This is a genomic window from Rhodococcus sp. OK519 (genome assembly GCF_003051005.1).
In the GTDB taxonomy this organism is placed as follows: Bacteria; Actinomycetota; Actinomycetes; order Mycobacteriales; family Mycobacteriaceae; genus Prescottella.
In genome coordinates, this window is the sequence record NZ_QAOW01000001.1 from 282,533 (window position 1) to 338,435 (window position 55,903).

At 67.4% G+C, this 55,903-nt stretch carries 59 protein-coding genes, 4 tRNA genes and 1 pseudogene (2 of these 64 cut by a window edge); 43 read left to right on the forward strand and 21 right to left on the reverse strand.

The window, feature by feature from the left end; translation table 11 throughout:
- The 3 genes from C8K36_RS01450 to C8K36_RS01460 form a co-directional block, all read left to right on the forward strand.
- A protein-coding gene (locus tag C8K36_RS01450) for an SDR family NAD(P)-dependent oxidoreductase (protein WP_107982680.1) crosses the window boundary here: on the forward strand, positions 1-775 show its 3' portion. 68 nt of this gene lie to the left of the window's left edge; 775 of the gene's 843 nt are visible here — the last part of the coding sequence; its start codon lies off the left edge, out of view; its stop codon occupies positions 773-775.
- Positions 776-812: 37 nt separating this feature from the next.
- Positions 813-1,736 (forward strand): TIGR03619 family F420-dependent LLM class oxidoreductase, encoded by a 924-nt coding sequence (locus C8K36_RS01455; RefSeq protein ID WP_107982681.1) that lies wholly within the window; start codon positions 813-815, stop codon positions 1,734-1,736.
- 89 nt (positions 1,737-1,825) lie between these two features.
- Positions 1,826-2,578, forward strand: a complete 753-nt coding sequence (locus C8K36_RS01460; RefSeq protein ID WP_107982682.1) for a lysophospholipid acyltransferase family protein — start codon at positions 1,826-1,828, stop codon at positions 2,576-2,578.
- Here the strand turns inward: C8K36_RS01460 and C8K36_RS01465 are convergent.
- Entirely contained in the window at positions 2,557-2,886 is a 330-nt protein-coding gene (locus C8K36_RS01465) for a succinate dehydrogenase (RefSeq protein ID WP_107982683.1), read from the reverse strand. The two genes, C8K36_RS01460 and C8K36_RS01465, sit on opposite strands and share 22 nt — an antisense overlap.
- Before the next feature lie 162 nt (positions 2,887-3,048).
- On the opposite strand from C8K36_RS01465, the gene C8K36_RS01470 reads away from it, so the two are divergent.
- Genes C8K36_RS01470 through C8K36_RS01480 form a run of 3 tightly spaced genes read left to right on the forward strand, consistent with a single transcriptional unit; the run spans position 3,049 to position 4,201 of the window.
- Complete coding sequence (locus C8K36_RS01470; protein WP_258194583.1) at positions 3,049-3,390, forward strand: inorganic pyrophosphatase; 342 nt, start codon at positions 3,049-3,051, stop codon at positions 3,388-3,390.
- Positions 3,391-3,441: 51 nt separating this feature from the next.
- A complete protein-coding gene (locus C8K36_RS01475) occupies positions 3,442-3,822 on the forward strand; it encodes a phage holin family protein (protein ID WP_107982684.1) in 381 nt (126 codons plus the stop codon).
- 1 nt (position 3,823) lies between these two features.
- Complete coding sequence (locus tag C8K36_RS01480; RefSeq protein WP_107982685.1) at positions 3,824-4,201, forward strand: VOC family protein; 378 nt, start codon at positions 3,824-3,826, stop codon at positions 4,199-4,201.
- Here C8K36_RS01480 and C8K36_RS01485 read toward each other — a convergent pair.
- Positions 4,187-5,056, reverse strand: a complete 870-nt coding sequence (locus C8K36_RS01485) for a 1,4-dihydroxy-2-naphthoate polyprenyltransferase (protein ID WP_107982686.1) — start codon at positions 5,054-5,056, stop codon at positions 4,187-4,189. The genes C8K36_RS01480 and C8K36_RS01485 overlap by 15 nt on opposite strands.
- Before the next feature lie 79 nt (positions 5,057-5,135).
- Between C8K36_RS01485 and C8K36_RS01490 the strand changes: the two genes are divergently transcribed.
- On the forward strand, positions 5,136-8,447 hold the full coding sequence (locus C8K36_RS01490; RefSeq protein ID WP_258194590.1) for a BTAD domain-containing putative transcriptional regulator: 3,312 nt from the start codon (positions 5,136-5,138) through the stop codon (positions 8,445-8,447).
- Positions 8,448-8,451: 4 nt separating this feature from the next.
- Here C8K36_RS01490 and C8K36_RS01495 read toward each other — a convergent pair whose 3' ends face one another.
- From C8K36_RS01495 to C8K36_RS01535, 9 genes and pseudogenes are all read right to left on the reverse strand, one after another.
- Positions 8,452-9,282, reverse strand: coding sequence for an ABC transporter permease (locus C8K36_RS01495; protein WP_107982688.1), 831 nt, complete (start codon positions 9,280-9,282; stop codon positions 8,452-8,454).
- Positions 9,279-10,253, reverse strand: a complete 975-nt coding sequence (locus C8K36_RS01500) for an ATP-binding cassette domain-containing protein (protein ID WP_107983683.1) — start codon at positions 10,251-10,253, stop codon at positions 9,279-9,281. Before C8K36_RS01500 ends, C8K36_RS01495 begins: the two co-directional genes overlap by 4 nt.
- A gap of 107 nt (positions 10,254-10,360) precedes the next feature.
- Complete coding sequence (locus C8K36_RS01505; RefSeq protein WP_107982689.1) at positions 10,361-10,888, reverse strand: hypothetical protein; 528 nt, start codon at positions 10,886-10,888, stop codon at positions 10,361-10,363.
- 243 nt (positions 10,889-11,131) lie between these two features.
- Positions 11,132-11,692, reverse strand: coding sequence for a hypothetical protein (locus C8K36_RS01510; RefSeq protein WP_107982690.1), 561 nt, complete (start codon positions 11,690-11,692; stop codon positions 11,132-11,134).
- Between the two features lie 284 nt (positions 11,693-11,976).
- Positions 11,977-13,188, reverse strand: coding sequence for an o-succinylbenzoate--CoA ligase (gene menE / locus C8K36_RS01515; protein ID WP_107982691.1), 1,212 nt, complete (start codon positions 13,186-13,188; stop codon positions 11,977-11,979).
- 41 nt (positions 13,189-13,229) lie between these two features.
- Positions 13,230-13,532: a DUF3349 domain-containing protein gene (locus C8K36_RS01520; protein WP_107982692.1), complete on the reverse strand. Its 303-nt coding sequence runs from the start codon at positions 13,530-13,532 to the stop codon at positions 13,230-13,232.
- A 164-nt stretch (positions 13,533-13,696) separates the two neighbouring features.
- Positions 13,697-13,999 (reverse strand): annotated as a pseudogene (locus C8K36_RS01525) (DUF3349 domain-containing protein); the annotation flags it as partial.
- 52 nt (positions 14,000-14,051) lie between these two features.
- Positions 14,052-14,324 (reverse strand): hypothetical protein, encoded by a 273-nt coding sequence (locus C8K36_RS01530; protein ID WP_107982693.1) that lies wholly within the window; start codon positions 14,322-14,324, stop codon positions 14,052-14,054.
- Positions 14,325-14,337: 13 nt separating this feature from the next.
- Positions 14,338-15,546 (reverse strand): inorganic phosphate transporter, encoded by a 1,209-nt coding sequence (locus C8K36_RS01535; protein ID WP_107982694.1) that lies wholly within the window; start codon positions 15,544-15,546, stop codon positions 14,338-14,340.
- Positions 15,547-16,002: 456 nt separating this feature from the next.
- Between C8K36_RS01535 and C8K36_RS01540 the strand changes: the two genes are divergently transcribed.
- The 5 genes from C8K36_RS01540 (at position 16,003) to C8K36_RS01560 (ending at position 21,699) form a co-directional block, all read left to right on the forward strand.
- Positions 16,003-17,418, forward strand: a complete 1,416-nt coding sequence (locus tag C8K36_RS01540) for an ABC transporter substrate-binding protein (RefSeq protein ID WP_107982695.1) — start codon at positions 16,003-16,005, stop codon at positions 17,416-17,418.
- A 136-nt stretch (positions 17,419-17,554) separates the two neighbouring features.
- A complete protein-coding gene (locus C8K36_RS01545; RefSeq protein WP_107982696.1) occupies positions 17,555-19,855 on the forward strand; it encodes an ABC transporter permease in 2,301 nt (766 codons plus the stop codon).
- The gene (locus tag C8K36_RS01550; protein ID WP_107982697.1) at positions 19,848-20,591 is read left to right on the forward strand and encodes an ABC transporter ATP-binding protein; all 744 of its coding nucleotides are present in this window, start codon (positions 19,848-19,850) and stop codon (positions 20,589-20,591) included. Before C8K36_RS01545 ends, C8K36_RS01550 begins: the two co-directional genes overlap by 8 nt.
- Positions 20,591-21,343 (forward strand): ABC transporter ATP-binding protein, encoded by a 753-nt coding sequence (locus C8K36_RS01555; RefSeq protein WP_107982698.1) that lies wholly within the window; start codon positions 20,591-20,593, stop codon positions 21,341-21,343. The genes C8K36_RS01550 and C8K36_RS01555 overlap by 1 nt, the downstream gene beginning before the upstream one ends.
- 2 nt (positions 21,344-21,345) lie before the next feature.
- Positions 21,346-21,699, forward strand: coding sequence for a hypothetical protein (locus C8K36_RS01560; RefSeq protein ID WP_107983684.1), 354 nt, complete (start codon positions 21,346-21,348; stop codon positions 21,697-21,699).
- A gap of 85 nt (positions 21,700-21,784) precedes the next feature.
- On the opposite strand, the gene C8K36_RS01565 is transcribed toward C8K36_RS01560, so the two are convergent.
- From C8K36_RS01565 to C8K36_RS01585, 5 genes are all read right to left on the reverse strand, one after another.
- Positions 21,785-22,165 (reverse strand): VOC family protein, encoded by a 381-nt coding sequence (locus C8K36_RS01565; protein ID WP_107982699.1) that lies wholly within the window; start codon positions 22,163-22,165, stop codon positions 21,785-21,787.
- Between the two features lie 92 nt (positions 22,166-22,257).
- Positions 22,258-22,707: a hypothetical protein gene (locus C8K36_RS01570; RefSeq protein WP_107982700.1), complete on the reverse strand. Its 450-nt coding sequence runs from the start codon at positions 22,705-22,707 to the stop codon at positions 22,258-22,260.
- A 53-nt stretch (positions 22,708-22,760) separates the two neighbouring features.
- Positions 22,761-23,384: a dienelactone hydrolase family protein gene (locus tag C8K36_RS01575; RefSeq protein ID WP_107983685.1), complete on the reverse strand. Its 624-nt coding sequence runs from the start codon at positions 23,382-23,384 to the stop codon at positions 22,761-22,763.
- A 61-nt stretch (positions 23,385-23,445) separates the two neighbouring features.
- Positions 23,446-25,635, reverse strand: a complete 2,190-nt coding sequence (locus C8K36_RS01580) for an acyltransferase family protein (RefSeq protein WP_107982701.1) — start codon at positions 25,633-25,635, stop codon at positions 23,446-23,448.
- A gap of 117 nt (positions 25,636-25,752) precedes the next feature.
- Complete coding sequence (locus tag C8K36_RS01585; RefSeq protein WP_107982702.1) at positions 25,753-26,646, reverse strand: 1,4-dihydroxy-2-naphthoyl-CoA synthase; 894 nt, start codon at positions 26,644-26,646, stop codon at positions 25,753-25,755.
- An 84-nt stretch (positions 26,647-26,730) separates the two neighbouring features.
- On the opposite strand from C8K36_RS01585, the gene C8K36_RS01590 reads away from it, so the two are divergent.
- From C8K36_RS01590 to C8K36_RS01600, 3 genes are read left to right on the forward strand one after another with little or no spacing between them, the layout of a single operon-like run.
- Positions 26,731-27,378: a PaaI family thioesterase gene (locus C8K36_RS01590; protein WP_107982703.1), complete on the forward strand. Its 648-nt coding sequence runs from the start codon at positions 26,731-26,733 to the stop codon at positions 27,376-27,378.
- A complete protein-coding gene (locus C8K36_RS01595) occupies positions 27,375-28,400 on the forward strand; it encodes an o-succinylbenzoate synthase (protein ID WP_107982704.1) in 1,026 nt (341 codons plus the stop codon). Before C8K36_RS01590 ends, C8K36_RS01595 begins: the two co-directional genes overlap by 4 nt.
- 45 nt (positions 28,401-28,445) lie before the next feature.
- A complete protein-coding gene (locus tag C8K36_RS01600) occupies positions 28,446-28,892 on the forward strand; it encodes a DUF6918 family protein (RefSeq protein ID WP_107982705.1) in 447 nt (148 codons plus the stop codon).
- A 60-nt stretch (positions 28,893-28,952) separates the two neighbouring features.
- Here C8K36_RS01600 and C8K36_RS01605 read toward each other — a convergent pair whose 3' ends face one another.
- Entirely contained in the window at positions 28,953-29,777 is an 825-nt protein-coding gene (locus tag C8K36_RS01605; protein ID WP_107982706.1) for a siderophore-interacting protein, read from the reverse strand.
- A 64-nt stretch (positions 29,778-29,841) separates the two neighbouring features.
- The gene (locus C8K36_RS01610) at positions 29,842-30,438 is read right to left on the reverse strand and encodes a flavin reductase family protein (protein ID WP_107983686.1); all 597 of its coding nucleotides are present in this window, start codon (positions 30,436-30,438) and stop codon (positions 29,842-29,844) included.
- 65 nt (positions 30,439-30,503) lie between these two features.
- On the opposite strand from C8K36_RS01610, the gene menD reads away from it, so the two are divergent.
- The 4 genes from menD to C8K36_RS01630 are packed head-to-tail and all read left to right on the forward strand — an operon-like array spanning position 30,504 to position 34,011.
- On the forward strand, positions 30,504-32,159 hold the full coding sequence (menD, locus tag C8K36_RS01615) for a 2-succinyl-5-enolpyruvyl-6-hydroxy-3-cyclohexene-1-carboxylic-acid synthase (protein ID WP_107982707.1): 1,656 nt from the start codon (positions 30,504-30,506) through the stop codon (positions 32,157-32,159).
- Positions 32,156-32,578 (forward strand): DUF3592 domain-containing protein, encoded by a 423-nt coding sequence (locus C8K36_RS01620; protein WP_107982708.1) that lies wholly within the window; start codon positions 32,156-32,158, stop codon positions 32,576-32,578. Before menD ends, C8K36_RS01620 begins: the two co-directional genes overlap by 4 nt.
- A 36-nt stretch (positions 32,579-32,614) precedes the next feature.
- On the forward strand, positions 32,615-33,289 hold the full coding sequence (locus C8K36_RS01625) for a phosphatase PAP2 family protein (RefSeq protein ID WP_258194601.1): 675 nt from the start codon (positions 32,615-32,617) through the stop codon (positions 33,287-33,289).
- Positions 33,290-33,312: 23 nt separating this feature from the next.
- Positions 33,313-34,011 (forward strand): demethylmenaquinone methyltransferase, encoded by a 699-nt coding sequence (locus C8K36_RS01630; RefSeq protein ID WP_107982710.1) that lies wholly within the window; start codon positions 33,313-33,315, stop codon positions 34,009-34,011.
- A gap of 6 nt (positions 34,012-34,017) precedes the next feature.
- Here C8K36_RS01630 and C8K36_RS01635 read toward each other — a convergent pair whose 3' ends face one another.
- Complete coding sequence (locus C8K36_RS01635) at positions 34,018-35,292, reverse strand: geranylgeranyl reductase family protein (RefSeq protein WP_181319315.1); 1,275 nt, start codon at positions 35,290-35,292, stop codon at positions 34,018-34,020.
- Between the two features lie 131 nt (positions 35,293-35,423).
- On the opposite strand from C8K36_RS01635, the gene C8K36_RS01640 reads away from it, so the two are divergent.
- Both C8K36_RS01640 and htpX read left to right on the forward strand, forming a co-directional pair.
- Positions 35,424-36,452 carry a polyprenyl synthetase family protein gene (locus C8K36_RS01640; protein ID WP_107982711.1) on the forward strand — a complete coding sequence of 343 codons (1,029 nt, stop codon included), beginning with the start codon at positions 35,424-35,426 and terminating at the stop codon, positions 36,450-36,452.
- 114 nt (positions 36,453-36,566) lie between these two features.
- The gene (gene htpX / locus C8K36_RS01645; protein WP_107982712.1) at positions 36,567-37,469 is read left to right on the forward strand and encodes a zinc metalloprotease HtpX; all 903 of its coding nucleotides are present in this window, start codon (positions 36,567-36,569) and stop codon (positions 37,467-37,469) included.
- A gap of 65 nt (positions 37,470-37,534) precedes the next feature.
- Here htpX and C8K36_RS01650 read toward each other — a convergent pair whose 3' ends face one another.
- Positions 37,535-38,026: a YajQ family cyclic di-GMP-binding protein gene (locus C8K36_RS01650; RefSeq protein WP_107982713.1), complete on the reverse strand. Its 492-nt coding sequence runs from the start codon at positions 38,024-38,026 to the stop codon at positions 37,535-37,537.
- Positions 38,027-38,192: 166 nt separating this feature from the next.
- Between C8K36_RS01650 and C8K36_RS01655 the strand changes: the two genes are divergently transcribed.
- From C8K36_RS01655 to rplA, 13 genes are all read left to right on the forward strand, one after another.
- Positions 38,193-38,275 (forward strand) — tRNA-Tyr (locus C8K36_RS01655).
- Positions 38,276-38,483: 208 nt separating this feature from the next.
- Entirely contained in the window at positions 38,484-39,980 is a 1,497-nt protein-coding gene (locus C8K36_RS01660; protein WP_107982714.1) for an aldehyde dehydrogenase, read from the forward strand.
- Positions 39,981-40,067: 87 nt separating this feature from the next.
- Positions 40,068-41,549, forward strand: coding sequence for an MmgE/PrpD family protein (locus C8K36_RS01665; RefSeq protein ID WP_181319317.1), 1,482 nt, complete (start codon positions 40,068-40,070; stop codon positions 41,547-41,549).
- Between the two features lie 101 nt (positions 41,550-41,650).
- A tRNA-Thr gene (locus C8K36_RS01670) sits at positions 41,651-41,723 on the forward strand.
- 45 nt (positions 41,724-41,768) lie between these two features.
- Positions 41,769-41,841: transfer RNA gene (locus C8K36_RS01675), tRNA-Met, on the forward strand.
- A 63-nt stretch (positions 41,842-41,904) separates the two neighbouring features.
- Positions 41,905-42,072: a 50S ribosomal protein L33 gene (gene rpmG / locus C8K36_RS01680; protein ID WP_031937658.1), complete on the forward strand. Its 168-nt coding sequence runs from the start codon at positions 41,905-41,907 to the stop codon at positions 42,070-42,072.
- Between the two features lie 148 nt (positions 42,073-42,220).
- Positions 42,221-42,706, forward strand: a complete 486-nt coding sequence (gene hadA / locus C8K36_RS01685) for a (3R)-hydroxyacyl-ACP dehydratase subunit HadA (protein WP_181319434.1) — start codon at positions 42,221-42,223, stop codon at positions 42,704-42,706.
- Positions 42,693-43,118 (forward strand): (3R)-hydroxyacyl-ACP dehydratase subunit HadB, encoded by a 426-nt coding sequence (gene hadB / locus C8K36_RS01690; RefSeq protein WP_107982717.1) that lies wholly within the window; start codon positions 42,693-42,695, stop codon positions 43,116-43,118. The genes hadA and hadB overlap by 14 nt, the downstream gene beginning before the upstream one ends.
- Positions 43,119-43,283: 165 nt before the next feature.
- Positions 43,284-43,356 (forward strand) — tRNA-Trp (locus C8K36_RS01695).
- Between the two features lie 30 nt (positions 43,357-43,386).
- Entirely contained in the window at positions 43,387-43,869 is a 483-nt protein-coding gene (secE, locus tag C8K36_RS01700; protein WP_181319319.1) for a preprotein translocase subunit SecE, read from the forward strand.
- 59 nt (positions 43,870-43,928) lie between these two features.
- Positions 43,929-44,780 (forward strand): transcription termination/antitermination protein NusG, encoded by an 852-nt coding sequence (gene nusG, locus C8K36_RS01705; protein WP_107982718.1) that lies wholly within the window; start codon positions 43,929-43,931, stop codon positions 44,778-44,780.
- A 77-nt stretch (positions 44,781-44,857) separates the two neighbouring features.
- A complete protein-coding gene (rplK, locus tag C8K36_RS01710) occupies positions 44,858-45,292 on the forward strand; it encodes a 50S ribosomal protein L11 (protein ID WP_031937663.1) in 435 nt (144 codons plus the stop codon).
- A 93-nt stretch (positions 45,293-45,385) separates the two neighbouring features.
- A complete protein-coding gene (gene rplA / locus C8K36_RS01715; protein ID WP_107982719.1) occupies positions 45,386-46,099 on the forward strand; it encodes a 50S ribosomal protein L1 in 714 nt (237 codons plus the stop codon).
- Between the two features lie 81 nt (positions 46,100-46,180).
- Here the strand turns inward: rplA and C8K36_RS01720 are convergent, their stop codons facing one another.
- Entirely contained in the window at positions 46,181-47,782 is a 1,602-nt protein-coding gene (locus tag C8K36_RS01720; protein WP_107982720.1) for an MFS transporter, read from the reverse strand.
- Between the two features lie 416 nt (positions 47,783-48,198).
- Here C8K36_RS01720 and rplJ point away from each other — a divergent pair, with 416 nt between their 5' ends.
- From rplJ to C8K36_RS01765, 9 genes are all read left to right on the forward strand, one after another.
- Positions 48,199-48,756: a 50S ribosomal protein L10 gene (gene rplJ, locus C8K36_RS01725; RefSeq protein ID WP_107982721.1), complete on the forward strand. Its 558-nt coding sequence runs from the start codon at positions 48,199-48,201 to the stop codon at positions 48,754-48,756.
- Positions 48,757-48,840: 84 nt separating this feature from the next.
- Positions 48,841-49,224 (forward strand): 50S ribosomal protein L7/L12, encoded by a 384-nt coding sequence (gene rplL / locus C8K36_RS01730; protein WP_107982722.1) that lies wholly within the window; start codon positions 48,841-48,843, stop codon positions 49,222-49,224.
- Positions 49,225-49,456: 232 nt separating this feature from the next.
- Positions 49,457-50,503 carry an ATP-binding cassette domain-containing protein gene (locus tag C8K36_RS01735; protein WP_107982723.1) on the forward strand — a complete coding sequence of 349 codons (1,047 nt, stop codon included), beginning with the start codon at positions 49,457-49,459 and terminating at the stop codon, positions 50,501-50,503.
- Positions 50,504-50,514: 11 nt separating this feature from the next.
- Complete coding sequence (locus C8K36_RS01740; RefSeq protein WP_107982724.1) at positions 50,515-51,309, forward strand: ABC transporter permease; 795 nt, start codon at positions 50,515-50,517, stop codon at positions 51,307-51,309.
- A 4-nt stretch (positions 51,310-51,313) separates the two neighbouring features.
- Positions 51,314-52,174, forward strand: a complete 861-nt coding sequence (locus C8K36_RS01745; protein ID WP_107982725.1) for an MlaE family ABC transporter permease — start codon at positions 51,314-51,316, stop codon at positions 52,172-52,174.
- On the forward strand, positions 52,171-53,502 hold the full coding sequence (locus C8K36_RS01750; protein ID WP_107982726.1) for an MCE family protein: 1,332 nt from the start codon (positions 52,171-52,173) through the stop codon (positions 53,500-53,502). Before C8K36_RS01745 ends, C8K36_RS01750 begins: the two co-directional genes overlap by 4 nt.
- A gap of 8 nt (positions 53,503-53,510) precedes the next feature.
- On the forward strand, positions 53,511-54,578 hold the full coding sequence (locus tag C8K36_RS01755) for an MlaD family protein (RefSeq protein ID WP_107983689.1): 1,068 nt from the start codon (positions 53,511-53,513) through the stop codon (positions 54,576-54,578).
- Positions 54,575-55,570 carry an MCE family protein gene (locus C8K36_RS01760; protein ID WP_107982727.1) on the forward strand — a complete coding sequence of 332 codons (996 nt, stop codon included), beginning with the start codon at positions 54,575-54,577 and terminating at the stop codon, positions 55,568-55,570. Before C8K36_RS01755 ends, C8K36_RS01760 begins: the two co-directional genes overlap by 4 nt.
- Positions 55,570-55,903: the start of an MCE family protein gene (locus tag C8K36_RS01765; protein WP_107982728.1), read on the forward strand. The gene runs 911 nt beyond the window's last position; 334 of the gene's 1,245 nt are visible here — the first part of the coding sequence; the start codon lies at positions 55,570-55,572; its stop codon lies beyond the right edge, outside the window. The genes C8K36_RS01760 and C8K36_RS01765 overlap by 1 nt, the downstream gene beginning before the upstream one ends.

Consider the following 55,903-nt stretch of genomic DNA (forward strand, 5'->3'; position numbering starts at 1 on the left):
GGCGATCGTCACCGGCGGTGCGCACGGCATCGGCGCCGCGATCGCGCGTTCGTTCGCCGCACACGGGGCCGAGGTCCTGGTCGCCGACATCGACGTCGACGCGGTGCGCGCGCTCGAGTTCGACCCGGCCGCCGGTGGAGCGATCGAGGCCCTGTCCTACGACGTCCTCGCCCCCGTGGTGCCCGCGCGGATCGTCGAGTTCGCTCCCGACGTCCTGGTGAACAATGTCGGACACTTCCTGCGCCCTCCGCGCCCGTTCGCGGAGACGGACCCGGAGTTCTGGGCGGAGATCGGTGGGATCAACCTCGATCACGTCCTGCGCGTCACACACGCGGTGTTGCCGGGGATGGCCGAGCGCGGACGCGGCGGCTCGATCGTGAACCTCACGACGGTCGAGGCGCATCGGGCGATCCCGGGACACTCGGTGTACGCGGCGTACAAGGCGGCGGTCACCCACTTCAGCCGCAGCCTCGCGGTCGAGGTGGGGCGCATCGGCGTCCGGGTGAACGCGATCGCGCCCGATCTCATCGAGTCCGTCCAGGTGCCCTACACGGAGTGGCTGTCGGAGGAGGAGTGGGCGAAGTGGCCCATGTGGGCACCGCTGGGCGGACCCGGCCAGCCCGACGACGTCGCCGGCGCCGCGCTGTTCCTGGCCTCGGATCTCGGCCGCTACACGACGGGCACCACGGTGCACGTCGACGGCGGCACGTTCGCTGCCGGTGGATGGTTCCCGAAGCCCGAGGGCGGCTGGACCAACCGTCCCCGCAATCCGTGATCGAGAACCCTTGCCCTACTGCGCCGAAAGGTCGATCGTGTCTGTCGACAAGCCGACTCTGAGTATCAATGTCCCCAACTTCGGTTCCCTACTCGCACAAGATGATTACGGCCGGTTCGTAAGTTTTTGTGTCGCCGCGGACCGGGCCGGCGTCGACCGTGTCATGGTCACCGACCATGTGGTGATGGGCTCGGACACGTCGGGCTACACGTGGTCGGCGTTCCCTACCGAACCCGACGCGGTCTGGCTCGAGCCGCTGACGATGCTGGCGCTGCTGGCCGGCAAGACCGAGCGGGTGCGCCTGGGTACCGGCATCGTGATCGCGGCGCTGCGCGGCGGTGCGGTGCTCGCGAAGACCGCCGCGACGCTCGACCTGATCTCGGGGGGCCGTCTCGATCTGGGTGTCGGAACAGGTTGGCAGGCAAGGGAGTACGAGGCCGTGGGGCTGGACTTCGCGAAGCGTGGTCCGCTGCTCGACGACACCCTCGCGGCGTGCCGCGCGCTGTGGGCGGGCGGGCCGGCATCGGTGTCGACGCCCAGCCTGTCGTTCGACGACGCCTACTGCTCGCCCCGTCCCGCGCCGGGCCGGAACATCCCGATCTGGGTGTCCGGTTCGCTGTCGAAGCCGGTCGTGCGGCGGGTGACGACGTGGGGCGACGGCTGGATCCCGATCATGGGTGCCACCAACGAGGACGTCGCGGCGGGAACGGCGTTGCTTCGGCGCAGTTTCGGGGACGCCGGTCGCGACCCGAGCGAGTTGCAGGTGCGCGGCAGGCTCGTCGTGGAGCGGTCCGCGGACGGTTCGATCGACCTCGACCGGACGATGGACGGCGCTGCGGCGCTCGTCGCTAGCGGGGCGACAGACCTGATGATGGCGGTCGCCGGGATCGATCCCGATCCGGAGGCCGCCGAGGCCGCACTGCCCGCCCTCGTCGCGGCGTTCCGGGCACGACTGCACTGATCGCGCGCCCCAGCGGTACACAACCTACGGTTCCGTAGGTTGTGTACCGTTGGGGATCGGACGGGGGGCATCCGAACGAGAGGCGCGCCATGACCAGGCCCGAAGTGACGCTCGAGAATTACGAGACCGTGTATCGCTTCTACCTGGATCACCAGCAGAACCGGTTCCTCGCGAGCGCCGCGTACGCCGCCCTCGCGGCACGCTTCCGCCCGCAGATCCGCTACGCCGACGGCGCCCGACGCCAGTTGCAGGACCTGCTGCGGGCCGGGACCCGGCTGATCGTCGTCGCCAACCACCTCACGGACCGCGACCAGTACACGCTCGCGGCGACCGCGTGGCGGACGCCGTTGCGCCGCGCCATCGGCCGTACCCGGGTGCTCGCGAAGGACGAACTGTTCGTCGATCCGTCGATGCGCCGCAAGATCGACATGATGGGCTCGATCCCGGTCTTCCGGGGCAAGGACCACGGCATGCGGGCCGTGGCCGACGCGGGCCGCGCCATGATGGACGTCTCGGCAGAACGGCTACATCGAGGCGACGTCCTTGCGATCTTTCCCGAGGGCACGTGCAACGACGGTGATCCGGCGATCGTCCAGCGAATCAACAGCGGCGTCGGGCACATCGCGGTGAAGGCGCGCAAACTCGGGTCGGAACCGACGCTGCTCAGCCTCGGGATCAGCTACCGTCCGGACGCCCCGGCCGACGTCTTCGTCTCGTGCCCTGTCGTCGACCTTCCGGCGACGCCCATGGCGATCACCCGCGTCGTCGCAGCCGATCTCCAAGCCGCGGTCGACGGCGCGATCGCCGTCCGGTCGAGCGGTCAGCGCACGCCGTCGCGGTAGGACTCGAAACAGCCGTCGGCGAAGCGCTGACGATCGAGTTCCCCCACCTGAATGACGCCGCCCCGATACCAGATCTGGGTGTCGGCCGACAGTTTCGCGCCCTCGTGGCACCACTCGAGCAAGTCGTTGTCGCTCGGGTCGGCATGGTTGATCTGTCTGTACATCACGGCTTGATTCGAGCCGTACTCCCGGCCTGCCCGTGCGGAGGCGTCGTCCCCGACTGCGACTCGGCCGGCCACCACGCCGACCGAGATCAACAACACTCCCGCGCAGACGGCCATCAGCCAATTGGCGCGGCGCGCGGTCATGGCTGGATGTTATCCGGGCATTGTCGGGATTGGGTGGGATCTGCGTGATTTACGGTTCCCGGCATTGGTCACGTTTCGGTGTCGGTCGAACGGGTGCCGGGTCGGCCGGTTCCGCCGTTCGGTCCGGTGCGCTCGTGGCAGGCTGTGAGTATGGAGCAGGGGATGCACGCATTCTTCTCGGCGCTCGACCGACTCGTCGCCAGCGCGTCACTGCGCATCGACCGGCCCAGTGGCAGTGCACATCCGCGGTTTCCCGAGGTGGTTTATCCGATCGACTACGGGTATCTCGAGGGCACGGGTGGGGGCGACGGGGAGGGCGTCGACGTGTTCCGAGGATCGGCGTCCGGGGCGGGGATCGTCGGTATCGTCCTGACCGCAGACCTGACGAAGCGGGACGTCGAGGTCAAGATCCTGCTCGACTGCTCGGCCGACGAGATCGATGCCGTCGAGCATCTGCTGCACGAGCGTCTGCGCCTGAATGCCAGCCTCATTCGCCGAGAGTGACGACTGCGGCACGGGTTCTCCCGGTTGCGCGATCCGTGCCAGCATGAGGGCATGACATTCCTGATACGCCTGGTGATCAATGCGGTCGCCATCTGGCTCGCATCGCAGTGGGTGAGCGGTATCACCGTCGCCGATTCGGGCGAGGGCACCGGCACCGACATTCTGATCGTCCTCGGCATCGCCCTGGTCTTCACGGTGGTGAATGCGTTCGTGAAGCCGATCGTCCAACTGCTGTCGTTGCCGCTGCTCATCCTCACGCTGGGCCTGTTCACGCTGGTGATCAACGCACTGATGCTGATGCTGACGTCGTGGATCAGTTCGCAGACCGAGTGGGGCCTGAGCGTCGACGGGTTCTGGACCGCGGTGTGGGGCGCGCTCATCATCTCGGTGGTGAACTTCGTGCTCAGCGCTATCGTCCCCGACAAGAAGTGACATGACGATCAGGCGGGTCGTCCCCGACATCCACGCGCGGTCACTCGACGAGAGTCGTGAGTTCTACGGGGCCCTCGGGTTCGCCCTGGTGATGAACCAGGGATGGGTGATGACGATGGCGTCACCGTCGAATCCCACTGCCCAGGTGACGTTCCTGGTCGACGATGCAACCGCGCCGGTCCACCCCGACATGAGTATCGAGGTCGACGACGTGGACGCCGTTCATGCAGCGATGGTCGCCCGCGGTGCGGACATCGTCCATCCGCTGCAGGACGAGGAGTGGGGCGTGCGACGATTCTTCGTCCGCGATCCGGACGGCAAGGTCGTCAACGTGCTCGGGCACCGCGCCGGGCGCAACCAGGACTCAGCCGAGGCCTAGCGCGAGGCCGGTGGCCGTGGCCCACACCAGCATCGACTGTCCCGTCACCGCGAGGGCGGGGATCAGTGCCGGGCCGCGGCCACCGCTGCGCACGGGGGCGTTGGCCTTGACCGCCAACGGCAGCGCGAGGAGACCGACGAGGGCCCACGGCGTCCGCACGACGAGCGCGAGCGTTACCACGAACGGCACGACGAGCAGAACGAGGTGCAGCGCACGGGTGCGGGCGTCGCCCAGTGTGACTGCGAGCGTGATCTTCCCGGACTCGGTGTCGGTCGGGATGTCGCGCAGATTGTTCGCCACCAGCACCGCGCTCGAGTACGAGCCCACCGCGATCGCCGCGAGCAGTCCCGCCCAGTCGATGCGGTCGGCTTGGACGAACTCGGTGCCCAGCACCGCGACCAGACCGAAGAACACGAACACCGCGATCTCACCGAAACCGCTGTAGCCGTACGGCTTCTTGCCGCCCGTGTAGTACCAGGCCCCGAGGATGCACACCGCGCCGACGAGGATCAGCCACCACGCCGACACGAGCGCCAGGGCCACGCCGGCCACCGCGGCCACCGCGAAACAGCCCATCGCGGCGGCTTTCACCGAACCGGGAGACGCCAGCCCCGAGCCGACGAGGCGCAGCGGGCCCACCCGGTCGTCGTCGGTGCCTCGGATGCCGTCCGAGTAGTCGTTGGCGAAGTTCACTCCGACGATCAGCGCGAGCGAGACGATCAGCGCGAGTAGCGCCTTCCACCACACCGCGGCGTCGAGCGACGCGGCCGCGCCGGTACCGGCGAAAACCGGTGCGATCGCGTTCGGGAGGGTGCGCGGGCGCGCGCCCTCGATCCACTGGGACACAGATGCCATGGGCAGATCCTTTCACCCTCCGCCCGATCGGGTGGCCGCGCGTTCGGCAACTCCCATAGGCTTGGCGCCGGTGCACACCGTGACGAGCCTTTCCCAGACGTCGGCGCCCGCGGAGCCGCCGGTCGTGGTGGCGCTGCTGGGTGCGGTTTCCACGTGGCGCGACGACGCCCTGGTTTCGCTGCCCGGCCCGCGGGCGCGCAGCCTCCTGGTGGCCCTCGCGCGACGTCCGGGGCACAGTCGCAGCGCGGCGGCACTCGTCGAGGACGTGTGGGGCGATTCTCCGCCCCGGGCGCCCGCCAATGCCCTCCACACTCAGATCTCCCGGCTCCGTTCGGCGCTGCCCGACGGTGCCATCGAGGCCGGTCCGGCCGGCTACCGCCTGACGCTCGAGTCCGGGCAGGTGGACCTGGCGCGGGCCCGCGGGCTGGCCCGGGAGGCCGGACAGCGCCATGCGGACGGCGACCAGCGGGGCGCCCTCGACGCGGTCCGTCGGGCCCGCGCACTGTGGCGCGGCGAGCCCGGCGCCGACCTGCCCGAAGGCGACCTCGCGAACGATTTGGCGACCGAGGCGGCCGGGTACCGGGGTGCGCTCGACGCCGTCGAACTCGCGGCCCTCGTCGCCGCAGGTGACTACGACGGCGCATTGCCGATCGCGCGGGCGGCAGCGGGCGTGTCGCCGCTCGACGAGGGGGCACACGCGCTGCTCATGGAATGTCTGCACGGCGCGGGACGGGCGAACGAGGCGCTGGAGGTGTTCGCGGGCCTGCGTGCCCGGCTCGCCGACCGTCTGGGTGTCGACCCGTCCGCCCGGCTGGTCGATCTCAATGCCACGATCCTCCGCGGTGAACACCGGACTTCCACCACCACCACCGGTGACAGTGCGCCGCGCGAGGCCGAGCCGTCGATCCGGTCGCTGCCCAACACGATCGGACTCCGCGCTGCGCCCAACCGCCTGCTCGGACGCAAGACGGATCTCGCGGCGCTCGAACTGCTGTTGGTGTCGTCGCGTGTCGCGACGGTCCTGGGTCCGGGTGGCACGGGTAAGACCCGGGTGGCGCACGCGCTGGGTCGGGAGGTGGCGACCCGGATGCCGGTGACACTCGTCGAACTGGCGCCACTGCGCAGCGGCGAGGACCTCATCGCTGCGATCAGCGGCACACTCGGTCTCAGCGAGGCCGACCTCACGCCCGGAGCGCTCACCCGCACCCGTATCCACGACGCACGCCAACGCCTGCGTGACGCACTGTCGGCGCGCCCGTCCCTGCTGATTCTCGACAACTGCGAGCACCTGATCGACGACGTCGCGGACGTGGTGTCCGATCTGATCGCCGCGAGTCCTCACCTGACGGTGCTCGCTACCAGTCGTGCGCCGATGGCGATCACCGCGGAGGCGGTGTATCCGTTGCCGCCGTTGGCGATCGACGACGACGGTTCGCCGGCAACCGAGCTGTTCCGGTCGCGGGCCCTCGCAGTGCGCCCGTCGGTGCGCCTGAACAGCGACGAGGTGGAGCGCCTCTGCCGCACACTCGACGGCCTGCCGCTCGCCATCGAACTGGCGGCGGCCCGGGTACGCACGATGAGCGTCGAGGAGATCAATTCCCGACTCGTCGACAGGTTCGCGTTGCTGCGTTCGGGCGACCGCACGTCCCCCGAACGTCATCGCACGCTGCGCGCGGTCATCGACTGGAGCTGGGACCTGCTGGAGGAGCCACAGCGGGCGGCGTTGCGCCGAATGTGCAGATTCCCGGCCGGATTCACGTACGACGCCGCGATGACCGTCGCGCAATGGGGTGAGGTCGTCGATGTTGCCGATGCCCTCGAGGGCCTGGTCAACCAGTCGATGCTGTCGGTCGTCGAACCGCCGGAGGGTTCCGACGCGCTGGGGCTGCGCTACCACATGCTCGAGACCGTGCGGGAGTTCGGCGAGGAGCAGTCGGGCCCGGAGGAGACAGCCGAGGTCCTTGGGCGAACGGTCGACTGGGCGGAGCAGTTCTCTCGGGAAGTGTTCCACGACTTCATGTCCGGCCGCCAGGTGGCGGCGGCGCACCGTGTCGAGGCCGAGCACGACAACCTGCTCGCGGTGCTGCGATACGCGCTGTCGGAAAAGCTCGTTCGCGCGGTCTTCACGATTTTCCCCGTACTCGGCGGCATGTGGGCATTTCGCGGCGCGCACTCGGAGGTCTTCACCTGGGTTCCGCGGGTGCTCGAACTCGACGATTCCGGCCTCGTCTCCGAGGACGTACCCGGTGATCACCTGGCGTCGGCATACGTGCTCGCCGCCACCCATATGGCGATGGGAGGCAATCTCCGCTCGGTCGCGGTTGCCCGCACGCGGCTACGACGACTACTCGCCGCCCGCGACGACATCAGCGGGCAGTCGCGCGTCAACGTCGGCCTGATGCTCGTTCCCGGTTCGGGGCGCGGTCTGGCGCGGATGCTCGCGACGGCGGTGCGCTCGACCGATCCCGGCGCACGCAGCACCGCGTTGATCGCGCGCGCCAATCTGCGGGAGAACATCGGCGACCTGTTCGGCTCGGAGTCCGACGCACGCCAGGCGCTCGCCCTGGCGGAGGAACGGAACGACAGTTGGGGCCTGGCGATGGTGTGTCAGCACCTCGGCAGCCTGCACTCCCAGTCCGCGCGGTACGACGAAGCGGTGGCGTACTACAGGCGCTCCGCCGAGATCCTGTGGGGGATGCACCTGTACGACGAGAGCCTGCAGGTGCGCGGATACATGATTGCAGCGCTCGTCGGTGCAAACAGGATCGCCGACGCTCGCGCCGAACTCGCGGCGCTCGTCCCGCTGCACGCGAGCGCACAGGGCAGCAGTGCCAACAGCGATCACGCCACGAACAACCAGGCAGCGTTGTCGGCGAGCACCGCGGAGGCTGATCTGGCTGTGGGCGCCGTCGATCGGGGACTGGCCGAGTATCGCCGCGCGGCCGGGCAAGCCGGCGATCTCGAAGGTGATCTCCCGGCGGATCCGTTCGAGATCATGGTGGTCTCCGCCGCCGTGGATGCGCACGTGCTCGCGGGGCGTCCGGAACTGGTCGCCGATCTTGCACGTCGACTGGAGGCGACCGCGACGGCGCGCCTCGGCTCCCGCGGATACCCGGATCTGCCGCAGACCGGGGCGGTCGCGTGCGCCGTCGGTAGCTTCGCCGTCGCCACCGGTCGTGACGTCGAACGCGGGGTGAAGCTACTCGCGCTCGCGGCGAGAATAAATGCGCGCCAAGACTATCCATCGATGAGCTTGAAGCGACATCTGGCGCTGGCGACGGATGCGCTCGGCAAGGACGCCGTCGCGGCGGCGCTGACATCCGTCTCGGGGATGCCACGCGCCGCCGCACGTACGGAGATTCTCGAGCTTTTCTCGACGACCGAGAGGTGACGCGTCAGGCCTTGCGCATGTAGGTGTGCACCGTCAGCGGCGCCATGATCGCGACGATGATGGCCGCGCCGACCAGCGCATACACGGCGTGGATACCGAAGTGGCCGTCGTTCGCGAGTTCGCGGACCGCGGTCACCAGGTGTGACACCGGGTTGACGTCGACGAAGGCCTGCATCCACCCCGGCATCGTGTCCGAGGGGACGAAGGCGTTCGACATGAAGGTGAGCGGGAACAGGATCATCATCGAGACACCCTGAACCGCGGACGCCTTGCTCATCAGCACACCCATGAGGGCGAAGATCCAGCTGATCGCGAACGCGCACACCATGATCAGCAGCGCCGCGCACACCACGCCGACGAACCCGCCACTCGGGCGGTAGCCCATCGCGATGCCGACACCGATCGTGATGGTGGTCGCGATCGCGTACCGGACCACGTCGGCGAGCAGTGCTCCCGACAGGGGAGCGATCCGGGCTATCGGCAGCGATTTGAACCGGTCGAAGACGCCCTTGTCCATGTCCTCGCGCAACTGGGTCCCGGTGACGATCGATGCCGTGATCACGGTCTGGACCAGGATGCCGGGGATGATGATCGGCAGGTACGACTGCACGTCGCCGGCGACCGCGCCGCCGAAGATGTACGTGAACATGAAGGTGAAGATCACCGGCTGGATCACGACGTCGAACAGTTGCTCGGGGTTGTGCTTGATCTTCAGGATCCCGCGGTACGCCATCGTGAAGGTGTGCGCGACGGAGTCGCGGAAGGTGATCCGCTCGGTGGCCTCGACCGTACGAGTACCGGTCGAGCGCGTGGGTGAGGTGAGGGTGGTGGTCATGCGACGCTCCGATCGGATTCGCCGGCGTCGTGTCCGGTGATGGTGAGGAACACCTCGTCGAGGCTCGGCTTGGAGACGGTGATCTCATCGACCGCGATGCCGTGATCACGCAGGCGCAGAAGTAGATCCGCGGTCACCGACGGGTCAGTCATCGGGGCGGTGATGCGTCCCGACTCGGGGGTGACGGCCGCTGGCGTATCGAGCGCCGCAGCGATCACCGTGCGGGCCTCCTCGGTCCGAGTGCGGTCGGCGAGCGTGAGCTGCAGCGAGGACACGCCCACGGACGCCTTCAGTTCGTCGGCGGTGCCGTCGGCGATCACACGCCCGTGGTCGATCACCGCGATCCGGTCCGCGAGTTGGTCGGCCTCGTCGAGATACTGCGTGGTGAGCAGCACCGTCGAGCCCTCGGCGACGAGCCGACGGATGGTGTCCCACATCTGAGCGCGGGTGCGAGGGTCGAGACCGGTGGTGGGCTCGTCGAGGAAGAGCAGCGGGGGACGCGCGATGAGGCTGGCGGCCAGGTCGAGGCGTCGGCGCATGCCACCGGAGAAGTTCTTCAACGGCTTCGTCGCGGCCTCGGTGAGCCCGAATTCCTCGAGGAGTTCGACGGACTTGCGCCTGGCCTCGGCGCGCCCGAGGCCGAGGAGCCGCGAGAAGATCACGAGGTTCTCGGTGGCGGTGAGATCCTCGTCGACCGAGGCGTACTGCCCGGTGACTCCGACGAGGGAGCGGACCGCCGTCGATTCGCGAACGACGTCGCGGCCGAAGATGCGGGCCTCGCCGCCGTCGGGGCGGAGGAGTGTCGCGAGCATGCGCACCGTCGTCGTCTTACCGGCGCCGTTGGGGCCGAGCACGCCGTAGACCGAACCAGTGGGCACGGTCAGGCTGACGCCGTCCACCGCGCGCTGCTGCCCGAAGGTCTTGACGAGCCCGACGGCCTCGATGGCCGGGGGTGAGGTGTCGAGTTTCATGTCACCACCGTGCGGGTGCTCGCTTGCGGCGCCCTTGCACGACGCTTGCACGACGCGAAAGAGCCGCGGTGCGCATTGCACCGCGGCTCTTTCCTCAGAGGCTTCGGTCAGCCGAGCAGGCCGCCGAGCAGTGCGCCGAGATCGAGGTCGCCGAGGCTTCCGGTGAGGCCGCCGAGGTCGCCGAGGCTTCCGAGCGGGTTGCCGATCGTGACGAGCTGCGGGTCGCCGAGGGCGGGCTGCGCGGGATCGATCGCCGAAACGCATCCGCCGATGAAGGCGTAGATGCCGTCGCTCAGCGCCGGGGTGGTGTAGGTCTTGGTCTGGCCGGCCGTTGCGCCGTCGATGCCGCTGGTCCAGGACACGAAGCCGGGCTCGAAGAACTTGGCCGGATCATCCACCAGCGCAGGCATCTTGGCCGAGTCGATGGCGACTGCGGTGCACCCGCTGACCGGATCCAGGTTCGGGTTCGTGAGCTCGACGGAAACGATGTTGCCGTCGACCGTTGTCGCCATCGTCGGCGGCACGAGCGGTGTGGTCTCGGCCGACGCCAGCGAAGGAGCGGCGAGAGCGGCGGTGGCTGCAACCGCAATTCCGGCGGCGGCGCGAGTCAGGACGGCAGTGGCGTGGGTACGCATGGTCGGGGCCTTTCGGGGTGGTAGGGGAGAGGCGTTCGGACCGAAGGTTCGACAAACAAGCCCTCGATCAAGATCACCTGTGGGACAGCATCGACGGTGAACTCGTTTCTGGCAAGCAAATCGGAACAATCAGATCGGTACAAACGTACCGTTCTGCGGAAACGTCACTGCGGAAACAAGAATGCGCGGCGGTTCGGACATCCCCGACTGGTGTCCGACCCGCCGCGCACGACTGGGTGATCCCTACGGGGCGGGCTGCGAAGAGCCGGCGGCGAGGGCGTCGATCAGGCTGTCGAATGCGCCTGTCGTGATGAAATCGATGATGTTCTCGAACGCGCCGTTCTGGAGGCTGCCGAGGAAGGCGTCGCCCGGGAGCGTGACGACCTGAGCCTTGCTCACCGCGGCGTCTGCCGGGTTCGCGGTCGACGCGCACTCGGCGAGGGCCGCGTACACACCGTTGTTCAGGTCCGGCGTGGTGAACGTGGCGGTGCTGGACGCCGCGACGCGCTCAGAGGGTGGCGTCCGGTAGGCCGCGAAACCGGGAGTGAAGAGCTTCGAGGGGTCCGCCTCGAGTTCGCCGACCTTCGATGCGAGCACAACCGCCGCTCCGCACTTCACGGTCGAGTCGGTGTTGGTGTTCTGCACCGTGACCGCAATGGTGTTGCCGGTGACGGACGCCTTGACGCTCGGCGCCTTCACAGCCGGCGTGGCACCGGCCAGGCCTGGCGCCGCGAGCCCGACGGTGGCAGCAGCTGCCAGGCCGATGGCACTGCGGCTGAGCAGATTTCGTGCGCGGTGGTTCATTCACAACCCCTCGATCGATACGTTCATGCGAAGAGCGACCGCGGCGTCTGGTCCCCGACATCCAAGATCACTTGCGAAAGCATCTGGCCTCCGTCAACTTTCTGCAACAGGTAGCCCGTTCGAAAGTAAGCAATTGCTCAGGTGGGGGTTTGTTAAGAATAGTTCTTACCGGTCGGTAATATGAATTGATCAGCGGAAACCGAAGCCGTTTCGAGCCTTTGGGTCATTTATAACGATTCGGTCACGGTCTGCGTAGGGTCTGGACTTTTCAATTGCTTGTTCAACTACCTGTGCGGACTACGGAAGTTGGTGTTCGCTGAGCGAGAATCCGGCGTATTCCACGCCGATCGCAGTGCTTCGCGATCCACCTTTCCGGGACCCCGCAACGGCAGTGCGTCGACGAGTCGGATCTCGCGGGGGGCTGCAGTGGCGTCGAGCGTCGAACTCACGTGGGCGCGCAGTTCCCGCACCGTCGGTGTGTACCCGTCGGCGGGAACGATGGCCGCCACCACTCGTTGACCCAGGCGCTCGTCGACCACCCCGAGGACGGCGCATTCCCGCACCGACGGATGCTCGGCGAGCACAGCTTCCACCACCTGCGGCACGACGGTGAGGCCGCCCGTCGAGATCCCCTCGTCCAGACGACCGTGGATCGTGAGGACCCCGTCCGTGAGGCTGCCGGCGTCATCCGTCCGGAACCAGCCGGGCTCCGCGAACGCCGGGTGCCCGGGCAGCCCACGGTAGCCCGACGCGATCATCGCGCCGCCGAGCAGAACCCGGGAATCATCGGCGATCCGGACGTCCGCGCCGCCCAGCGGCACGCCGTCGTACACGCATCCGCCGCACGTCTCGCTCATGCCGTACGTGCGCACGACCCGAATCCCCGCGTCCAGCGCCCGCCGCAACAGGGGAGCCGGGGTGGCTGCGCCACCGAGCATGACGGCGTCGAGTTGGGCCAGCGCGGCGGCGGCCTCCGGGTGGTCCAGTGCCTTGACCAGCTGGGTGGGCACGAGGGACGTGTAGCGGCGCGAACCCTCCATCGACGCGACCGCGGCAGGCAGCGCCGCCGGATCGAACCCCTCCGTCACGTCGACCACCGCCGGTGCGGTGCCGGCCAGGATCCCGCGGAGCAGCACCTGCATCCCGGCGATGTGATGCGCGGGCAGTGCCAGGAGCCACGCGCCGGGGCCCCCGAGTCGGTGGTGCGTCGCCTCGGCGCTGGCGCGCAGCGCGCGGGCGGTCAGGAGCGCACCCTTGGGGACGCCCGTCGTACCCGATGTCGCCATCACCAGCGCGACGTCCTCGGCGTGGGGGACGTCGTCGATCGGTTCGCCGGGACGCAAGGCGTCGGTCAGTCGAGCCGTCTCACGATCGTCGTCCGCCGGCAGCGGCAACAGTGGCGGGCCGTCGCCGCGAAGCGTCTGCTCGAGTTGCGGAAGGATCGACTCCACGCAAGTACCGGACGGGATCGGGAGCGGATGCAGCAGCGAACTCACTCCCCGATGGTGTCACGGGGTTGCACGGCCGGCTCGAAAGGTCAGGCGAGCGGGGGGCCGGCGAGCGGCCAGCCACCGGCGGTGAGGTGTGAACGAACCCGGTCGACATCGGACTCGAGCGGCATCTCGTTGGTGATCTTGGTGATGAGGACCTGGATGTCGGTCTTCGAGATCGGGAGGTCGCCGTACTCGACGAGTGCTGCGGTCACCAGGTTGACCTCCTCCTCCGACAGTCGGCGGGTGAGGAGAGCGAACAGCGGGACGTAGTCCTGCTCGGGCACGCCGTTGGGGTACCCGGCGCGTAGCCAGTCGATGATCGAGGAGAGAAACGGAGGCAGGCTCAATGGTGCTCCTGAACTCGGTCCCGTCAGCTCCGGCTGTCCGGTGCTTCCTGGTCGGCGATGGGAGGTGTTCCCGTGTCGGTGGTGTCGGCGGCGTCAGGGTCCCCGGGGACCCCGGGGACCCCGGGGACCCCGGGGACGCCGGGGACCTCGGGGACTTCGGGGTGGTCACCCACGACGGGCCATCCACCCGCGACGAGGCGCTCGGTGACGCGGGTGATGTCGTCCTCCGTGGGTGCCTCGTGGATGACGCCCGCGATGATGCTCTTCAGTGCGTCGTAGTCGACGTGGCGATCGGGGTGCTCGTGCGCCGTGGCGATCGACAGGTCGACGATCTGCCCGATCTCCTCGTCGGTGAGGCGCCGTCCCAGCACGGCGAGCAGCGCGAAGTGGTCCTTGGCCGGAATGCCCTCCGGGTATCCGGCGCGGAGCCAGTCGAGAACTGAGCGGAGCGAATACTTGCTGTTCACGATGCGATCACTTTCACGAGGGAGCGGGGGGTGTGCCGGGTAGGGGCCCCGCTCAGAAGACGTGGATGCCGAAGCTGTCGGCCAGGAAGCCCTGCATCAGCATCAGTATCCCAGCGATGATCGCGATCAGCACGACGGAGAAGCACAGGACCGCGCCGGCCTTGCCTGCAGTGGTCGCCGTGGACGAGCCGTCGGGGTTCGTGTGTGCGCCCACGGACAGAGACTTCAGCCCCAGGGCGAAGATCGCCGGAAGCCCCGCGCCGAGGAGCAGTCCCACGAGGACGACCTGCCACAGCGAATTAGCGGTCTGTGTCACTACATCCATCGGTCGTCTCTTCTCAGGTGTTCCTGGTGGTGGTGTGGTCGGCGTCGGCGTCGGCGTCGGATCCGGCGAACGGGGTTTCCGCCGCGGGCGTCAGGCCGCCGTCCCATTCCGCGTTGACGTTGCTCGGATCGATCGGCTCCTGGCGTGAGCGCAGATACATGACCACTGACAGTCCGATGAGCAGGGCGAACACGACCAGGACGCCGGGGAGTCCGCCGATCAGGTGGGCGATCGCCCAGCAGATCGCGCCGACGATGCCGGCGGACGGGAGGGTGATCAGCCACGCGACGGCCATCCGGCCGGCAACACCCCAGCGGACCTCGGCGCCCCGACGGCCCAGTCCCGTGCCGAGGATCGATCCGGTGGCGACGTGGGTGGTCGACAGCGGCAGACCGAGGTGGCTCGACGTGAGGATGATCGCTGCGGACGACGACTCGGCGGCCATGCCCTGCGGCGCGGAAATCTCGACGAGGCCCTTACCGAGGGTGCGGATGATGCGCCAGCCGCCGAGGTAGGTACCGAGCGCGATCGCGACGGCGCAGCTGAGCTTGACCCAGAAGGGCATGTCGGCGTCAGGAGAGATCGAACCGTGCGCGACGAGGGCCAGGAAGATCACGCCCATCGTCTTCTGGGCGTCGTTCGTTCCATGGGCGAGTGACACCAGCGATGCGGTGCCGACCTGTCCGATGCGGAAGCCCTTGCTCTTGGTGTCGTCGGGAACGGCGTGTGTGATCCGGTAGATCAGCTTGGTGCCGACGGCGGCGACGAGAGCGGCGACGACGGGGGCCAGCAGCGCGGGCAGGATCACCTTGCCCATCACGCCGCCCCACTCGACGCCGTTCATGCCGATCGACGCGATCGCGGCGCCGATCAGGCCACCGAAGAGGGCGTGCGACGAGCTGGACGGCATGCCGAACAGCCATGTGGCGAGGTTCCAGAGGATGCCACCGACGAGGCCCGCGAACACGATCAGCAGGAGGTCTTCTCCGCTCACCGTTCCGAGGTTGACCACGCCTTTCGCGACGGTGGCAGCGACCTCGACGGACAGGAAAGCGCCGATCAGATTGAGGGTTGCAGAGAGTGCCACTGCGACCTTCGGTCGAAGTGCGCCGGTGGCGATGGACGTGGCCATCGCGTTTCCGGTGTCGTGGAAGCCGTTCGTGAAATCGAAAGCGAGGGCAGTGACGACCACTACCAAGAGAACGACGAGCTCTGCGGTCACAAGCGAATTGTGCGTATCGAACGCGCAAAAGTACAGCGAGCAGCCGACGAACAGACGGTGCGCATCACCACATTCTGCTATCACCTCGCAGGACGGTCGCCGGACTGTGTGAACACTCACGTTTTCGGCGGGGTGTGTCGAGCCTCACCGGTCGGTCTCACTCACCGGGATCGGTCGCCGAGGGGCGGTGTGACGCTCGTTACGGTCCTCGCCACCGGGAGCTCATCGTCCCGGTGTGTGGAGCTCGGAAGGTCGGTGGCGGGATTGCGGCAGCGGTCGGGGCGCGCTGGGTCCTCCTTTCTTTACCTAACGAAAGCATTTGCTTTACCAAGTATTTGCGAAAAGTCCGGGTCGGTTCGCAGGCAGCGAGTATCGCCGCAGGTCCGTCCAGGTTTTCGATCTGTTGGTTCGACCCCGGCCCGGTTGCGCGGGCACTGAGAAGGAGATACACCGACCGTGAAGAGAAACAAGACAGCCAAGCTGGTCGTGGCGCTCGCCGCGACGGCGGCCCTGGTCTCGGCGTGTGCCGGCGACCGTGGAGGCGACGCCGTCGTTCCGAGCAGTGGCGACTCGGGTAACAGCAAGTCCACCTCATCCGCCGACGTCGAGTTCGGCACGCTGGCCTCGCCGTGTGGTGCCGGTGACGCGAAGGGCGCCACCGACCAGGGCGTCTCCGACTCCGAGATCAAGATCGGATACGGCGACGACCGCGGCTACGCGAAGAGCCCGGGCCTCAACAAGGAAATGTCCGACGCCGTCACCGCGATGATCAAGTGGTGCAACGAGCAGGGTGGCATCAACGGCCGCAAGGTCGTCGGCACCAACTACGACGCCGCCATGACGCAGGCGAACGCCGTCATGCAGGACTCGTGCCGGTCCGACTTCATGATGGTCGGCCAGGGCTTCGCGATGGACGCGACGTCCGAGCAGACGCGCGTGGCCTGCAACATGGCCACCGTGCCGGGCTTCACGGTCTCCCCGGATGCCGCGAACGGCCCGATGTCCTACCAGGGTGTGCCGTTCCCGGTCGACATCGCCAACGCCTCCGCCTGGTTCCAGATGGGCGAGATGCACCCCGACATGAAGAACGACTTCACGCTCATCGGTTCGACGATGCCCGCGATCATCACGTCGCTCGCCAAGACGTCGTCGATGGCCAAGGCCGCCGGCTTCAACCTCAAGGACTGCGGCGTCGTCCTCAACTACGAGGGCGAAGCCAGCTACGTGCCGTTCGCCGAGAAGATCAAGCAGTGCGGCGCCAAGGGCATGTGGACCTCGCGGTCGCCGGTGCCCAACGAGTTCAACTTCTTCAAGGCCGTCGACCAGGCCGGTCTCGACCCGATCATCTTCGGTGAGGCCACCTGGTACGCCAACTCGGCGCAGGCCTTCAACAAGGACAGCGGTCTGCTCGACAACCTGAACGCCGGCATGGCCTTCCAGATGCTCGAGAACGAGAACGATCCGGCCGTCAAGCAGTACAAGGATCTCGTCACCGCGGGCGGCGGCAAGACCGCTCTGCTGGGCATGCAGGCCACGTCGTCGTTCCTGCTCTGGGCCAGCGCGGCCAAGGAGTGCGGCTCGGACCTGACCCGTCAGTGCATGATCGACGAACTGTCGCAGATCCACGACTGGGACGGTGGCGGACTGCACGCCACGATGGATCCGGGCGCCAACATCCCCGCGCAGTGCGGCCTGGTGGTGGCACTGAAGGGCGCGGACTACACGCAGGCGTTCCCCGCCGACAAGGGCGAGTTCAAGTGCGACCCGCAGTACCTGGTCAAGACCGACAAGGCCACGTGGGGCACCGACCTCAACGCGGACCGCGTCGCCACCAAGTACCTGAACCCCAACGTGATCACGCCCAAGGCCTGATCCAGTTCCACTGCCCGGTCGACACCCACAGGTGATCGACCGCCGGCACCAACGATCCCACCGATGAATGCGGCGTCCCGGGCCACCGCCCCGGGGCGCCGCGTCCATCCCGACTGGAATATCTGAGGGTTTCCAGATGGACACATTCGTGACGTTCACGATCCTGGGTCTCGTCCTGGGCTCGGTGTACGCAATCGCCGCCTCCGGGCTGGTACTCACCTACAACACGTCCGGCATCTTCAACTTCGCGCACGGTGCGCAGGCGATGCTCGGTGCATTCCTCTATTGGCAGTTCCGCTACGGCTGGGGCATGCCGACACCGCTCGCGCTGCTGCTGACGATCGGCGTCGCAGGTCCGCTGATGGGCCTGCTGCTGTACGCGCTGATCATGCGCGGACTGCGTGACACCGCCGAAGTCACCAAGATCGTCGTCACGGTGTCGATCCTTCTCGGTGGTGTGTCGCTCTCCCACTGGTTCTGGCATCCCGAGGACCCGCGGACCGTCCAGATGTTCTTCGGCGACGACACCCGCTTCTCGTTCTTCGGCGCCACTGTCCACATGCACGAGATCATCTGTCTCGTCGCGGCCGTGCTCATCGCCGTGGGCCTGCGCTTCCTGTTCACCCGCACCCGTCTGGGTGTCTCGATGCGCGGCGTCGTCGACGACCCGGATCTGCTGCGACTCAACGGTCACAACCCGGAGCGCATCGCCGCGTTCTCGTGGGCGCTCGGCTCCACGCTCGCGGTCGTCGCGGGCATCCTGATCACGCCGATCAGCGGTGGCACGCTCGAGGCGAACCTGCTGACCCTGCTCGTGATCGACGCCTTCGCCGCCGCGATGTTCGGTCGGCTGCGCAGCATCCCGCGCACGTTCGTCGGTGCGATCTTCCTCGGCCTCGCCGGCACCTACGTGCTCGGTTACTTCCCGTCCGAGTGGACCTGGACGTCCAACCTGCGTGTCTCGCTGCCGATGATCGCGCTGTTCGTGGTCCTCATCGTGCTGCCCCAGGACCGCTTGCGCGGCGCCGCGGTCCGCACCCGGGAGCGGTACACCGTCCCGACGGTGCGCAAGGCCGTCGCGTGGGGCGCGGCACTGCTGGTGATCGTCTACATGGTCCGACTGCTGATGGTCGAGTCCGCGATCACCACGCTCACGCTGGGGATGTCGTTCGCGATCATCGCGCTGTCGCTGACACTGCTCACCGGCTACGCGGGCGAGATGAACCTCGCGGTCGTCTCGTTCGGTGCCATCTCGACGATCGTCGCCTACCACTTCGGCACGTCGGGCAGCGGCCTGGCGACACGACTGACCCTGTGGGGCCTGATCATCGGCACCCTGGTCGCGGCCGTCATCGGCGGCCTGGTCGCGCTGCCGGCGCTCCGCCTACGGGGTCTGTACCTGGCCCTCGCGACGATGGCGTTCGGTGTGTTCCTCAGCAATATGGTGCTGCGTGACACCACCGAGCACGAGCTGTTCGGCGTCAAGTTCTCGCTGTTCACCGGCGGCAGCCTGTCGATCCCGCCGCTGAAGGTCGGCCCCCTCGACCTGAGCAACCAGACGACGTTCCTCATGACGGTCACGGCCATCTTCGCGGTCCTGGCGATCGGTGTCATCGCGCTCCGCAACAGCGGGTACGGCCGTCGACTCGCCGCGATGAAGGACAGCCCGGCCGCGGCCGCGATGCTCGGACAGAATCTCGTCAAGCTCAAGCTCAGCGTCTTCATGCTCTCGGCCGGCATCGCCGGGCTCGGCGGCATCCTGATGTCGAGTGCGATCGGTGCGGTCTCCAACGAGAACTTCTCGATCATGATCAGCCTGACGATCCTGATGCTCACCGTCGTCGCCGGTATCGGCTACGTGACGGGTGCGCTGTTCGGCGGACTCATGGCCGGCGTCGGCTTCGCCGTGATCATGGTGTCGTTCAACAACCTCGGCGCGGCTCAGCCCGAACTCGAGGGGCTGTGGACGTTCATGGGCCACCTTGCCGCCGTCAGCCCCGCGCTGATCGGTCTCGGCGTCGGCAAGAACCCGTCCGGCGTGGTGCACGACGTCCTCGAGGGCTACCGCCACCTGCGTAACGCCAAGCCGGTGCTGATCGGCGGCGCAGCGGTGGTGGGCGTGTCCTACGTCCTCTCGCTGACCGGAGTCCTCGGCAACTGGTGGTTCGCGACGATCACGATCGTCACGGTGTTCATGCTCCCGGTCGTCGGACAGATGTTCATGCCGGAGGCGGTGCTCGGCAAGGAAGCCGCAGAAGCTGCGAAGGGCACCCCGCCCGAGGAGATCGGCGTCGACCTGCCCTACACCGAGGATCGCCTGGCCGAACTCGACCGTGAACTGGGCCTGCCGGCCGACGTCACCGAGCACACCGCGGTGGCACAGTTCGGCGAGCCGTCGTCCGCCGTGAAGCCGAAGGAGGCGATCGTCCATGCCTGACACCCCCATCCTCGAAACGCGTGGGATCACCGTCAAGTTCGGCGGCAACGTCGCCGTGAACGACGTCAGCATCACCGTCGAGAGCGGCGCCATCACGGGCCTGATCGGGCCGAACGGTGCCGGCAAGACGACGCTGTTCAACACGATCACCGGCCTGCAGAAGCCGGCGTCGGGCAAGATCCTGCTCGACGGGCACGACGTCACCCGGCTCTCGCCCGCCAAGCGCGCGAACAAGGGTCTGGCCCGTACCTTCCAGCGACTCGAGCTGTTCCTGTCGCTGTCGGTGCGGGACAACATCCGGGTGGCCGGTGACATCCACCGGTCGAACACGCGCAACAAGATCGACGTCGACGCCGAGACCGACCGGATCCTCGAGCTCACCAAGCTCACCGATGTCGCGGACAAGGACGTCTCCGACATCCCGACCGGCCGGGCCCGCGTCGTCGAGGCGGCACGCGCCCTGATGACGTCGCCGCGACTGCTCCTGCTCGACGAGCCTGCCTCCGGTCAGACGGAGCAGGAGACCGAGGACTTCGCGGAGCTGCTGCTGCAGCTTGCGGCGGACGGCCTCGCGATCTGCCTCGTCGAGCACGACATCCCGCTGGTGATGAAGCTGTGCAAGCAGATTCACGTGCTCGACTACGGCGCTGTGCTGGCGTCGGGCAGCGCGGCCCAGGTGCGCGACGACCCCGCGGTGATCGCCGCCTACATCGGCACGGCAGAGGAGGCAGTGTGATGTCGACTGTGACCACGAACGTGACTGACACGGATGGCGGTCGTCACGAGGCGCCCACACCGTTGCTCGAAATGGCCGGTGTCCGAGCAGGATACGGTCCGATCGAAGTGCTCCATGGGGTGGACCTGGCCGTCGCGCCGGGCACCGTGATGGCACTGCTCGGACCCAACGGTGGTGGCAAGACCTCGACGCTCAAGATCTGTTCGGGCATTCTGCCGATCACGCAGGGCGAACTTCGTCTCGCGGGACGGTGCGTCAACGGCGTCGAGGCGTCGGACCTGTCCAAGCTGGGCGTCTGCTCGATCCCCGAGGGCCGGGGCATCTTCGCGAACCTCACGGTCCGTGAAAACCTTTGGATCGCAACGGGAACCGGGTCGGATCTCGCGAAGCTCGAGGAGGTCGCGTACACGCGGTTCCCGATCCTCGGCAAGCGCAAGAACCAGTTGGCGGGCTCGATGTCCGGCGGCGAGCAGCAGATGCTGGCGCTGTCCCGGGCGCTCGGCACCGACCCCACCGTGCTGCTGCTCGACGAGCTGTCGATGGGCCTGGCCCCGCGAATCGTCTCGCAGATGTACGACATCGTCGGCCAACTGGTCGCGGAGGGGCTGACGATTCTCGTGGCCGAGCAGTTCGCTCGCGCCGTGCTGCCGATCGCCGATCGTGCAGCGCTCATGCTCCACGGACGAGTGGTCCGCGTCGGTGCACCCGACGAAATCGAGAACGAACTTTCCAACAGCTACCTAGGAGGATGACGATGACCACTCTCGCAGATGAGCGTCGCGCCCAGTTCAAGTCCGACGTCGACGACCTCAAGCTCAAGACCGGCCAGTCCCGTGGCGACGGTGCCGCGCGTATCGCCGGCCTGGCGCTCATGGCCGTCGGTGTCGTCGCAGCATTCATCGTCTACATCTCGTCGCTGACGCAGAGCGACCTGCGCAACATCGCGTCGTACCAGATCCTGGCCACCGCGTTCCTCGCGTTGACCGTGATCGGTGCCGCCCTTTACCTGGCGGGCGCGATCGCCAGGATCCTGCGGCTGTGGCTGCTGCGCCAGCTGCACGAGGGCCAGGCGCAGGCCGATCAGATCGCGGCTGCGCTGTCGAAGTAGTCGACACCGGTGCTGCCGGGTCCGACACCTCCTCGGGGGAGGGGGGAGTCGGGCCCGGCTTCCGGCGTTTCGGGGTCGCGGGATCTCAGCGCAGGTCGCGGCGGATCGGATGATCCTCGGGGATCTGCACCAGGACGATCGGGATGTCGTCGGGGTCGGCGATCCACATCTCGTGCAGGCCCCACGGCTCCAGCCGTGCGTCGCGCACGATGGGCACCTCGGCCCGGACCAGTTCCTCCTGGGCGGCGGTCAGGTCCCGCACCTGCAGCCACAGTGCACCCGCAAATCGCGTTTCCAGATCCGTGCCGCCGTGCGCGCTCACCTCGATCAGGCCCTGCCCGGCGAAGAACACCGTGCCGCCCGGGTACTCGCGGGCGATGGCCAATCCCAGCACGTCACGATAGAACGCCAGCGTCACCTCGTAGTCCCTGGGACGCAGAATCGTTCTGCTGCTGAGTATCTCCACGTTCGTTCCTCTCGTCTCGCGCGCGGTCGGCGTCGCTTGTCCAGCTGTCGCTTGTCCAGCTGTCGCTTGTCCAGCTGTCACTTGTCCAGCTGTCACTGTTCTGGGGCGGGGCGGGCCTCGTGCCCGGCCCGACCCCGGGTCCGCCGCGCTTCCTTCATCTCGGCCTCGAACAGGTGCCGTCGTCCGTCGAGCAGCACTCCGCGCACGGCCTTCTCGTGCTCACGTAGCTCGGACCAGTAGCCGTCATCGAACTCCTCGACGACCTGGAAGGTCCAACGTCCCTCGACGACGTTGCGCCCCACCATCGCTGTCTGCAACCGATCCGCGGCCGCCGGATGCCCGGACGCGGTCAACTTCTCGACTGCGTCGCCGAGCTGCAGATCGGCCCGGCCCATCAACTGGTGAAACGCGTACAGGTGGCCGCGGGCCTGCTCGACCGTTTCGAGGGCTTCGGACAGTTTGCCGACGGCTTCGACGGTGGCATCCGTGACGCCTTCGGGGCGGCGGTGTTCGGGTTCGGGTTGCTCGCGGTCGACGGTCATGGGTACCAGTGTGCCGTCCGGTCCGCTCCGGCGTGGACTCCGTCGCGGGGCAGTCACGATCCGGACGCGTGCGCGACGAACCATTCGCGGGCGCGTTCGGCGACGACGTCGAGGGTGCCGGGTTCGGAGAACAGGTGCGTGGCGCCGGGCACGATCTCCAACTCGTGGTCGCACTCGAGCAGTTTCGCGGCCTGCCGGTTCAGTTCGATCACCTCGGTGTCGAGGGATCCGACCAGAAGCAGCGTCGGCGCCTGGACCATCGACAGGCGTGAACCGGTGAGGTCGGGGCGGCCGCCGCGGGACACGATCGCGCAGATGTCGTTGCCCCGTTCGGCGGCGGCGTGCAGGGCTGCGGCCGCGCCGGTGCTCGCGCCGAAGTACGCGATCGACGACGTGCGCTCGCGCAGTTTCGCGGTGACCTCGAGCAGTCGGCACGACAGCAGCGGGATGTCGAACACCAGCCTGCGGTCGCCCTCCTCCTGCGGGGCGAGCAGGTCGAACAGCAATGTGCCGAGGCCGACATCCTGCAGGAGTTCGGCGACCATCCGGTTGCGCGGACTGAACCGGCCGCTGCCGCTGCCGTGCACGAACACGACTGCGGGCAGCGGACCGACAGGGTCGGTCAGTGCCCCGGACAGGCGCACGCCGTCGACGTCGAACTCGACCTCGGTGCTCACCTGTCCATTGCACACCCGATCGCGTGCGCACCCAAGGGGAATCGGTGTATCCGTCGGGGCCTCAGCCGTCGCCGAGGGCACGGTCGGCGAGCGCGCCGATCACCGGGGAGAGCGCTTCGGCGTGTTCGACCGTGAGGTGGTTGTCGTCGCGGAACACCAGGCCGTTGCCGACGATGACGGGGCACAGCTCGGCCGTGCAGAACAGATCTGTGAGGTCGGCATACCGGCCGCCGCCCGCCGCGGTCGCCGCGGCCTCGGCGGCGACGCCGGACGCGTTCATCGCGGCCGCGCGTGTCGGCGTGCAGGCCGTCGCGTCGTCGAGGTGGGCGGACAGACACGTCGGAACCGTCGAATGCGGATCCGGCACCGGCCCGAGAACCAGCACGTCGGCACCGGTGACCCGTAGCCCGGCGACCATCCGGGTGAGGGCATCGAGCCATTCCGGACCGTATGTCGTGAATCCGAAATCGCCACCGTAGCGGCGGGACATGCTCAGCACGATCAGCCGCGGACGCTCGGCCTGCAGGCGGGCGACGACATCTCCGCGCCACTGTTCGCACTCGGTGTACCCGCGGCCCAGGTACGGGCTGGTCAGAGGCAGGTCCAGCAGGGGACAGGTGACCTTGCCGAGGGTCTCGAGTCGCCAGTGCCGTTGCTCGGCGATCGGTTCGAACGCCGGACTCCACATCGCGGCGTGCGAATCCCCCACGAGCACCGCCGACGTGCGCGAGGCGGTGTCGCCCGACGCGCATTCGTCCTGCCCCACCTCGAGCCACGAGCGCACGCAGCCGTCGAGGAACACCTCCGGTTTGCTCGCCGGGGCCTCGGCGAGCGGCGGGGACAGGTTCGACGGCACCGCGCCCAGGCCGGCAGAGGCGGCCACCGCCGCCTGCACCTGTGCGGTCAGTTGGTCGACCGCGACGTCGTCGGGATCCGCGGTGGCAACGGTGTCCACCGTCGGCGCGGAGACCGCCAGCGCCGCCGCCGCCTCTCCGTGGCCGACCGGCGCCGGGCGCAGCATCAGCAGCACCAGACACACGCACACTCCGGCTGCGGTCACGGCGCCACCGAGAGCGAGACTCCGCGCGGCCGAACCGCGGAAAGGGGTGGCGAATCGGACGGGGTTCTCCACCAGCTTCAGGGTCAGCACTGCCAGTCCGGCGGACACCGCGACCGTCGTCAGGCTGCCGACCGGCCCCAGGCTGTGGCCGACGGCGACGGGCACGAGGATCAGCAGCGGCCAGTGCCACAGGTACCACGAGTACGACAGGCGCCCGATCGCGCGCACCGGGGGCAGGGACAGCACACGGCCGCAACCGGATCCGGCTGCCGCGCAGCCGGCACCGATGACGAGCGCGGTCCCCGCCACCGGCAACAGCGCGGCCGTCCCGGGGTAGGGCGTCGTCTCACCCAGTCGCACCGCGGCGAACACGATCAGCGTCAGGCCCGTCCACCCCGCGCCGGCCGCGGCGAGTCGCGGGAGCAGGCGCCACAACGGGACCGAGAGTGCGACCAGCCCGCCGATCGCCAGTTCCCACGCGCGCGACGGGAGCGTGAAGAACGCCCACGGCGGCAGCGTGTCCGTCCACGTCAGCGACACCGCGAACGATGCGACGGCCACCGTCGCCAGCACCACCAGGTACGGCACCACAGACGGCGAGCGGTCCCCGGAGCGGCGCCGGACGAGCCACGCCGTCCCGATGATGAGCGCCGGCCACAGCAGGTAGAACTGCTCCTCCACGCCGAGGGACCAGTAGTGCTGGAAGGGCGACGGGGGAGCGTCCGCGGCCAGGTAGTCGGTGCCGTGCGAGGCGAACCGATAGTTGCCGACGTACAACGCGCCGGCGATCCCGTCGCGGAGGGCGTCTCGCGCCTGCAGCGGCGGCAGGATCAGCGCCGAACCGATCGCGGTGACGACCAGCACCAGCGTCCCGGCGGGTAGTAGTCGTCGGGCGCGGGCGCCGTAGAACCGGGCCACCCGGACGGTGCCGGTGGCGGTCACGTCCCGCCACAGCAACCCGGTGATGAGGAACCCGGAGACGACGAAGAACACGTCGACGCCGACGAACCCGCCGCGGATGCCGGGTACACCCGCGTGGAACAGCACGACGGCCAGCACTGCGACCGCACGCAGGCCCTCGATGTCGGGACGGAACGTGCCGGACCGGGCCGGGACGACATCCGGCGGGGTGGGTGCGGTGGACTGGCTGGTCGTATCGGCGAGGCGGATCGACGACGACATGGGCGCCATGATGCTCCCGGTGACTCACGTCACACGGGCGCCACGCCGCTCCGAAAACGGACGTGCCGCGTCCCCGATCGGGGACGCGGCACGACGAGAAGCGGAGCGGCAGGGGCTCGGGACGGCTCAGTAGTACCAGGGGTACGGCGACCAGTCCGGGTCGCGCTTCTGCAGGAAGGAGTCCCGGCCCTCGACGGCCTCGTCGGTCATGTACGCCAGGCGGGTGGCCTCACCGGCGAACAACTGCTGGCCCACCAGGCCGTCGTCCTGCAGGTTGAACGCGTACTTGAGCATGCGCTGCGCCTGCGGCGACTTGCCGTTGATCTTGGTGCCCCACTCGATCGCGACGTTCTCGAGTTCGTCGTGATCGACGACCTTGTTGACCGCGCCCATCTGGTGCATGTCCTCGGCGGTGTAGGTGTCGCCGAGGAAGAAGATCTCGCGAGCGAACTTCTGGCCCACCATCTTCGCGAGGTACGCGCTGCCGTAACCGCCGTCGAAGCTGCCCACGTCGGCGTCGGTCTGCTTGAAGCGGGCGTGCTCGCGGGAGGCGAGCGTCAGGTCGCACACGACGTGCAGGCTGTGCCCGCCGCCCGCAGCCCAGCCGTTGACAAGGGCGATGACGACCTTCGGCATGAACCGGATCAGGCGCTGCACCTCGAGGATGTGCAGGCGGCCCGCGCGGGCCGGGTCGACCGACTCGGCCGTCTCCCCGGACGCGTATTGGTAGCCGCTGCGGCCGCGGATGCGCTGATCGCCGCCCGAGCAGAACGCCCAGCCGCCGTCCTTCTCGCTGGGACCGTTGCCGGTGAGCAGCACGCAGCCCACGTCGGACGTCATGCGCGCGTGGTCGAGTGTGCGGTACAGCTCGTCGACGGTGTGCGGGCGGAACGCATTTCGGACCTCGGGCCGATCGAACGCGATACGGACGATGCCCTCGGTGACATGACGGTGGTACGTGATGTCGGTGAGGTCCTCGAATCCGGGGACGGGACGCCAGAGCTGCGGGTTGAAGGTCACGGACCGAAGGATATGCCCCGGCTGCCGGTGTGTCGGGGAGTGCCTCGCACCCGAACCGGCCCATCCCGGCGATAACGTGCAGGCATGAGTGAGTCAGTGCAGTCCGGAGTGCGGTCCGGCGACGACGTCCACGAGCACCACGGCGGATTCCCGGTATTCGTTCCGGTGAAGCCTGGTCCGAACTACGCGGAGTTCGTCGAGTCGTTCCGGAGGCTCCAGGATCTCGCGGTGTCGACGCACCTGCCCGACGATGTTGCGCAGCAGGCCATCGAGCAGGCCGGAGCACTGGCCGACCTGCTCGATCGGTACCGGGTCCCGGAGGGCAAGTCTCCGGCCGGCTTCAACTCGCAGTTGCCCGGTCGTGGCAGTCTGCTGTTGCTGCCGTGGCAGTTCGACAAGGTCGATGCCGACGGCGTCCGTGCGCGCGGGGTGTTCCGGCTCTATCACCGCGGTGGCAACAGCGCCGCGCACGGCGGCACCATCGCGCTGTTGTTCGACGACATGCTCGGCATGATCGTCCACGCGTCCGGCCATCCCATCGCCCGCACCGGGTACCTGCACGTCAACTACCGCAAGGTCACCCCCATCGAGACCGAACTGGTGGTGGAAGGGCGCGTCGACCGCGTCGAGGGCCGGAAGATTTTCTGCACGGCCGAGTTGCGGGACCTCGACGGCAACGTGCTCGCCGATTGCGAGGCGTTGATGGTTCAGCTGTTGCCGGGTCAGCCGTGACTCTCCCGCCACTCGCCGACGTCCTGGCCGGGGCCCGAGTGGTGAGCCTGCCGATGCGGGTTCGCTTCCGCGGCATCACCACTCGCGAGGCGCTGCTGCTCGAGGGTCCGGCCGGGTGGGGCGAATTCGCGCCGTTCCCCGAGTACGACGACGCCGAGGCGGCGCACTGGCTACGCGCCGGTGTCGAGGCCGCGTGGGTCGGTCCGCCGACGCCGCTGCGGGACCGTGTGCCGATCAATGCGACGGTCCCGGCGATCGGGCCCGACCAGGTGCCCGACATCTTGGCCCGCTTCCCCGGCGCCCGCACCGCGAAGGTGAAGGTCGCCGAGAAGGGCCAGAGTCTCGCCGACGACGTCGCCCGGGTGAACGCCGTGCGCGAGGTCATTCCGAACGTGCGGGTGGACGCCAACGGTGGCTGGTCCGTCGACGACGCCGTCGCGGCGCTCACCGCGCTGACCGCGGACGGCCCCCTCGAGTACGCCGAACAGCCGTGCGCGACGGTGCCCGAACTCGTCGAGGTCCGCCGCCGCCTGACAGCGGCGATGGACCGACTGGGTCGGCCGGGGGTGCCGATCGCGGCCGACGAGAGCATCCGCCGTGCCGAGGACCCGCTGAAGGTGGTGCGCGCGGGCGGCGCCGACATCGCCGTGGTCAAGGTGCCACCGCTCGGCGGGATGCGACGACTGCTCGCGCTCGCCGACGAACTCGCCGGCCACGGCGTGCCCGTCGTGGTGTCCAGCGCACTCGACACCGCCGTCGGGATGGGCGCCGGACTCGCGGCGGCCGCGGCACTGCCGAATCTGCAGCACGCGTGCGGACTCGGTACCGGGGGCCTGTTCGCCGCCGACGTCGCGCAGCCGCGGGAGATGTCGGGCGGCACGCTGGACGCCAGTCCCGTCACACCCGATCCGGATCGGCTCGCGACTCTCGCCGCATCGCCCGAGCGTGCCGACTGGTGGCTCGAAAGGCTGCGTCGTTGTCACCAAATGCTCGCGACCAGCGGCGATACCGACCTCGTATAGTCTCGTGCCCGGTCAGATACGGACCAGTCGATACGGAGGCAAGAAGTGGTTGCAGCACTGAACGACGCCCTGCTGGACGATGCACGGAAGCCCGCGGTCCTCGCGGACGTCAAGGCGCTCGTCGACGCGGAGGTCTCGGACAAGAAGGGTGCGTCCGGACTGGCGCTCAAGGGCGGCTACGGCGCCGTCAAGAAGGTCGGACCGTCGATCGTGTCGGACGCCATCGAGGGTCTGCTGCCGGCGTTCGTCGCGCGGCTCGAGCCGTTCTGGCAGGAATTCGCCGCGAGTGGTGAGGGCAGCTTCTCGGCGTTCCTGACCGCGCGCAGCGACGCCGCGGCCGACGCCCTGCTGGGTGTCACCGACGAGCGGATCGCGGGCTCCGACAAGGGCGCCATCAAGAAGGTCTACTCGTCTCTGCGCCCGTCGGCGAAGAAGCACGTGGTCGAGGCCCTTCCGCGCCTGGGCGATCTGGTGCAGAAGCACGCGGGCTAGTCGCACACAGCAGTGAGCCCGCCCGGTGTTCCGGGCGGGCTCACTGTCGTTCGGGGGCCGTCAGTACGCGGCGTGCCCGTGCCGCCAGTATCCGGTGAATGCGATGTCGCCCTTCGGCACGTGGCGGTCGTTCACGAGATGGCGGCGCACCCCGGTCGCGAGGTCGCTCTCGCCGGCGACGAACGTGTACGACGGGCCGTCCGGCAGATCGGCGGCCGTCACCGCCGCGAGCGCCAGTTCGCCGGGCTTCGCCGACGCATCGTCGCGCACCAGCCACTGCACCTCGATGTTGTCGCTCACCGGGACGTCCTGCCGGTCGTCGGCGTGCGGGATCTCGATGTACGAGCGCACCTGCAGCGCGGGATCGACCGAGCGGAGGATGCCGACGATCGCGGGCAGCGCGCTCTCGTCGCCGACGAGCAGGTGCCAGCGGCCACCGGGGGTGGGGTTGTAGATCAGGCCCTCGTCGAGCAGTCCCAGTGGATCTCCGGGTGCACACGAATTCGCCCACGCCGACGCCGGACCGAGGTCGCCGTGCGACGCGAAGTCGATGTCGAGTTCCGGTCCGTCGCCGAAAACGCCTCCGGTGGGACGGAATTCGCGCACCGTGTAGTTGCGCAGCACCGGGCGGACGTCCTTCGGGATCAGCTTGAACTGCGCGTACCAGAGGTTGCCGGCCGACGTGGGCAACCGGAACCCGCTCACACCCTGATCGGGGAGGAACATCCGGAACCAGTGGTCGAAGCCCATCGGGGTGAACCCGCGCAGGTCGTCGCCGCCGATCGTGACCCGCACGAAGCTGGGGCTGATCTGTTTGCTGCCCAGCACGTGGGCGGAAATGATGTCGCGATGTTCGGGCTTGACGAACTTGGGGCGTTTGGCCATGGCATTTCCGTCCGCGAGATCGGGTTGCAGTTAGCCAACCCTAATGCGGAGTGTCGGCGGGTGGTCAGCCAGGTCGGCCGGGGCGCGTGATCCGCCGGACCGGTGGGGTCAGTCCCCACTCGTCGCGTCCGAGCCTGCTCAGCGGCGCGATCGCGGCGAACGCGGGCAGACCGTCGTCGGCCAGTACGTCAGGTCGCACCGCCACCGCCAGAACGTCGCCCATCACGACGAACGAGTCACCGACCTCGATCACCTGCCGCAGTCGGCACTCGACCGCGACGGGGGAGTCGGCGACCCGCGGGGGCCGCACCCGCTCGCTCGGTTCGGCCGCGATGCCGAGGGCGGCGAACTCGTCGGCGCCCGGCTCGTACGGCGCCGAACTGGTGTTGACCTGGTCGATCATCGACTCGGTCGCGAGATTGACCACGAACTCGCCGGTCGCCTCGATGTTGCGCAGGCTGTCCTTGCGGGTGACCGACGTGAACTGCACGACGGGCGGATTCGCGCTCGACACCGTGAAGAAGCTGTAGGGCGCCAGATTCGGCACCCCGTCGGCCGACACCGTCGACACCCAGGCGATCGGCCGTGGCACCACCGAAGCGGTCAGCACCGGGTAGAAGTTGCCCGGACCCATCTCGGCGGGATCGAACACGGTACGCATCATCAGACCATCGTGGCACCGGCCCCTCGCGGCGCGTCGACCGCCGCATCTGCCAATCTGGAAGCGTGAATCCGTCCACTGCACAAGCCACCGCCGTCGTCGACGAACTGATCCGCGGCGGGGTCCGTGAGGTCGTGCTCTGTCCGGGTTCGCGCAACGCACCGCTGGCGTTCGCGCTGCAGGCCGCCGACGCCGCGGGACGGCTGCGTCTGCACATGCGGATCGACGAGCGCACCGCCGGATTCCTGGCGATCGGTCTCGCGGTCGCGAGCCGACAGCCCGTTCCGGTCGTCATGACGTCGGGTACCGCCGTCGCCAACCTCGGCCCCGCCGTGCTCGAAGCCAATTACGCGCGCATCCCGTTGATCGTGCTCAGCGCCAACCGGCCCTACGAGATGCTCGGCACCGGCGCCAACCAGACCGTCGAGCAGTTCGGGCTGTTCGGCAGCCAGGTGCGGGCCGCGATCAGCCTGGGCCTCGCCGAGGAAGCCGGCGACGAGTCTCTGCGGGGTATCCGCTTCGACGAGCAGAACAGCCAGTGGCGCAGCGCGGTGTGCCGTGTCCTCGCCGCCGCCCGGGGCACCCGCTCCGGCAACGCCGGACCCGTCCACTTCGACATTCCGCTGCGCGAGCCGCTGGTCCCGGACGTCCGAGCCCGGGGGCTGGTTCCCGAGGGCCGCCCCGGCGGTGGCGCGTGGACCACGACGGCGCATGCGACGCTCGACGTCCCGATGGAGCTCGACATCACCTCCGACACCGTCGTCGTCTCGGGACACGGCTCGGCCTACCGGCCGGAGCTGGCGAACCTGCCGACGGTCGCCGAGCCCACCGCCCCGCAGCACGGCATCCCGCTGCACCCGCTCGCGCTTCCGCAACTCAAGCCGCGCCAGGCCATCATCACCGGCCGGCCCACGCTGCACCGCCCGGTCTCGAAGCTGCTGGCCGATCCGTCGGTCGCGGTGTACGCGCTCACGACGGGCCCGCGCTGGCCCGACGTCTCGGGCAACGTCCTCGCGACCGGTACCCGGGCCGTCGTGACCGGGGAGCCGGATCCGGCATGGATCGCGCGTTGCCGACACCTGTCCGAACACGCCGACAAGGCCGTCCGTTCGCAGCTCGACGCGCACCCCGAGTCCACCGGACTGCATGTCGCCGCGACGATCATGGATGCGCTGTCCGACGGCGACCAGCTGGTACTCGGGGCGTCCAACCCGGTGCGTGACGCCGCGCTCGTGAGCTACCCGCGACCGGGCGTGACGGTGCTCTCCAACCGCGGTGTCGCCGGTATCGACGGCACCGTCTCGACCGCGGTCGGCGCCGCGCTCGCGTACGAGACGGCGGAGTCTCCGGGTCGCACCGTCGCCCTCCTCGGCGACCTGACGTTCCTGCACGACGCCTCGGGCCTGCTCATCGGCACCGGCGAACCGCGCCCGGCCGATCTGACGATCGTCGTGGCGAACGACGACGGCGGCGGCATCTTCGAACTCCTCGAGCAGGGCGACCCGCAGTACGCGGGCGTGTTCGAGCGGGTCTTCGGGACCCCACACGGCATGGATCTCGCCGCGCTCTGTGCCGCCTACCGCGTTCCGCATCGCCGGGTCGACGTGACCGAGCTGACAGCCGCCCTGGGGACGCCTGGCGAGGGCATCCGGGTTCTCGAGGTCGCCACCGAGCGGTCGGGTCTGCGCGAGTTGCACGCCGCGGTGCGGGCCCAGCTGTGAGCCCGCGCGTCGCACGCCGCGCGGCGGTGGCGGTCGTCGTCGTGGCCACCGGCATCTCGGTGCTCGCGGTCCTGCTGGTCCTCGCGGCGTGGCGCAACGACCGGACCATCGAGTCGGACATGGGCACTGCCACCGCGGAGGTCCTGTCCGCCGGTTCGCTGCGGTCGGCTGTCAGCTTCGTGACGCCCGACGGCGTCACCCACAATCCCAAGCTGGGTGTGCTCTACCCGACGAACCTCACGGCGGGTCAGCGCATCGACGTCGAGTACGCGCGCAATGAACCCGACCTCGTCCGCGTCGCAGGTAGGGACGCGAGCGTCGCGATCGTGCCCGCCGGATCCGTGATCGTCGTGACGTGGTTCCTGGCGCTTCCGGTGCTGCTGGTGCTGCGCCGCAGGGTCGGTTCCGGGAGTTCCTGAGAAGTTCACTCAGGAAGGGTTTCTATCCTCGACCGAATGCGAAGAAGTTCGGAGCGGGCCGGGATGATGCTCATCGCGGCGGCAGTCGTCGTGGTGGCCCTGTATCTGCTGAAGGATGTCAGTGCGGCGATCTATCGCGCGATCGTTCCGCACACGTCCGACCTTCCCGGCGTGGGCCTGATCGCCGACGCGGGCCTGCTCGCACTCGTCGCCCTGTTCGCGGTGCTCGCCGCGCAGATGTGGCGCACCCGCTCGCCGTACCTCGGAGACCTGCTGATGGGCGGCTTCGGTGTCGTCGTCGCGTACGGGCTCAGCGAGGTCGTCAAGGTCCTCGTCAGCGAGGAGCGGCCGTGCCGCGTCGAACTCGCCCTCGCGGACTGCCCGGCCGCGGGCGACTGGTCGTTCCCGAGCAACCACACCGTCATCGCGGTCGGCCTCGCGACGGCGATCGTGCTCGCGACCGAGCGGATGCTGTCGTCGCTGCAGCGCGGCCTCGTGATCGGTTCGGCCGTCCTCATCGGTCTCGCCCGCATCCTGCAGGGTGTGCACTACCCGCACGACGTGCTCGCCGGAGCCGTCGTCGGTTCGTCCGTCACGATCGCCGTTGTCGTGATGCTGATGCCGTGGGCGCGCACCAAGGCCCGCACGATCGGCCGCCGGCCCGCCGTCGACGAGAGGCCCGACGGCCCCGCGGTGGACATCGACGCGTGAGCAGGTTGGTAGCGTCTGACGCCGTGGCAGATACACAGGGATCGCGGGCCTCTCTCGACAAGAAGCCGCACGAGGTCGCGTCGATGTTCGACGGCGTCGCCAAGCGATACGACCTGACGAACACGGTGCTCTCCTTCGGGCAGGACCGCAGCTGGCGCAAGGCCACACGGGCCGCGCTCGCCCTCGAGCCGGGGGAGCGGGTCCTCGACCTCGCGGCCGGTACCGGCGTCTCCACCGTGGAACTCGGCCGCTCCGGCGCCTGGGTGGTGGCCACCGACTTCTCCAAGGGGATGCTGCAGGCCGGTGCCGGTCGCAACGTGCCCATGGTGGCCGGCGACGCGATGCACCTGCCGTACGGCGACGCCGTGTTCGACGCCGCCACCATCTCGTTCGGCCTGCGCAACGTCTCCGACTTCGATGCGGGTCTGCGCGAGATCGCCCGCGTCACCAAGCCGGGCGGACGCCTCGTCGTCAGCGAGTTCTCGACCCCCGTGTTCGGTCCGTTCCGCACGGTCTACATGGAGTACCTCATGAAGGCGCTCCCGCAGGTCGCACGCGCCGTCAGCAGCAACCCCGACGCGTACATCTACCTCGCCGAATCGATCCGCGCGTGGCCCACCCAGGAGCAGCTCGCCAAGCGCATCGAGGCGGCCGGGTGGCGCAACGTGCAGTGGCGCAACCTCACCGGTGGCATCGTCGCGCTGCATCGCGCGACCCGCTAGTCCGGCTCAGCTGAACGGCGGCCGCTCGTCCAGTCGCATCGACGCACGGCCCGTCGTCCGCCACGCACGCGCGACGGCGTCGACGTCCTCGTCGGTGACGAGGTTGCCCATCACCCGGACTGCGACGGTCATCAGTGCGCGCGAGCGCATCGCGACCGGGCCCGACGCCGGCAGGAACCGCGAAAGGGTCAGCAGCCCCGCCAGGCGGCGCGCGATCGAGAACGCGCGGCCGTAGCGGTCGCGCAGGATCGCGGGCCACACGTCGGTCAGATCCGCGTCGCCGAGCACCCGCGCCACCAGGCGTCCGCCCTCGAGCCCGTAGTCGATGCCCTCGCCGTTGAGCGGGTTCACACACGCTGCGGCGTCGCCGATGAGCGCCCAGTTGCGTCCGGCGATGTTCGACACGGCGCCGCCCATCGGGAGGAGCGCCGACGCCACCGAGTGCACGTGGCCGTCCAGTTCCCATTCGGCACGGCGCTGTGCGACGTACAGGTCGAGCAGCGGGCGCAACGCGCCGGGCGCCGGGCGCTTCGCGGTCGCGAGGGTGCCGACACCGATGTTCACCTCGCCGGTCGCGAGCGGGAACACCCAGCCGTAGCCGGGCTGCAGGATGCCGCCGTCGTCGCGCAGTTCCAGGTGCGACGTGATCCACGGATCGTCGCTGCGCCCGGACGTCGCGTACGCGCGGGCCGCGACGCCGTAGGCGGTATCGCGATGCCACTCCCGGCCGAGTTGCTTGCCGAGCGTCGAGCGGACGCCGTCGGCGACGATCAGCTTCTCGCAGGCGACGGTGTGGGTACCCGACGCGGTCTTCACGATCACCGCCCGCACCCGGTCGCCGTCGCGTTCGACGCCGACGGCCTTGACGCCCTGCACCATGCGGGCTCCGGCATCGGTCGCCGTGCGCCGCAGACGGTCGTCGAGTTCGGTCCGGGGGACCGCGCTCCCGACGGCGGGCAGCGCACCGCCGGGCCACGGCAGTTCCAGCTCGCGGCCCCATCCGGACAGTCGCAGACCACGATTGACGGTCCGCTCACGAACCCAGTCACCGAGGCCCAGATGGTCGAGTTCGGCGACAGCGCGGGGAGTCAGCCCGTCGCCGCACGTCTTGTCCCGGGGGAACGTGGCCGCATCCACGAGCAGAACGTCTCGTCCATCGCGTGCCGCCCACGTCGCTGCCCCGGACCCGGCCGGACCTGCGCCGACGACCAAGACTTCGGTGCGGGCGGGGAGGTTCGGGGCATCGTTGGACCCTGCGGTCGGGAAATGTTCGGCCACCACCCCAGTATCTTCTCAGGCTGAAGTAGTGCAACGCGGTGAGGGCAGGTGTCGTGGCGAGCATTGCTGACGCTAGGTTCACTACCGTGGTTTCTGCGTTTCCCGGGCCTACCGAGGCGTCACCGACTACAGGAATGAGTACTGACATCGTGAGCACTGACGGGTCGAGCACTGTCGTCGCCGGAGTCGATCTCGGCGACCAGCAGCTTGCGGACATCGTGCGCGACGGGCTCGTCCGCGTCGAGGAGCTTCTCGTCAGCGAACTGTCCGACGGCGAGGATTTCCTCACCGAGGCAGCGCTGCATCTCGCGAAGGCCGGCGGCAAGCGGTTTCGCCCGCTGTTCACCGTCCTGACGGCTCAGCTGGGGCCGAAGGGCTCCGATCCGGCTGTGGTCACCGCGGCCACGGTCGTCGAACTCGTGCACCTGGCGACGCTCTACCACGACGACGTCATGGACGAGGCTGCGATGCGCCGCGGTGCGCCCAGCGCGAACGCGCGCTGGGGCAACAGCATCGCGATCCTCGCCGGCGACTACCTGTTCGCGCACGCGTCGCGTCTGGTGTCGACTCTCGGCCCCGAGGCCGTCCGGATCATCGCGGAGACGTTCGCCGAGCTGGTCACCGGCCAGATGCGCGAGACCATCGGCGCCAAGGAGTCGCAGGATCCTGTCGAGCACTACCTCAAGGTCGTGTGGGAGAAGACCGGCTCGCTCATCGCGGCCAGCGGACGGTTCGGCGGCACGTTCTCGGGCGCCGACGCCGACCAGATCGCGCGCCTCGAGCGCCTCGGCGACGCCGTCGGCACCGCCTTCCAGATCGCCGACGACATCATCGACATCTCGTCGGCGTCCGAGCAGTCGGGTAAGACCCCCGGCACCGACCTGCGCGAGGGCGTCCACACGCTGCCGGTGCTCTACGCGCTGCAGGGGGACGGCGCCGACGCCGACCGGCTGCGGGTCCTGCTCGACGGCCCCGTCACCGACGACGACGCCGTCACCGAGGCCCTCGCGCTGCTCGACCGGTCGCCGGGTATGGCCGCGGCCAAGGCGAAGCTCGGCGAGTACGCCGACCGGGCCCGTGCCGAGTTGGCACAGCTGCCGCAGGGACCCGCGAACGACGCGCTCGTGCGACTCGTCGAGTACACCGTCGAACGCGTCGGATGACGCGCCGCTGAAGTAGCCTTCCAACCAGCCCGGGAACCTTGTTCCCGGGCTGGTTCGTTGTCAGGTCAGGAAGTCACGCGGGCGCCGCGGTGGTGAACAGGGAAGAGGCGAGTCGTGCACGGTTATGCAAACGGTGCCAAGACGTTCGGCCTGCTGGTCGGGATGTCGGCGCTGATCATCTTCATCGGCTCGTTGTTCCGGAACCAGACCATCCTGATCTTCTCGATCCTGCTGGCCGTGGGCACCAACGCGTGGGCGTACTTCAACAGCGACAAACTCGCTCTGCGTGCGATGCACGCTCAGCCCATCACCGAGGTGCAGGCCCCGGTCATCTACAAGATCGTCCGCGAACTCGCGACGGCCGCGCATCAGCCGATGCCGCGCCTCTACATCAGCCCGACGGCGGCGCCCAACGCGTTCGCGACGGGACGCAACCCTCGTCACGCCGCGGTGTGCTGCACCAGCGGCATCCTCGACATCCTCGACGAACGTGAACTGCGCGCCGTGCTCGGCCACGAACTGTCGCACGTCTACAACCGCGACATCCTGATCTCGTCGGTGGCGGGCGCGATGGCGGCCGTCATCTCCGGCCTCGCGAACATGGCGCTCTTCGCGAACATGTTCGGTGGACGCGGTGGCCAGAATGCCAATCCGATTGCGCTGCTATTGGTTTCGCTGCTGGGGCCGATCGCGGCAACCGTCGTCAGGCTCGCGGTGTCCCGGTCGCGGGAGTACCAGGCCGACCAGTCGGGGGCCGAGTTGACGGGTGATCCGCTGGCGCTCGCGTCGGCGCTGCGCAAGCTCGAACGCGGTACGCAGGCCGCGCCGCTGCCGCCGGAGCCGAAGATCGCGGCGCAGTCGCACATGATGATCGCCAACCCGTTCCGTGCCGGCGACCGGATGAGCAAGATGTTCGCGACACACCCGCCGATGGCGGACAGGATTGCCCGTCTCGAGAAGATGGCCGGTGGTGGCCCATCCGATGGTGGGCTCCCGCCTGGTTATCGCGAGTTGTGAGCCCGGCGCCGGACAGCGGGCCGCACGCCGTCCGTGGTTGCGGAGGACGCGCGGCCCGGTCGGTACTACCGGTAGTTCACGAACTGCAGGGCGATGCCGAAGTCCTCGCCCTTGAGTAGCGCGATGATGGCCTGCAGGTCGTCACGCTTCTTGCTGCTCACGCGCAGTTCCTCGCCCTGGATCTGGGCCTTGACGCCCTTGGGGCCCTCGTCACGGATCTTCTTCGAGATCTTCTTGGCGTTCTCGCTGCTGATGCCCTGGACCAGGGTTCCGCTGAGCTTGTAGATCTTGCCGGACTGCGCGGGCTCGCCGGCGTCGAACGCCTTGAGCGAGATGTCGCGGCGGATCAGCTTCTCCTTGAACACGTCGAGGGCGGCGGTGAGCCGCTCTTCGGTGTCGGCGGTCAGCGTGATGGTCTCCTCGCCGGACCACTCGATGCTCGCCCCGGTGTTACGGAAGTCGAACCGGGTGCCCAGCTCCTTCGCAGCCTGATGCAGAGCGTTGTCCACCTCTTGACGATCAACCTTGCTCACCACATCGAAGGACGAATCAGCCACGGCACACTCCTGAATTCTTGGCGGTAGACCCCACCCGGACGGCGGTGGGTAGCCCTGACGCTATCGGGTAGCTACCCCCCGTATCCACCCGGTTTGCGTATCTGGGGGGACTTCGATGTATTCTTCGATACGCGTCAGAGCGAGCAAGATACTCTGGGCGCAGCCTGGCAGATTGCCCGAGCGGCCAATGGGAGCGGACTGTAAATCCGTCGGCTTATGCCTACGTAGGTTCGAATCCTACATCTGCCACACATTCAGCCCCGACCTTGAAAAAGGTCGGGGCTGAACTGTTTTCGGGGTACTTCCTCTCCGGTCCGGCGGCCGCGATCGAGACTGTGATCCATCCCACTGATCGAGACCGAAGGGTCTTCTCCGCGACCTGGCTGTCTAGCGTCCGAGCCAGAGTGGCGCCCGTCACAGGGCGGGCGCGCTGGAGGCGCGAAGGAGCCATTTCTCGATGACAGGTCTGATCAACGCGAACGAGACGTCCGCGACAGTGCAGCACCCCGGCAAGTTGTTCATCGGTGGGCGATGGGTCGAGCCGTCGACCACGGCCCGATTCGACGTCGTCAACCCCGCCACCGAGGACGTGTTCCTCACTGTGGCCGAGGCCGACGCGCAGGACATGTCGCGGGCCGTCGATGCCGCCCGCGACGCCTTCGACCGCGGACCGTGGCCGCGCATGACCCATGCCGAGCGCGCGCCCTATCTGAAGGCGATCGGCGCCGGAATCCGTGAGCGCAGCGCCGAGCTGGGCCGCATCTGGACCAGCGAGATGGGCATCCTCGCCGCTGTGTCGACGTATGCCTCGGCCGGCTCCGGCGACGTCTTCGACTACTACGCGAGCCTTGCGGACAGCTACCAGTTCGTCGAGGAGCACCAGCCCAGCTCCGGCAGGGGAGTGGGCCTGATCGTCCGCGAGCCCGTGGGCGTCGTCGCCGCGATCATTCCGTGGAACAGCCCGCTCGGCCTGATCGCCAACAAGGTGGCCCCCGCCCTCATCGCGGGATGCAGCGTCGTCGTCAAGGCCTCGCCGGAGGCGCCCGGCGCCGCGTACCTGTTCGCCGAGATCGTCGAGGCGTGCGGACTGCCCGCAGGTGTCGTCAACGTCGTCACAGCCGAGCGGGAGGTGTCGGAACTGCTCGTGCGCAACCCCGGCATCGACAAGGTCACCTTCACCGGTTCCACTGCGGCCGGTCGCCGTATCGCGTCGCTGTGCGGTGACCGCATCGCCCGCTGCACGCTCGAACTGGGCGGCAAGTCGGCCGGCGTCATCCTCGACGACTACGACCTCGCTACCGCTGCGCAGTCCATCGCGCAGTCGGCGCGGATCATGACCGGGCAGGTGTGCGCGTCGCTCACCCGCATCGTCGTCAGCAGGCACCGCCACGACGAGTTCGCCGAGGCTCTCGGTGCCGCGATGTCCGCGATCCGGGTCGGCAACCCGTTCGACGCCGACACCGAGATGGGCCCGCTCGCGATGTCCCGCCAGCTCGACAAGGTCGAAGGCCTGATCGCGAAGGGTTGCGAGGAAGGCGCCCGCCTCGTGACCGGCGGTCGTCGCCCAGCCCACCTCGATCGTGGCTTCTTCATCGAGCCGACCGTGTTCGGCAACGTCGACAACGACTCCACCATCGCGCGCGAGGAGATCTTCGGCCCCGTCGTGAGCGTCATCGCAGCCGACGACGAGAACCACGCCGTCGACATCGCGAACGACACCATCTACGGACTCAACGCGTCGGTCTTCACGAACGACATCGAGCGGGCGTTCGCGGTGTCCCGGCAGTTGCGTTCAGGCACCGTCGGGCACAACGGCTTCCAGACCGACTTCGGTATCGCATTCGGTGGATTCAAGCAGTCCGGAATGGGACGTGAGGGCGGACTCGACGGCTTGCAGCCGTACCTCGAGGCCAAGACCGTCCTGCTCGACGCGATGCCGCCCAGCCTGGCCTGACGCGTGAGCGGTGGTGGTGCGCGGCCCGTCCGCGCACCACCACCGTCGGCACTCTTCGCCTCACCACCCGACGAAAGGCCCTCGATGATGTCCGTGACCACCACCGGCACCGATCTGACCACCACGCAGCGACTTGCCGAGTTCGCGGTCCGGACACGTTTCGAGGATCTTCCCGAAGACGTCGTCGACTACACGAAGCTGCTGATCCTCGATTCCCTCGCGTGTGGTGTCGGAGCGTCCCGCATGGAACGCACGCGGATGTCGCACCGGGTCCTCGAACGACTCGGCGGTCCGGAAGAGGCGACGGTCTTCGGTCTGGGGCGCAAGGTGTCGGCGACGAGTGCTGCGGCGGCGAACGCGGAGATCATGAATCTTCTCGACGCCGACGACACCTTCTTCAACTCCGCCCACTTCGTGATCATGAACGTCGCGGCCGCACTCGCCGAGGCCGAACGCACCGGGGCGTCCGGTGCGGAGATGATCCGAGCCGTCGCCGTGGGATTCGACCTGTCGGCACGGGTGAATCTCGCGAGTTCGTTCATGGCGTTCGAGGACGGACAGTTCCGTTGGTCGCAGATGTTCGGCAGCGGCTACGCGAGTATCGGCGCCGCGGTGTCCGCCGGGATCGTCGGCGGACTCGACGAGAGGCAAATGGCGAATGCGCTCGCGCTCGTTGCGGGCACCGCGCCGACGGCGCGCAACACGAACACGGCAGAGCGCACCGAGATCGCGTCGTACAAGTGGGCTCCGAACTATCACCTCGCGCACTGCGCGATGACTGCAGCGCTGATGGCGGAGGTCGGATACGAGGGCGAGCACGACCTGTTCGACCTCAGCCCGGGGTTCATCGAGGCACAGGGGTTTGTGGGTGTCGACGTCACGCCGCTCACCGAGGCGCTGGGAGAGCAGTGGTGGATCCTCGACTCGGCCGTCAAGTATTTCCCCGCCTGCCGCTACACCACGGCGCCGGCGGCGGTGCTGCAGTCCTATCTCCGTGAGCACGGTCTGGCGGCAGAGGACATCGAGCACATCGAGGTGCGACTGAACCCCGCTGCCTACGCGATGACGGTGTTCTCCGAGCCGGAACGCAACTTCGTCGCGGATCACCGCGCACCCATGAAGGCGCAGTTCAACATCCCCTACGTGCTCGCCCAGGTGGCGCTGGGGCGCACGCCGGGGCCCGACTGGTACTCCGACGAGGCGATGCGCGATCCGAGGGCCTGGAAGATCGCGGAGCGCATCACCACCGCGCCGGATCCGAGCCTGGCGGAGGAATGGAACGCACAGATCAACGATTCCCCGGAGGGGCGGCCGCGGCGTACCCGCGGGTCGTTGACGATCCGGGCCCGGGGACAGGAACTGGTCGCCGAGTCCGACTACGCACCCGGTGACCCGTGGTCCCCCGAGACGCGTCCGACGTGGAACGACGTGGCGACCAAGTTCCGGAACTTCGCGGCGGGCCTGCTCTCGGAATCGAAGATCGAGCAGGTCATCGCGGTTGTGCGTACGCTTGATTCGGCCGACGACGTCGCACGATCGCTCGCGCCCCTGCTGGGTTGCGGTGACTGACGGCGCGTTTTACGGCTGTTGACCAGCCAATTTGTATCTCGGGTGGAGGTCTGTGTAATCTTCTGGAGGCTTCAGCGCGCAGCGATGTGCGGGACAGCCACGCCCCCTTAGCTCAGTCGGCAGAGCGTTTCCATGGTAAGGAAAAGGTCGACGGTTCGATTCCGTCAGGGGGCTCGCTGGATTGTGGTGTCGCCGGCTTCGCGCGACACTCGACACCGAGGCGGTGTAGCTCAGTTGGTAGAGCAAACGACTCATAATCGTTGTGTCGCCGGTTCAAGTCCGGCCATCGCTACACAAGACGAATGATCCACCCTGATCTATCTCTGATCAGATTCACGCGAAAGAAGGCGTCCCCGTGGCCTCCTCGACTGATGTTCGGCCGAAGATCACCTTGGCATGTGAGGTGTGCAAGCACCGCAACTACATCACCAAGAAGAACCGCCGCAACGATCCCGATCGCCTCGAGCTGAAGAAGTTCTGCCCGAACTGCGGAACTCACCAGGCGCACCGCGAGTCCAAGTAGTTTCTCGGATCGGCGCTCGCGCGTTAGGTTCACTGTCAGACTGCCCTAACGAGGTTTGCGTCTACAGGGCAGGCAGGTATTTGCTGTGACAGAGACAGTCGTGAGGGAGCCCGAACTGATCTCCGATCCCGCCGCGCATGCGGCCTCGATGGTCGGACATCACTATCGGGTGACCGATTTCTACGAAATCGGCCGGGAGAAAGTCCGAGAGTACGCACGTGCCGTGCTCGACGATCATCCTGCTCATCACGACGAGGAAGCGGCGAGTGGCCTCGGCTACGACGGCCTCGTCGCGCCTCTGACCTTCGTCTCGATCGTCGGCATGCTCGCTCAGCGCAAGCTGTTCGAAGAGGTTGTGACCGGTTACGATCTCAGCCAGATCATGCAGACCGATCAGCGACTCGTGTTCCACAGGCCGCTGTTGGCGGGCGACCGTTTGATCTGCGATGTCTACCTGGAGTCATTTCGCCAGGCAGCGGGCAGTGACATCATCGTCACCAAGAACGTCATCACCGACGTGAACGGCGAGCTGGTTCAAACCACTTGGACCACGCTCGTCGCGCGTTCCGGTGGTGAGGTGGACGAGAACATTGCCCACGCGGTCAAGGATGTGATGATGCATGTCGCTCCGTAGGTTCGAGGACGTCGCTGTCGGCGACGAACTGCCCGAGCGCGTCGTCACTCTGACTCGCGGGAATCTCGTCAACTACGCCGGCGTGTCAGGTGACCCCAATCCGATCCACTGGAGCGATCACGTGGCCCGCCTGGCCGGCTTGCCGGACGTCGTGGCGCACGGCATGCTGACCATGGGCCTCGGTGGCGGGTTCGTCTCGTCCTGGCTCGGCGATCCGGGTGCGGTATCCGAATACAACGTTCGGTTCACCAGCCCGGTGTATGTGGCGGCCGACAAGGCTGCCGAAGTGGAGTTCACCGGCAAGATCAAGTCGGTGGATGCCGAAAGTAAGACCGCAGTAGTCGCGATCGTGGCGCGGTCCGAGGGTCGTAAGATCTTCGGTCGAGCCACCGCAACGGTCCGTTTGGCCTGAGTGCCGGACGGATTGGGTTTGTTCCGGGGCTTTGAAGTACACTAGAGTTTCTGGGGTTACTCAGGCGCTGCGCGCTGCCTTACGGTGCTGTTGAAACAGCCCGAACGGGGTGGCGCGCATGTCATGTAAACCTGGATAGGTCGACCAGTTCGATCGGTCGTCCAAAGGGGCGTAGCTCAATTGGCAGAGCAGCGGTCTCCAAAACCGCAGGTTGCAGGTTCAAGTCCTGTCGCCCCTGCACCCGGACTGGCTACTGAGAGGAACGACGGTGAGCGACGAGCGCGACAAGCGCGACGACGGCACTTCTGGATCCATGGATCCTGACGCCGTCGACGGATCTGTAGCCGGCGCGAACCCTCGCCCCGAATCCGAACATTCCGATACCGCGGGCAGTGGTCCCGCGAGTGTCGTTCCCTCGGGCAAGCCCAGCGGCAAGCGCGCTGTGCGCCGCGGCGCTGCCGACGTGCAGCCCGCAAAGAAGACGGTTGCAGCCTCCTCCGTGAAGTCTCCGGAGTCGAAGCCCATCGCCACGAAGTCCAAGGCTGACAAGCCCCGCGCGGAGAACATCTTCAAGCGGATTCGTCGCTTCCTGCGCGAAGTTGTTGCCGAACTGCGCAAGGTCATCTGGCCCAATCGCAAGCAGATGATCACGTACACCAGTGTCGTGCTCGTGTTCGTCGCCTTCATGGTGACGTTCATCAGCCTCCTCGACCTTGGTTTCATCAAGGGCGTTTCCTGGTTGTTCGGCTAGCCGGGGACGCCCGTCGGCGTTCCCGAACGATGTGATTGACGAGAGGAAGAGTGCCTCCAGTGAGCACCCCCGAGAACGACTCTGACGAGGCCCTGGCCGAGGAGCGTGTTTCGGCCGAGGCTGTTACCGAAGACGGTGTGGCTGCCGACGATGCGACTCTCGAGGACGACGCTGCCGTCGAGCAGGCCGAGGACGACGCTGCCGTCGAGCAGGCCGAGGACGACGCTGCCGTCGAGCAGGCTGAGGACGGTGTCGCGGCGGAGCAGGCTCCGGAGGTCGCCGAGGAAGAGGTCGATCCGGTAGCGGAGTTCAAGGCTGCGCTGCGCCGGGCCCCCGGCGACTGGTACGTCATCCACTCCTATGCCGGTTACGAGAACAAGGTCAAGGCCAATCTCGAGACCCGCGTCCAGAACCTGGACGTCGGCGACTACATCTTCCAGGTGGAAGTTCCCACCGAAGAGGTCACCGAGATCAAGAACGGCCAGCGCAAGCAGGTCAATCGCAAGGTTCTTCCGGGCTACATCCTCGTGCGCATGGAGCTCAACGACGAGTCGTGGGGCGCAGTCCGCAACACGCCGGGCGTCACCGGTTTCGTCGGTGCCACCTCGCGTCCGTCGCCGCTGACGCTGAACGACGTCGTCAAGTTCCTGATGCCGCAGGACGGCCAGAAGAAGCCGGCCACTGCTGCGTCCGGCGCAGGCGATGCGGCCACGTCGTCCGCGGCCAAGCCGATCATCGAGGTCGACTTCGAGGTCGGCGAGTCGGTTACCGTGATGGACGGGCCGTTCGCGACCCTGCCGGCGAGTATCAGCGAGGTCAATGCCGAGCAGCAGAAGCTCAAGGTCCTCGTCTCGATCTTCGGTCGCGAGACCCCGGTGGAACTGTCGTTCAACCAGGTCCAGAAGATCTAGCGGTCCCCGACCCGGGTACCCACACAAACTTGCACGCAGTACGCAAGAAACACACCCCGTAGGAACAAGGAACGAAGATGCCCCCCAAGAAGAAGAAGCTCGCAGGGCTCATCAAGCTTCAGATCCAGGCTGGTCAGGCTAACCCTGCCCCGCCCGTGGGTCCGGCGCTCGGTCAGCACGGCGTCAACATCATGGAGTTCTGCAAGGCTTACAACGCGGCGACTGAGTCCCAGCGCGGCAACGTGATCCCGGTGGAGATCTCGGTCTACGAAGACCGGACCTTCGACTTCAAGCTGAAGACCCCGCCGGCCGCCAAGCTGCTGCTCAAGGCTGCTGGTGTCCAGAAGGGCTCCGGCGAGCCGCACAAGACCAAGGTCGCGACCGTGACCATGGATCAGGTGCGCGAGATCGCGAAGACCAAGCAGGAAGACCTCAACGCGAACGACATCGACGCGGCCGCGAAGATCATCGCCGGCACCGCGCGTTCGATGGGTATCACCGTCGAGGGTTAATCCTCCACCGTGGGAGGGCCTGCCAGGCCCGTCACCACAACTGAACCATTCACCCGGGTCGAGCGCTCAGGGTGAGAAGTAAGGACAGAAGAAATGGCAAAGCGCAGCAAGGCGTACCTCGCCGCCGCTGAGAAGATCGACGCGGACAACCTTTACAGCCCCCTCGAGGCTGCGAAGCTGGCCAAGGAGACCTCGTCGAGCAAGATGGACTCGACCGTCGAGGTTGCCGTCCGTCTGGGCGTCGACCCCCGCAAGGCGGACCAGATGGTTCGTGGCACGGTCAACCTGCCGCACGGCACCGGTAAGACCGCCCGCGTCGTCGTGTTCGCTGTCGGCGAGAAGGCCGCCGAGGCCGAGGCCGCCGGCGCCGATGTCGTCGGCTCCGAGGATCTGATCGAGCGCATTCAGGGCGGCTGGACCGACTTCGACGCCGCGATCGCCACCCCTGACCAGATGGCCAAGGTCGGCCGCATCGCCCGCGTCCTCGGACCGCGTGGCCTGATGCCGAACCCGAAGACCGGCACCGTTACGCCGGACGTCGCGAAGGCTGTCACCGAGATCAAGGGCGGCAAGATCAACTTCCGCGTCGACAAGCAGGCCAACCTGCACTTCGTGATCGGCAAGGCGTCGTTCGACGATGCCCAGCTGGTCGAGAACTACGGCGCCGCGCTGGACGAGATCCTGCGTGCGAAGCCGTCGTCGGCGAAGGGCCGTTACGTCAAGAAGGTCACGGTTTCGACCACCACCGGACCGGGCATCCCGGTGGATCCGAACCGTACCCGCAACCTCCTCGAGGACGGCGAGTAAGTCGCGCAACCTCGCGACCTGATCGACCTCGAAGGCCGGCACAGAGTTTTCTCTGTGCCGGCCTTCGGCGTTCGCGGGGTCTCAGTTGTCGTCGCGGCGCCACGCGAGCATCGCTCCGCGGCCTGGCGCGGGCGCCCACGGCAGGAAGATCGCGACGACGACCGCACACAGCAGTACCGCGCTCGTCGCGACGAGCGAGGCCGCGTGTGCTCCCTGTAGGACCGCGGTCTTCATCGTCGTGATCAGTTGTTCGCGCTGCGGCTCGAGCATCGCGGGGATCTCCCGATTCCGGATCTCGAGGACGCTGAGGATCGTGGCGCGCGCGAAACCCTTCTCGTCGTCGTTCATGAGCGACGCGGGGACGCTGTCGATGATCGGGGCGATCTTCCCGACATAGAACGACGCGACGATCGAACCCAGGACGGCGACGCCGAGGGTGCCGCCCACCTCTCGGGTCGTGTCGTTGACGGCCGAGCCGGCACCGGCCTCGTCGAGCGGCAGTGAGGACATGATCGACTCGGTCGCCGGCCCCTGAACGATCGCGAGTCCGAGTGCCATCGACACCATCGATGGCAGGACGTCGGTGAGATAGCTGCTGTCGACGTCGACCAGGCCACCGAGATACAGGCCGAGTCCGGTCAGCAGCAGCCCGAATACGAGGACTGCCGTCGTACCCACCCGCTGCGCGAGCAGCGTTGCGATCGGGGCGCCCACCGCGACGGAGATCGCGAACGGCAGCGACGCGATGCCGAACTCGAGAGGCGTGTACTCGCGCACGCCCTGGAAATACTGCGTGATGAGGAACAAGAACCCGAACATCGAGAAGTAGGCGACGGCGATCGCCAGTGCGGGGAACGAGAATCGCCGGATCGCGAACAGACGCATGTCGAGGATCGGTGCCGGGGCACGGAGTTCCCACACCACGAAGCCGACGAACACGACGATCGACGCGGAGGCGGTGCCGACGGTGACGGGGGAGAGCCAGCCGTGGCGGGGAGCCTCGATGATGGCCCACACAAGGCCGGTGATGCCGACCGCGGACGCCGCGATGCCGACGATGTCGAGGCGGCCGACCGACGACGCCTTCGATTCGGGGACCAGGAGCAACGTTGCGAGCAGCGCGACCAGGGCGACGGGAACGTTGATCCAGAACACCGCATGCCATGAGAAGTGTTCGAGGAGCCATCCGCCCGAGATGGGCCCGATCGCGATGGCGAACCCGGCCATCGCCGTCCATGCCGCGATGGCGAGTGCCCTTTCCCGGACGTCGGTGAAGATGTTGATGATCAGGGCGAGCGTCGCCGGGAACACCGCCGCGGCGAACACCCCCATTGCAGCGCGGGCCGCGATGACCTGCCCGAGTGAGCCCGCCGAGGCCCCGACGACGGACATCACTGCGACGCCGACGAGGCCTATTGTCATGACACGTCGCCGACCGAGACGGTCGCCCAGATTGCCGCATGCGAGAAGCAGGCCGGCAAAGGTGAGGGTGTAGGCGTCGACCACCCACTGAAGACCGCTGACGTCGGTGCGCAACTGGACCCCGATCGAGGGCAGCGCCACGTTGACGATGGTGTTGTCGAGTACGACGAGCAGTTCCGCGAGGCAGATCACCGCGAGGGCGAGGAACCTGCGCCGGCGTCCGAGGCTGCTGCCGGCGACGGCGGGGATCGTGAGAGTCATGGCCGAAACCTAGCCCAATAAGTGTAACTGACAGTTACGTTCAAAAGTGTGAGCTCGAGCATGGCGGACATGCGAATATGAGCTGAATCACTATTGGATGGTTTGGTTGCACCCCGCTTTGCATCCGGGATGACGCTTCGCTAGGCTGCTCGTTGGAGTTCGGAGATCGATGCGAATTCCGCCCCGAAACATGTTCTACCAAAGACCGTTGGTCACCGAGATCATTTCTGAAATCGGTTGAAGGTCCGGGATTGCCCGGCGACCCACGCAGGAGGACGAGGTGGGGGATGTTTGTCTGCGTCCGGTTCCGGCCGGTTGGATGATCTCCTCGTGTACGCCCCGTGTGCCCTGCACCGGGGCGTTTTGCATGTCACGGCCCAAAGTGGAACAACGACTGTCACGAGAGGAGGCGAAGTATGGCAAAGCCTGAGAAGGTTTCTGCAGTTGCAGAGATCACCGAGCAGTTCAAGGACTCGACCGCCGCCGTGGTCACGGAATACCGTGGTCTGTCGGTCACGAGTCTGACGAAGCTGCGACGCGCTCTCGGAGAAGGTGCCACCTACTCCGTCGCCAAGAACACCCTGGTCAAGCGTGCCGCCGCTGAGGCGGGCGTCGAGGGCCTTGACGACCTGTTCGTCGGACCGACCGCCATTGCATTCATCAAGGGCGAGCCGGTCGACGCTGCGAAGGCCCTCAAGGCCTTCGCGAAGGACAACAAGGCACTCGTCATCAAGGGCGGGTACATGGACGGCGCTGCGCTGTCCGTGGATCAGGTCAACCAGATCGCGGACCTCGAGTCCCGCGAGATCCTGTTGGCCAAGCTCGCCGGCGCGATGAAGGGCAACTTGGCAAAGGCCGCTGGCCTGTTCAATGCTCCCGCTTCGCAGGTGGCCCGCCTGGCCGCCGCGCTGCAGGAGAAGAAGGCTGCGGAGGGTGGGGCCGTCGAGGCTCCCGCCGACGCCGCTGCCGAATAGCTGATCCGCACCTGCGCATCACAACCATCACCACCTGTCCGGTCGCGGATCGGCGACACAGGACTTAAGAGGAAGGACGCCACCATGGCGAAGCTCACCACCGAAGAGTTGCTGGATCAGTTCAAGGAGCTCACCCTGCTCGAGCTCTCGGAGTTCGTGAAGGCGTTCGAGGAGACCTTCGAGGTCACCGCTGCTGCTCCGGTCGCCGTTGCCGCTGCCGGCGCTCCGGCCGCCGCCGAGGCTGCTGAGGAGCAGGACGAGTTCGACGTCATCCTCGAGTCGGCTGGCGACAAGAAGATCCAGGTCATCAAGGTCGTCCGTGAGGTCGTCTCCGGCCTGGGCCTGAAGGAAGCCAAGGACCTCGTCGAGGGTGCTCCGAAGGCGATCCTGGAGAAGGTTGCCAAGGACGCGGCCGAGGCTGCCAAGGAGAAGCTCGAGGCTGCCGGCGCGAAGATCTCCGTCAAGTAAGACGGAAGTCAGCGCTGCTTCCTGACGAAGCATCGAGAAAGAGGGTCGTTCCCGTTGGGGGCGGCCCTCTTTCGTCGTTCGGTCAGCTGCCCGACAAATCGTGATCGCCGGGTTGTGATCCTTACTTACTCATGAGTAGTATCTGGTGTTACGGATAACACTTCGATGCGATAGAGTGACGCAACCCACAGTGGGCCCACTGGTTGGGGGGATGTTTTTCACGCAGGAGGTAATGGTGGGAGTCGAGGTTTCAGTCGAGGGACTTACCAAGTCTTTCGGCTCTCAGAAGATCTGGCAGGACGTGTCGCTCACGCTGCCGGCTGGTGAAGTGAGCGCGCTGCTCGGGCCTTCGGGTACCGGCAAGTCTGTCTTCCTGAAGTCGCTGATCGGTCTGCTCCGCCCTGAAGAAGGGTCGATCGTCATCGACGGGACCGACATCCTTCAGTGCTCCTCGCGCGAACTGTACGAGATCCGCAAGCTGTTCGGCGTCCTGTTCCAGGACGGCGCTCTGTTCGGGTCCATGAACCTGTACGACAATGTGGCCTTCCCGCTGCGAGAGCACACCAAGAAGTCCGAGTCCGAGATCCGCAAGATCGTGATGGAGAAGCTCGAGCTCAACGGCCTCGTCGGCGCGGAGGGAAAGCTCCCCGGCGAGATCTCCGGTGGCATGCGCAAGCGTGCCGGGCTCGCACGCGCACTCGTCCTCGATCCCCAGATCATTCTCGTCGACGAGCCCGACTCAGGTCTCGATCCGGTCCGTACGACGTACCTGAGTCAGTTGCTCATCGACATCAACGCGCAGATCGACGCCACGATCCTGATCGTGACGCACAACATCAACCTGGCGCGCACCGTGCCGGACAACCTCGGCATGCTCTTCCGTAAGCAGCTGGTCATGTTCGGTCCTCGCGAGGTTCTGCTGACCAGTGACGAGCCGGTCGTGCACCAGTTCCTCAACGGCAGCAAGATCGGACCGATCGGCATGTCCGAGGAGAAGGACGACGCGCAGATGGCGCAGGAGCAGGCACTCGTGGACGCCGGTCACCATCACGGGGGCACCGACGACGTCTACGGCGTGGTTCCGCAGATGCAGGCCACCCCCGGTCTGCCGGTCCGGCAGGCGGTCGGGCGGCGTCAGGCCCGCGTCCGAGAGATCCTTCATACTCTGCCGATCGAGGCTCAGCAGGGCATCCTTGCAAGCATGAACGATGACGCTACGCAGGTGATTCCGGCTTACGACGACGGAGGATTCGAGCAGAGCACGTTCGAGCGCGGGTAGGGGATCTGCGCGTGGGGGGTACTCGAGCTTCGCTGATGAAGCCGGTCAACGGAGCGTTGACGCAGGCCGGCAATATCGTCCAGCTTTTCGTCGACGTGGTCCGCAACACGTTCAGGCGACCGTTCCAGTTCAAAGAATTCATCGAACAGGCGTGGTTCATCGCGAGCGTCACGATCCTGCCGACCGCACTCGTCGCTATTCCGTTCGGTGCGGTCGTGTCGTTGCAGACCGGTTCGCTGATCAAGCAGTTGGGTGCGGAGTCGTTCACGGGTGCCGCCAGCGTGCTCGCCGTGATCCAGCAGGGCAGTCCCATCGTGACCGCCCTGCTGATCGCGGGTGCTGCCGGCTCCGCGGTCACCGCCGATCTCGGTTCACGGACCATCCGCGAGGAGATCGACGCAATGGAAGTCCTCGGGATCAATCCCGTGCAGCGACTTGTCGTCCCCCGTGTACTCGCGATGGTGCTGGTCGCGGTGCTTCTCAACGGACTCGTCTCGGTCGTCGGTATCGCGGGTGGCTACTTCTTCAACGTCATCCTCCAGGGCGGCACCCCAGGCGCCTACCTCGCGTCGTTCTCGGCGCTGGCCCAGCTTCCGGATCTCTACATCGCCGAGGTCAAGGCCGCGATCTTCGGTGTCATCGCCGGTGTGATCGCGGCGTACAAGGGACTGACTCCCAAGGGGGGACCCAAGGGCGTCGGCGAGGCCGTGAACCAGGCCGTGGTGATCACGTTCCTGGTCCTGTTCTTCGCCAACCTGATTCTGACCATGGTGTACCTCCAGATCGTTCCGGCCAAGGGGGCGTGACCAGATGACGATCTCCAAGGGGCGGGGCGACTATGCCCTGATGCGTGCGCGCCGCTGGGCCCGCAAACCGCTCGACGTGCTCGACCACGCCGGCGAGCAGATGTCGTTCTACTCGCGCGCCATCGCGTGGACGCCACGGACGCTGCGGCGCTACCGCAAGGAGATGCTGCGACTGCTCGCCGAGGTCACGTTCGGCAGCGGCGCCCTCGCCGTCATCGGTGGCACCATCGGCGTCATCGTCATGATGTCCGGCTTCACCGGCGTCGTCGTCGGTCTGCAGGGCTTCGCTGCGCTGGACCAGTTGGGCAGCTCGGTCCTCACGGGCTTCCTGTCCGCGTACGTCAACACGCGCGAGATCGCACCGATCGTCGCGGCGCTGGCCTTGTCGGCCACGGTCGGCTGTGGATTCACCGCTCAGCTCGGTGCCATGCGGATCTCCGAGGAGATCGATGCCCTCGAAGTGATGGCAGTGCCCAGCGTGCCGTTCCTCGTCACCACCAGGATGATCGCCGGGTTCGTCGCGGTGATCCCGCTGTACATCGTGGGCCTGCTGGCCGCGTATCTCGCGTCGCGGGTGGTCTCGACGGTCTTCAACGGACAGTCGTCGGGCTCGTACGACCACTATTTCAACCTGTTCCTACCGCCCGAAGACGTGCTGTGGTCCTTCGGCAAGGTGCTGGTGTTCGCGTTCGTCCTGATCCTCATCCACTGCTATTACGGCTTCCATGCGCGCGGCGGCCCGGCCGGCGTCGGCGTCGCGGTCGGCCACGCGGTGCGCACTGCCATCGTCACCATCGCCGTTCTCGACTTCTTCCTCAGCCTCGCGATCTGGGGTACGACGACGACGGTGCGGGTGGCCGGATGATCGAATCGACGTCGAAGCTTCGTCGCAGAGTCTTGGGAGTCGCGTTCTTTCTGGTCTTGGCGTTGTTCCTGGGGGGGACGATCGCGAGCTACAACAAGACGTTCAAGTCCGTCGTCAAGGTCGATCTGGTCACCGACACCGTCGGCAACGCGCTGCCGCGTAACGCCGACGTCAAGGTGCGGGGCCTGATCGTCGGTGAGGTGCGGCAGGCGTCGACCTCGAACGGCAAAGTCACCTCGGTCATGGCGATCGACCCCGACAAGGCCGAACTGATCCCGTCGAACACCACCGCCAGGCTGCTACCGAAGACGCTGTTCGGCGAGCGCTACGTCGATCTGGTGGTCCCGGAGAACCCGAGCCCCAACCCGATCGAGGCCGGCGCCACGATCTACCAGGACAAGAGCGGCAACGCGATCGAGCTGGGCAAGATGCTCGACGGCCTGCTGCCGCTGCTGCAGGCGATTCCGCCGGAGAGCCTCGCGTCGACGCTCGGTGCGTTGTCGCAGGCGCTCGACGGTCGGGGCGAGCAGCTCGGCGTCACTCTCGACCAGCTCGACACGATCTTCGGTGGCGTCAATACGCGCATGCCCGATCTGCAGGCGGGGCTCCGGAGTTTCGCGACGTTCACGCAGACCTATTCGGACGCAGCCCCGCAGCTGGTCGATGCGCTCGACAGCCTGCGCACCACCAACGCGACGGTCGTGCAGGAGCGCCCGTCCATCGACGCTCTCGTCACATCGGTGACGGCGACGGGGTCGAGCACGGCCGACCTGCTGACAACCAACCGCGACTCCCTGATCTCCATCGCCGCCGATTCCCGGGAGGCGCTCGAGATCCTGGCCCGCTTCTCGGGAACCTTCGGCTGCACCTTCGCCAACTTCGCCGACGTGATGGGGCGAACGGGCGCGATCACGGGCGAGAACTCCCCGAATCCGGGCGCGCGCGCCACGATCGAACTCGTCAACCCGCGCGGACGCTACCTGCCCAATCAGGATGAACCCCGACTGATCGACACCCGTGGGCCGCGCTGTTACGAGCCGCCGCCCCTGGGCACCGACATCGGCCAGTACCCCGGCGGATCGATCCACGACGGCTCCTACCAGGTGCCCACGCGCAACGCCGGTGACCAGAACATCGCCGACATGCCCGGCCCGCAGTACACGGTGACGCCGGCGTCCAGCGCGACGTTCGCGGGATCACCGCTCGAACGCGAGACCCTCGCGGTGGTGTACGGAGAAGCGACCGGGATGGCGCCGGAAGACGTACCCGGCTGGACGACCATGATCGGCGCGCCCGCGCTCCGTGGAAAAGAGGTGAGCGTCAAGTGAAGCGACAGTTGCGAGGGGTGGCTGCACCGCTCACCAAACTGGTGATCTTCGCGCTCGTGACGATTCTGGCGACGGGGGCGCTTGCTCTCACGATCGCGAACTCGGGATCCTCGGGAGGCACCACGTTCAGTGCGCGGTTCACCGATGTGACTTCGCTCAACAAGGGCGACGAGGTGCGCATCGCGGGTGTCCGTGTCGGTCAGGTGACGAAGATCGAGATCGTCGACGACCGCGAGGCGCAGGTGGAGTTCGCGGTCAGTGATCGCGACTGGCTACCGGCGAGCACGACGGCGACGATCCGCTTCCGCAACCTGGTCGGCCAGCGATACATCGCGCTCGAGCAGGGGACGGGGCAGCAGGGCTACAAGATGGCCGCGGGCGAGACGATTCCGCTCGACCGGACCAAGCCCGCAGTCAATCTCACGACGCTGTTCAACGGGTTCCGGCCGCTGTTCCAGACGCTCAGCGCCGACGACGTGAACAAGCTGTCGTACCAGATCATCCAGGTGTTCCAGGGGGAGGGCGGAACCATCGAGGAGCTTGTGGCGAACACCGCCTCGCTGACCAACACGATCGCCGACAAGGACACGGTGATCGGCGACCTGATCACGAATCTCAACCGTGTGCTCGAGACGGTGAACAAGCGGGACGAGCAGGTCGACCAGTTGATCGTGAACACCGAGCGTCTCGTCAGCGGGTTGTCCGCAGACCGCGGCGTCATCGGTCGATCGGTGCAGTCGCTGTCCGATCTGACGAGCGCCACCGCAGACCTGCTGGTACCGACGCGGCCGTCCATCCAGGGCTCGATCGCGGGCCTGAACACCCTGGGCGGACACATCAACGAGCGATCCGACGACGTGAACCAGGTCCTCTCGAATCTGCCGGTGAAGATGGAGAAGCTGGGCCGCGCCGGCAGCTACGGCTCGTGGTTCCAGTTCTATCTGTGCGGCATCGACGTCGTCGCCGGACCGGGCACCGCGCCGCAGCTCAACCTGCCGACCAACCTGCCCACGATCAACCAGCCGATCTACACCAACGCGGCGCCGCGCTGCTACGCGGACGGTGAGCAGCCATGACCAAGAGGCGCAATCCTGCGGTGACGGGTGCTCTGGGCATCGTCGTCATCCTGCTCGCGACCATGTCGGCGTTCTTCCTCGACAGCCTCCCGATCATCGGCGCGGGCAACCGGTACTCCGCCGAGTTCACCGAGGCCGCCGGACTCAAGCCCGGCAACGAGGTGCGCGTGGCGGGGGTCAAGGTCGGCAAGGTGTCGGGTGTCGACCTGGACGGTGACCGCGTCCTCGTGACGTTCCAGACCAAGGACGCGTGGATCGGCGACCAGACGACGGCGTCGATCCAGATCAAGACGATTCTCGGCCAGAAGTATCTGGCGCTGGATCCGCGCGGCACCGAGGTGCTCGATCCGAGCACCCGGATTCCGCTCGAACGGACCACGTCGCCGTACGACGTCATCGACGCCTTCAGTGACGCGGCCACCACGCTCGAAGAGATCGATACGACGCAGTTGGCGTCGAGCTTCGAGGTGCTCTCGCAGTCCTTCTCCGGCACGCCGGACGAGATTCGCGGTTCACTCGACGGCGTCGCGCGGCTGTCGGAGACGGTGGCCAAGCGCGATCAGGAGCTGAAGAAGCTGTTCGAGGCGACGAAGCAGACCTCGCAGATCCTTGCCGACCGCAACGATCAGTTCCAGAAGATCCTCGCGAACGGCGGCACCCTGCTCACCGAGCTCAACACCAGGCAGCAGGCGATCGGGCAACTGCTCACCAGCACGCAGACCCTGTCCCGGGAGCTCACGGGTCTGGTCGCGGACAACGAGGCGCAGATCACGCCGGCCCTGACGCAGTTGCAGGGTGTCATCGACATTCTCAACGCCAACCAACAGAACGTGAGCAAGGCTCTCGAACTGGCTGCTCCGTTCTACCGGATCTACGCCAACGTGCTCGGTAACGGTCGCTGGTTCGACTCGGTCGTGACCAACCTGACCCCGCCGGGACTGCCGGAGATCCCCGGATACCGTGAGCCGCTACGCACGATGGGGGGCAACTGATGAGCGAGGCGCAGGTACGCACCCGCAAATGGATTCCGGTGGCCCTGATCGCTGCTGTCGCAGTCGTCGCTATCGGTGTCCTGTGGTGGCTCTTCCAGAATGCCGGCACGACCAAGATCACGGCCTACTTCGACAAGTCGGTCGGGATCTACGAGGGCTCCGACGTGCGGGTCCTCGGGGTCAAGGTCGGGACCGTCAACTCGGTGGTGCCGCAGGGCGACCAGGTCCAGGTCACGATGACGGTCGACCGCGGCGTCGACATCCCCGCCGACGCGAAGGCCGCACAGGTCACGCCGTCGGTGGTTTCGGATCGCTACATCCAGCTCACGCCCG

Coding starts and splice junctions, on each gene's coding strand:
- C8K36_RS01505 (WP_107982689.1), bottom strand. CDS start 10,888: ATGCGTACCCACGCCACTGCCGTCCTGACTCGCGCCGCCGCCGGAATT.
- C8K36_RS01720 (WP_107982720.1), bottom strand. CDS start 47,782: ATGACTCTCACGATCCCCGCCGTCGCCGGCAGCAGCCTCGGACGCCGG.
- rplK (WP_031937663.1), top strand. CDS start 44,858: ATGCCCCCCAAGAAGAAGAAGCTCGCAGGGCTCATCAAGCTTCAGATC.
- C8K36_RS01460 (WP_107982682.1), top strand. CDS start 1,826: ATGACCAGGCCCGAAGTGACGCTCGAGAATTACGAGACCGTGTATCGC.
- C8K36_RS01545 (WP_107982696.1), top strand. CDS start 17,555: ATGGACACATTCGTGACGTTCACGATCCTGGGTCTCGTCCTGGGCTCG.
- C8K36_RS01665 (WP_181319317.1), top strand. CDS start 40,068: ATGTCCGTGACCACCACCGGCACCGATCTGACCACCACGCAGCGACTT.
- C8K36_RS01480 (WP_107982685.1), top strand. CDS start 3,824: ATGACGATCAGGCGGGTCGTCCCCGACATCCACGCGCGGTCACTCGAC.
- C8K36_RS01750 (WP_107982726.1), top strand. CDS start 52,171: ATGATCGAATCGACGTCGAAGCTTCGTCGCAGAGTCTTGGGAGTCGCG.
- C8K36_RS01485 (WP_107982686.1), bottom strand. CDS start 5,056: ATGGCATCTGTGTCCCAGTGGATCGAGGGCGCGCGCCCGCGCACCCTC.
- C8K36_RS01735 (WP_107982723.1), top strand. CDS start 49,457: ATGGTGGGAGTCGAGGTTTCAGTCGAGGGACTTACCAAGTCTTTCGGC.
- C8K36_RS01660 (WP_107982714.1), top strand. CDS start 38,484: ATGACAGGTCTGATCAACGCGAACGAGACGTCCGCGACAGTGCAGCAC.
- C8K36_RS01605 (WP_107982706.1), bottom strand. CDS start 29,777: ATGGCCAAACGCCCCAAGTTCGTCAAGCCCGAACATCGCGACATCATT.
- C8K36_RS01465 (WP_107982683.1), bottom strand. CDS start 2,886: ATGACCGCGCGCCGCGCCAATTGGCTGATGGCCGTCTGCGCGGGAGTG.
- C8K36_RS01500 (WP_107983683.1), bottom strand. CDS start 10,253: ATGAAACTCGACACCTCACCCCCGGCCATCGAGGCCGTCGGGCTCGTC.
- rplJ (WP_107982721.1), top strand. CDS start 48,199: ATGGCAAAGCCTGAGAAGGTTTCTGCAGTTGCAGAGATCACCGAGCAG.
- C8K36_RS01550 (WP_107982697.1), top strand. CDS start 19,848: ATGCCTGACACCCCCATCCTCGAAACGCGTGGGATCACCGTCAAGTTC.
- C8K36_RS01745 (WP_107982725.1), top strand. CDS start 51,314: ATGACGATCTCCAAGGGGCGGGGCGACTATGCCCTGATGCGTGCGCGC.
- rplA (WP_107982719.1), top strand. CDS start 45,386: ATGGCAAAGCGCAGCAAGGCGTACCTCGCCGCCGCTGAGAAGATCGAC.
- C8K36_RS01570 (WP_107982700.1), bottom strand. CDS start 22,707: ATGACCGTCGACCGCGAGCAACCCGAACCCGAACACCGCCGCCCCGAA.
- C8K36_RS01530 (WP_107982693.1), bottom strand. CDS start 14,324: ATGGATGTAGTGACACAGACCGCTAATTCGCTGTGGCAGGTCGTCCTC.
- C8K36_RS01580 (WP_107982701.1), bottom strand. CDS start 25,635: ATGGCGCCCATGTCGTCGTCGATCCGCCTCGCCGATACGACCAGCCAG.
- hadB (WP_107982717.1), top strand. CDS start 42,693: ATGTCGCTCCGTAGGTTCGAGGACGTCGCTGTCGGCGACGAACTGCCC.
- C8K36_RS01510 (WP_107982690.1), bottom strand. CDS start 11,692: ATGAACCACCGCGCACGAAATCTGCTCAGCCGCAGTGCCATCGGCCTG.
- hadA (WP_181319434.1), top strand. CDS start 42,221: ATGGTCGGACATCACTATCGGGTGACCGATTTCTACGAAATCGGCCGG.
- rplL (WP_107982722.1), top strand. CDS start 48,841: ATGGCGAAGCTCACCACCGAAGAGTTGCTGGATCAGTTCAAGGAGCTC.
- C8K36_RS01640 (WP_107982711.1), top strand. CDS start 35,424: ATGAGTACTGACATCGTGAGCACTGACGGGTCGAGCACTGTCGTCGCC.
- C8K36_RS01560 (WP_107983684.1), top strand. CDS start 21,346: ATGACCACTCTCGCAGATGAGCGTCGCGCCCAGTTCAAGTCCGACGTC.
- C8K36_RS01590 (WP_107982703.1), top strand. CDS start 26,731: ATGAGTGAGTCAGTGCAGTCCGGAGTGCGGTCCGGCGACGACGTCCAC.
- C8K36_RS01470 (WP_258194583.1), top strand. CDS start 3,049: ATGCACGCATTCTTCTCGGCGCTCGACCGACTCGTCGCCAGCGCGTCA.
- C8K36_RS01555 (WP_107982698.1), top strand. CDS start 20,591: ATGTCGACTGTGACCACGAACGTGACTGACACGGATGGCGGTCGTCAC.
- C8K36_RS01495 (WP_107982688.1), bottom strand. CDS start 9,282: ATGACCACCACCCTCACCTCACCCACGCGCTCGACCGGTACTCGTACG.
- C8K36_RS01475 (WP_107982684.1), top strand. CDS start 3,442: ATGACATTCCTGATACGCCTGGTGATCAATGCGGTCGCCATCTGGCTC.
- C8K36_RS01625 (WP_258194601.1), top strand. CDS start 32,615: ATGCGAAGAAGTTCGGAGCGGGCCGGGATGATGCTCATCGCGGCGGCA.
- C8K36_RS01760 (WP_107982727.1), top strand. CDS start 54,575: ATGACCAAGAGGCGCAATCCTGCGGTGACGGGTGCTCTGGGCATCGTC.
- C8K36_RS01610 (WP_107983686.1), bottom strand. CDS start 30,438: ATGCGTACCGTGTTCGATCCCGCCGAGATGGGTCCGGGCAACTTCTAC.